Source organism: Acinetobacter sp. Tr-809, from assembly GCF_011753255.1.
In the GTDB taxonomy this organism is placed as follows: domain Bacteria; phylum Pseudomonadota; class Gammaproteobacteria; order Pseudomonadales; family Moraxellaceae; genus Acinetobacter.
Genome location: NZ_VWVZ01000007.1, coordinates 1 through 57,671, shown reverse-complemented (window position 1 = coordinate 57,671; position 57,671 = coordinate 1). Strand labels below are relative to the sequence as shown.

Below are 57,671 nucleotides of genomic sequence, written 5' to 3'. Positions count from 1 at the left end.
TCAGAGGCTTTTCATATTTTGACGGGACATTTGAGTCATCAAATCGAGCATCATTTGTTCCCTGATATTCCTGCACGCCGTTATCGTCAAGTTGCACCGAAAGTGCAGGCCGTGTGTGAAAAGTATGGTTTAAACTATAATAATGCCAGTTTTGTAAAGCAGTTTGGTGAAGTAGTCGGGCGTATTTTTAAATATGCGCTGCCATTTAAAAAATAAGCGAAAATGTTTGAAAAAAGCCCTGAATGAATTTGCTTCAGGGCTTTTTTATTTTATTTCTTTTTTTGGGAAATCCACATGGTAATGGTGGCATGGAAAACTTTTTCATTGTGCTGATCAAGCACATCAACATTGACTAAGTATTCTCCAGCCTGTTCCCAATCGTAGTTAGGCTCAGCAGGCGTGGCAATTGCAATCAGATCAGTTTCAGCTTTCTTTAAATATTCAACTGTCATGCCTTTCGGAATCCAGCGATGGCTTGAAGGAACGGTCACCTCGGTCATGGTACCGCCAGCAAGCTCGGCCATATTACACATCGCAATCGCATGTACCGTGCCAATATGATTGAGTACAGTACGTTTTTTCTTAATGCTGATTTTGCAAGAGTTGGGTTTTAGCTCCTCAAATAAAGGAGAAATACTACTGAAATAAGGTGCCTTTAAACAGAGCATACGGGTAAATGTCCATTTACCAGCAGGTAAGACAGATACTTTGTTCCATAAATCTAGAGTTGAGGCCATGATTAAACTTCCTATAACAGAATTAAATTCTTTTACAGAATATAATTCTGTTTACAAGTTGTGGTCAAGTCATACACAATAGTTCCGATGATTGGTAAATATGATTAAACTATGCAAGCAGCCCAACAATTATTAGAGCGTTTATATCCACAACGTAGGTCATTATTAAAACGACAAATTTTGTTGGATGCTTTGTCATGCTTTATTGAATATGGTTTGGAAACCACCAGTATTGAAATGATTCGGGAAAAATCTGACAGTAGTGTGGGGGCGATTTATCATCATTTTAAAAACAAAGAAGGCGTGATAGCAGCACTGGTGTTTGCTGCATTGGACGATCAGGCGCAGCTACGTGATCAGTACTTACAACAAGCAAAATCGCTTAAAGAACTGCTTTATGCGTTGATCTATAGTTATGTCGACTGGGTATCTGATCAGCCTAAATTTGCACAGTTTTTATTACTTGCCCATTTTAGTGTGCAGCAGGGTGAGTTTAGGCAACAATTACACGATAAAAATAAACTCAGAAATCAAAAGATTGTCAGCTATATTTCCAATTACGCAGGTGCTAGTTTATTAAAATCAGTGCCAGCAGAGTTAATGATGTCTTTGGTTATTGGTGCAACAGAAAGCTATTGCCGCGCTTGGTTGTCTGAAAAAGTAATGACTAATCCCATAGCATATCGAGAAACTTTGGCGCAAGCTGCTTGGGATTCATTACAACATTTAAGCAAAAATTAATAATCGAAAATGATCAGGATAATAGATGAAACCCATCAGTGAGAATCAAAAATATACAGGGGCTTGTTTGTGCGGGGCAGTGATTTTTAAATTAAATCTGAAAAAAATTAAAATGATGTATCGTTGCTATTGCAGCTTATGTCGTAAGCAGAGTGGGGCTACATCGAATGCTTCAACCTTTGTGCAGACAGAATTATTTCAATGGCAGCAAGGCGCGCAGTTGATTCGAACCTATGTCAAGGATACAGGCTTTAATAGTAGCTTCTGTACACAATGCGGTTCACCTGTACCGAATGCGCTAGGGATCAACCCAAAGGTGATGTGGATTCCTTTGGGATTGATTCAGGAAGACTTTAGCCCAGAGCTTGAGTTAAATTTTTGTGTGAACTCTAAAGTGAGTTGGGCCGAAACTCATCAAAAAATTACTGAATTTGATGAGCTGCCGAATATGGTTGAATTGAAAAAGTATTTTGAAATGAATTCGTAAAATGCCGAACTTAACAGCTCGGCTTTTTTATTTAGAAGTCAAATGAAGTCTGTAAATAATAAGTACGGGAAGGGCCAGCATAGATCCCGCCGACCTGGTCAGATGAACGAGTGTAATATTCTTGATTGAATAGGTTTTTTACCCCCAATCCTACTTTTAATCCCGACAATGAGGTGTTGGTAAAGTCATAGGCAGCACGCATGCCAACAATGCCATAACCTGGAATATTACCATAACGTCCAGTAGCATCATCCTTACCAGCAGCAACTTGGCTAGATTGTGCATACACATTGGTGTTGAAGGTCCATTGATCATATTTGTAATCAACGCCTGCATTACCAATCCAGTTTGAATAGAAATCTAGGTCATTGCCTGAGTCTTGACCTGCCGATGCTGTTGCTTTGGTATAAGTGGTATTGGCATATACAGATACATTGGCTAAAGTATCGTTGATGGCCCCCAAGTTATATTTCAAACCCAGCTCTGCACCCTTATGTTTGGTTGCACCAAGATTTGTATAAGTCTGAGTCGCATCATCACGTTTGAGTTGATCTGCGAAATCAATATAAAACACGGTAAATTCAAGTGATAAATAATCATCTAAATAATGTGTTCCGATTTCATAGTTATCTGCCTTTTCAGGGTTCAAGCCATTCATCGCCAGATACGCACCATTAGAATCAGTATTAGTCATCTGGCTATATTGGAAAGGAGCAAATGATTTGCCATAGTTGGCGAAAATGTTCCATTGCTCATTGGCCTTATACATAACCGCAAAGCTTGGAAGTACGGAATCATAAGTCTTGCTGGCATTGACGCCATTTAAAACCGAATAATCACGATTGAGCTTGTACATGTTTTCATTGATTTTAATCCGCTCAAATCGGAGTCCAGGTGTGAGTGACCAAGCACCTAGATCAGTACGGTTATCGACATAGAATGCATGAGCCTCGGTATCACCATCGGCTTTGGTCCAACCATAAAAATCGCGTGGACCTGTATCACTGTTATAACTTGCACGATCAACCGATTCACGGCTGGTTTCTTTTAAATAGCGATAGCCGACAGACACTTCATTAAGTGTATTGCCAAGAGGGAATGCATGTGAATAGCGAGGCTCAATTGCCGTGACTTTATAATCACGCGGTGCAGTTTGATAGACGCTAGAACCAAGACGTTCTACACCAGCATCACGATAACTATCGAGGTGATAAGTTAAAACTTCAAAAGCATTATTGTCTTTTTTATAATTATATTTGAGTGAGATATCATTACGGTTGCCTTCCATATAGTCATGGTTACGTAACGACTGATATGGATTTTGAGCATACTGTGCAGGCGTTAAACCTCCAGGCATGTCGACCTTGGCTTCGTAACGATGTAGGTTTGCTTCGATACTTGAATAATCATCTAAAGCGTAACTGGCCTTTAAACGTAGATCATTGATATTTGAATAATCGTTTTGATCTCGATAACCATCGCCATTTACCCCAGAATAGAGCAAAGCAAGACCTAAGCCATTGTCTAGTGTGGTTCCAACAAAGAGGTTTGGATTGACTTTTAAATTGCCATTTTCAGCAATTTCTGTGGTCATGCCAATGTTCGCTGCAAAATGCTCTGGTATGCTGCGCGTATTAAAATTGATAATCCCACCGACGTTTTGTGGCCCAAAGCGGACAGAGCCAGCACCACGAACCACATCAATCGATTCCATATTGCCCAAGGTGGTAGGTGCTAAAGAAAGCTGTGGTTGTCCATAAGGTGCAACAGCTAAAGGGACACCATCGATCATCAGCTGCGAACGGGGTGAAAATCTTGAGACTAGACCACGAACACCGATACTTAAAGAGGCATCACTACCTGAAGTACCTGAATTCTCAGAAGCTTGAATGCCTGGAACCGTACGTAGGGCTTCTTTTACGGAAGTAATGCCACGTGCTTCTAATGCTTGCTGATCAACTACGGTACGGGCACCAGAATGATTTAAAACCTTTTTAGCATTGGCTTGTTCCAACCAGTTTCCTTCTGCTTGAATTGAAATTGTTGCTAGAGTTTGGGTTGTATTCGCTAGGTTATCTTCTGCAAATGTTGTCGTGGCAAAGCAACTGATCATTGTTGCGATTGCACAGCTCAAAGATGAGGGCTTAAATTTGGAGAAATTAAGAGGAGCAGAAATCGAGCATGTCATAAGTGGATTGCCGAATGGGATGAGGTGGAGGAGATATTTTGCACTATTATTTTAATTGATTATGATTCTCATTTATAGTTATTGTTTAGAAAAACTAATTAAAATTTCACATAAAATATATAATTTTTTTTGTTAAGAAGTGAAATGTATTCGAATACATAGATCAAAAGATTTTATTGGTTGTCTTAATGTATACGCTACATATGAAGGTAAAAAGCCGAACTTAACAGCTCGGCTTTTTTGTTTGATTTAAAAATCATAAGAGGTTTGTAAAAAGAAGGTTCGCGGTTGTCCCACGTACTTGCCCCCTGTGGCATCCGATGAGCGCGTATAATATTGCGTATCAAACAGGTTCTTTACACCACCTGCAATTTTTAAGCCTTTGAGCTGATTGCTAAAGTCATAACCTGCTCGTACCGCAAAGGTTGCATAACCAGGGATGTTACCCGTGCGACCATCAGCGGTTTCTTCAGTTTGATAAACATTACCTGAACCTGGTGCATATTGTTTAGACTGCGCGAACATATCTGCATTAACTGACCAATGATCAACTTGATATGCCATACCCAAATTACCTATATGACGTGAATAATAAGATAAGTCTTTACCTTCAAATTTTCCGGCTTCTGAGGTTGCTTTGGTAAAGGTGTAGTTTCCGTAAACTTTTAAACCTTCTAAAGCATCAGCGAGCTGACCAAAATCATAGCTGATTCCAGTTTCAACACCCTTATGACTGGTGGCACCTAAATTAGTCCAAATACCTGTACCGATATTATCAGGGCGTTCCAGCATTAATTCTTTGTCAAAATCTAAATAGAAGACGGTCAATTCAGCACTTAAACCATTGCCTAGATATTTGGTTCCGATCTCATAGTTTTTAGATTTTTCAGGATGTAATCCATCAAGGGTAGTAAAGGCTGTATTGGTGGTTTTATTTACCATCTGGGTAGTGACTAACTGGTTATATTGTTGTGGGCCAAACGAAACACCCGCATTGGCAAAAATATTCCAGTTTTCGTTGGCTTTGTAGAGTACGGATAAGCTTGGAAGGAATTCTTCGGATTTGATTTTTGGATAAACTGTATTGGTAACAACACCATCTTGATAAGCAGTGAAATCATTGTGTGTATCAATAGATTCAAAACGTACGCCAGGCGTAATCACCCAATTTGCGAGTCCAAATCGGTTGTCGATATAGACCGCATGTGCTTTAGTGCCACCATCACTGGTTGTATTCGGAATTCGATCACCTGGTGTACCAGTCAGGGTGCTATAAGGAACGGTGCGGCCTGAAAACTCGGAACTTTCTTCCTGTAAATAACGATAGCCGACAGTGACTTCGTTATCCATTCCAGCCCAACTATAGGCACGTGAATAACGTGGTTCAATGCCAAAATATTTATAATCGCGAGGAGAGTTACTGAGTATATTGGTGCCTTTATTGCCAATGGACTCTAAGTCACTGGTACGAAAAGAATCGACGTAATAGCCCAACACTTCAAAGTTATTCTGTTCATCTTTATGGCTGTATTTCACTGATATATCGGAACGACGGCCTGCGAAATAGTTGCGGCTTTGATTGGATTGATAAGGATTGTCTGCAAATTGTGCGGCAGTCAAACCTTCTGGCATTTCTCCTCGGCCTTCGTAATGATGCAGGTTGACTGCAATGGCATCCTGATCAGTCCATTGATAGGCAGTTTTTAGCATGACATCATCAATATCAATTTTATTATTCGCTTCACGATAGCCATCACCTTTACTACCTGAATAAAGTAAGGCTAGCCCTAAACCATTATCGAGTGTTCCACCAATAAACAAATTCGGTGTGTATTTCAGTTGATCTGTACCTGTTGCGAACTCAGTAGTTAAGCCAACTGAACCTGAAAAGGATTGTGGAATTGCACGAGTGGTAAAGTTAATGATTCCACCAACGTTTTGTGGCCCAAAACGAACGGAACCCGCACCGCGAACCACATCAACTGACTCAATATTACCCATCGAAACAGGGGCTAAAGACAATTGCGGTTGACCATATGGGGCAAAAGAGAGGGGTACGCCATCCATTAACACTGTAGAACGTGGTGATAAACGTGAAGCCAGTCCACGTACCCCAAGATTGAGCGAAACATCACTGCCACCAGTACCGTTGCTGTCCTGAACTTGTACGCCTGGAATTTGTTTTAACGCATCACGAATAGAGGTGGTTGCGATTTCATCTAATCGTTTGCGGTCTATAATGGTTCTAGCACCCGCATGCTGTTGTACTTTTTCTGCATTGGCATTTTCTAGCCAATTACCTTGTGCCTGAATTGAAATTGTTGCAAGTGTTTGCGTTTCATTCGGTTGTGCTTCATCGGCAAAAGCCGTATGTGATATGCCACTCAATGAAATGGCAATGGCTAGACTCAGGTAAGAGGGCTGAAATTTTATTAATGACGCAGCAGAACAGGATGCAGATTTCATAACAATGCCAAGTGCTGTAAATTTCCCGAATCTTAATCAGTTATTGCATGAAATGAAATAAGAACGATTATCACTTATAACTATAGGATAAGTTAAGTTGATTGTTTTTTTGCTAAAGATATTTTTGGCTATTTAAAAGTACAAAAAACCGTGCTTAAGCACGGTTTTTTGTTGCTGTCAGCGCTATTATTTAAATTGGATTGAACCATTGGCACTGACGGTGATTTTTGATTCACCTGCTGCCATATCCTGAGCAGGGGCTGCTTCTGCCATGGCAAATTTGGCCATGCCACCGCGCATCATCGGTTGTGGGAAGTAATTGCTGGTATTTAGGTTTAGGCTAACTAAATTGTATTGTGCTTTACTCCAAGCTTGAGTAATTGCTAGTGCACGTTGTTGAAAGTTCTTCGATGCTTCAATCATCAGCTCATTTTCAACTTTTTTACGCTGTTCATCAGACACGGTAAAGTTAATCGATTGAGTTTGGAAACTCTGTTGTAATTCACTGATTAGCTGGCTTGCTGCTTTAAAGTCTTTACTTTCCAGTTGGATTTCAGCGCGAGCGCGCCATTCCTTCAGTTTATTACTGTCATTGTCATACACAGGGTAGGTACTTTGTGCACCTGTTTCAACTTTGACCTGTGAATATTTACGTGCAATCGCTTGCGCTTGATTCATCAGTTGGTTGATCTGATTTGAGAGTTCTGCAGGTTGCTTATTGCTTTTCTCAACATAAAGCACGGCACGCATTTCATCATTGGCAACCTGACGTGATGCATCCGCTTGGATATTCACAATGTTGTAGTTCAAGTTCTCAGTCTCGTGAGCAAAAAGGCTTGGGCTCAATGCAGCCCCGATCATTAATGTAGCAAGTACTAAAGTACGCATAAAAATGTCCTTAGAATTTGGTATCGAAAATTTATTTTTACCAGTTCGATATTAAAAAGAACTGATGGCGAACTTCTGCATATTTTGTGGTGACTTTGTAAGAGATTAGCAGTGTTTTGCAACAGAAAAATAAAACAAAAAATATTTAAAATCAGTTTATTAAGTCTATTAATTTGACCATTTATCTAAAAACGCAAGTGGGATTAAAAAAAGCTTACTTTCTTTAGCTTGTCACATAGTATGATGATAATCCATCATAGTTATTGGAATGAAATATTTTTTCAATAATTTAGATGCATGTAAGACACAAAAAGTGTTTATTTTATTTCAAAATTAGGTATCATCTCGCTCCTAGTTGAAAGATATAAACAAGTGTCTGCACTAGATTCTAAAAAGCACCGAGTCAAACGACCGCAAGTCACCAGACTTATTTCTTTTACCCATATCAGAGATGGTAATTCGATATGAGCGTTACTTCCGTAAATCCTGCCGCTAATGCAACTAACGAATATTATCTGACTCGCCAAAGTCAGATGGAATCGAATGTTCGTAGTTATCCACGTAAATTACCGTTAGCGATAGCAAAAGCACAAGGCTGTTGGGTTACTGATGTTGAAGGTACAGAGTACCTTGATTGTTTAGCTGGGGCAGGAACATTGGCTTTGGGCCATAATCATCCTGCGGTGATTCAAAGTATTCAAGACACATTGGCAAGTGGTTTGCCATTGCATACTTTAGACTTAACGACTCCTTTAAAAGATGCGTTTACTGAAGCGCTTTTGGCTTATTTGCCAGGCGGTCAAGAAGAATATTGCCTACAGTTCTGTGGACCATCTGGTGCAGATGGTACAGAAGCAGCGATTAAATTAGCGAAAACTTATACGGGTCGTAGCACAGTGATTAGTTTCTCTGGTGGCTACCATGGTATGACGCACGGCGCGCTTGCAATGACAGGAAACTTGTCAGCGAAGAACGCGGTCAATGGCTTAATGCCAGGCGTACAATTTATGCCATACCCACATGAATATCGTTGCCCACTTGGTTTAGGTGGGGAAGCAGGTGTTGACGCTTTAACTTACTTCTTTGAAAACTTCATTGAAGATGTTGAAAGTGGTGTAACTAAGCCTGCAGCTGTGATCCTTGAAGCGATTCAAGGTGAAGGTGGTGTTGTTACTGCGCCAGTAAAATGGTTGCAAAAAATCCGTGAAGTGACTGAAAAGCACAACATCGTTTTAATCTTGGACGAAGTTCAAGCTGGTTTTGCACGTTCAGGTAAAATGTTTGCCTTTGAACATGCAGGAATCGAGCCTGATGTGGTGGTGATGTCTAAAGCGGTAGGTGGTAGTTTACCACTTGCAGTATTGGGTATTAAACGTAAGTTTGATGCTTGGCAGCCTGCAGGTCACACGGGTACTTTCCGTGGTAACCAACTTGCGATGGGTACTGGTTTAGCATCACTTCAAGTGATCAAAGAACAAAACCTTGCTCAAAATGCGCAAGAGCGTGGTGATTTCTTACAAGCAGAGTTCAAGAAACTTGCACAAGAATTCCCATGTATTGGTAACGTACGTGGTCGTGGTTTGATGATCGGTGTTGAGATCGTTGATGAGCGTAAACCTGCGGACCACATGGGTTCATTACCAGCTGATGCTCAATTGGCTGCTGCAATCCAGACTGCTTGTTTCAACAATAAATTATTGCTTGAAAAAGGCGGCCGTAACGGTACTGTAATTCGTTTACTTTGCCCGTTGATTATCAATCAAGAAGAGTGCGTAGAGGCGGTTGCTCGCTTCAAGAAAGCTGTTGCTGAAGCATTAAAAGCAGTACGAGGCTAATTCATGGTTGATTTTGCAGAACATCGTAAAGCGTTACTCTGCAATGATGCTCAATCTATTGCTGACTATCAGTCAGCAATGGGCGAGGCGGTAAATGCCGTTTCAGCATGGTTGCAAAATGATAAAATGTACACTGGTGGTAGCATTAAAGATTTGCGCGAAGCAATCTCTTTTGCACCTTCAAAAGAAGGTCTAGGTGTACAGCAATCATTACAACGTATGGTTGAGCTTTTCCTCAACAAAAGCTTAAAAGTACATCACCCGCATTCACTTGCACACTTACACTGCCCAACCATGGTGATGAGCCAGATTGCGGAAGTGTTGATCAATGCAACCAACCAATCGATGGACTCATGGGACCAAAGCCCAGCGGGTTCTTTGATGGAAGTTCAACTCATTGATTGGCTTCGCCAAAAAGTGGGCTATGGTGCAGGTCAAGCAGGTGTGTTCACATCTGGTGGTACACAATCAAACTTGATGGGTGTATTGCTGGCACGTGACTGGTGTATCTCGAAAAACTGGAAAGACGAAAATGGCAAGCCATGGTCGGTTCAGCGTGATGGTATCCCAGCAGAAGCAATGAAAAACGTCAAAGTCATTTGTTCTGAAAACGCACACTTCTCTGTGCAAAAGAATATGGCAATGATGGGCATGGGCTTCCAGTCTGTTGTCACTGTTCCTGTGAATGAAAATGCACAGATGGATGTTGATGCACTGGAAAAAACCATGGCGCATCTTCAGTCAGAAGGCAAAATCGTCGCGTGTGTTGTTGCAACAGCGGGTACGACGGATGCTGGTGCGATTGATCCACTCAAGAAAATCCGTGAAATTACCACGAAGTATGGTTCATGGATGCATATTGATGCAGCTTGGGGTGGCGCACTGATTCTTTCAAATGACCATCGCGCAATGTTGGATGGAATTGAATTATCAGACTCAATCACGCTTGATTTCCATAAACATTATTTCCAAAGCATTAGCTGTGGCGCTTTCTTGTTGAAAGACGAAGCAAACTATCGCTTTATGCATTATGAAGCAGAATATTTAAACTCTGCTTATGATGAAGAACATGGTGTACCTAACCTTGTGTCTAAATCATTACAAACGACCCGTCGTTTTGATGCATTGAAATTATGGATGACGGTTGAAGCATTAGGCGAAGAGCTTTATGGTTCAATGATTGATCATGGTGTGAAATTAACACGTGAAGTTGCAGATTATATTAAAGTAACAGCAGGTCTTGAATTGTTGGTTGAACCACAATTCGCTTCAGTCCTGTTCCGTGTCGTACCAGAAGCTTATCCTGCTGAATTTATCGATAGCTTAAACCAAAACGTGGCAGATGAATTGTTTGCTCGTGGTGAAGCGAATATTGGTGTAACTAAAGTGGGTAATGTTCAATCATTGAAGATGACCACTTTAAGCCCAGTTGCAACGCTTGAAAACGTTCAAAATCTGCTTGCACTTGTGTTGGCAGAAGCTGATCGTATTAAAGATGCAATTGCTGCTGGAACATATGTTCCAGCGATTGATTAATTTCAATCTGGCACATCCATTAAAATAAAAAAGAGGTCTGAATAGACCTCTTTTTTATTGCCTCTTGGAATTGAATATATAAATCAGCTAGGCGGCAAAAATAGGATTGAATCCCATTTTTCTTAAGAGTCGACGATACATACTTGAGCTACGGTCTGCTGGAAAATGTGCTTCCATCGATAAATCTAGGGGAAGATATTCAGGTTTTTGTGTTTCGACAATTAGGCGATCTTCTTCAAAAATTTGTAAATTGAATGCATAAGCATCCTCAACAGGTAAATCTTTATCATAATTACGGCAGATTGGTGCAAACAGGCGAGTTTTTCGCGCGCTTATTGGAGAGGCCGCATTCATGATCACCTGTTTGCTTTGATTCGGAAAATGAATGGTGAGCGTTGCTGTAAAAGGTAGGCTGATTTCAAAATGTCTGAGCCAGTTGAAATTGTTTTGCCCACGTTGCTCTGCACCAATCGGATAGCGTCCAACACTGCTGATATAATCTGCATCAAAGCCATAACTGGTTTCTGTGGTGCTATAGTCTGGCACTTCAACATCATCAGGATCGCCAAAGGTATCGGGATGCACCCAAGCAAAATGCGCGACATCAATAAATCCTTCTAGTTGTCGACCGGCAAAACAATTCAAGTCTACAAAAGGACACACCAGTTGCTGGTAGTCTGAATCATCCCAGTACGGCATGTCAGGAATAACAGGTTTATCATCAGGGCGAGCTGTTAGACAACACCAGATTAATCCATATTTTTCAGTGGCAGCATAGGTTTTCAAATGAAAGCGATCAGATATTTTATGCTGTGGATGTGCTGGAATACGGTTGCATTTGCCCTCAAGTCCAAAGCGTAATCCATGATAACGGCATACAATGCCTTGACCATCATGACGACCTAAGCTGAGGGGGACACCACGATGTGGGCAAACATCTTTTGCAACAATCAGTTCATCTCCCATTTTATAGATGACCAATGGCATATCTAACAATGTGGCTGCTGTTGGTTGTTCTGAAATATCACGGGCGAGCGCAATCGGGTACCAGTGTTGAGCAAGCAGCTGCCAATCATGTTCTGAAAAAGTCATATGTACGGGTAAATCTATAGGATTAAAGCTTGCGATTACTTTGCTGTTCATCTTTTTTATCTTCGGACTCATTTGCATTGAATATAACGAAGCTTGCCGTTCTAAGAAATTTCAATTAATTGAATGAAGTGTCGTAACTTTTAGAACACTAAAGCAGAGCTAAAATTTTTGATGTGATGTTTGGAGATCAGACGAGATTGTAGAAGGGCGTGCCTTTGACTTGCTGTATACATGGATCATGTCTAGAGCGTGTACGATGGTTTTTTATGATGGCAAGGTAGAAAATTGTCGCTGTTCTGCACAAACTGTGCATTTTTAATCTAAATCAGAAATAATTATGCATAAACTGTGATGCACAAATTTCATATTGTAGTCATATATGCTCAATATTTTGATGGATAGATGTCATCACTTTTGCACTTGACCTAGAGCTGAGCTCGGATCAGGCAAAACATCATGATTACAATGAATAGAAGGAACAAGGCATGCAACACTTGAATATGCAAAACCAATTTAAACTTATTATTAACGGTCAATCTTGTCTCGGTGAAGCAGGCGAACTTGAGATTATCAATCCTGCAACAGCTGCCGTTGCAGCAAAATGTGCACAGGCATCGATTGAACAGGTGAATCAAGCAATCGATGCAGCAAAGCAAGCTTTTGGAAGTTGGCAACGCAGTTCTCATGAGGAACGCAAAAGCATACTCAATAAGATTGCGGATGGGATTGAACAACATGCCGAAACTTTGGCAGAGTTGATTGTACTTGAGCAAGGCAAACCATTGGCATTGGCACAAATGGAAGTGCAGGGTGCGATTGGCTGGACACGTTATACCGCAAGTTTAGAAATGCCAGTTGATATTATTGAAGACAGTGAACAGAAACGGATTGAACGTCATTATCAGCCCTTAGGTGTGGTGGCGTCGATTACGCCGTGGAATTGGCCGTTGATGATTGCGGTGTGGCATATCATGCCTGCTTTACGCGCAGGCAATGTGGTGATCAACAAGCCTTCTGAATTTACCCCCTTAGCGACTTTAAAACTCTGTGAAATCATTCAGCAAGAAGTCCCAGCGGGTGTAATTTCGATTGTTGTCGGTAATGGTGAAATTGGTGAGGCATTATCGAGTCACCCCGATATCGCAAAGGTGGTTTTTACAGGTTCGACCAAAACAGGTCAGCACATTATGTCGGGTGCGGTAAAAACCTTAAAACATTTGACCCTAGAATTAGGTGGTAATGATGCGGGGATTGTTTTACCTGATGCCGATCTAGATCAAATAGCCAAGCGAATATTTAATGTGGCATTTCTAAATGCTGGACAAACCTGCGCTTCATTAAAACGCTTATATGTGCACGAAAGCCAATATGACGTGCTAGCACAAAAACTGGCTGATATTGCCAATGCCCAAAATGTTGGAGATGGCATGGTTGCAGAGACTACATTTGGTCCTGTGCAAAATCAGCTGCAATATCAGAAAGTAAAAGCTTTAATTGCCGATGCGCTTGCGCAAGGCGCCAAGGCATTGTCAGGTGATCAGATGGTACCTGAGCAAGGCTATTTTATTGCACCAACGATTTTAACTGGACTGGATGAAAGTTGCCGAGTGGTACAAGAGGAGCAGTTTGGTCCAGTGTTACCAATTCTAAAATATCGTGATATTGATGATGCAATTGCACGGGCCAATGCCAGTGAATTTGGATTAGGCGGTTCAATCTGGTCTTCTGATTTAAAAGCCGCACAGTTCTACGCTACCCAATTACAATGTGGTACGGCATGGGTCAATACCCATGCAGAGATTGTTCCACATGCACCGTTTGGCGGTTGGAAAATGTCAGGCGTTGGTGCTGAGTTTGGTATGGAAGGTTTGCTAGAGAATACCGTTGGACAAACTGTGCATATCAATAAAACTTAAACCTTCATATTTTTAAGGCGGATCTAATATCCGCCTTTTTCTTTTTATGCATGGTGCTGCTTAAAACTAGGTTTATGTGGCTGGATGGTAGCTGTGACCCTTGGATTTGCTGAGGAAGTGATTCTGTTCTTTAATTTTTTTTAACACGATGTAAGATTTTATATGCCCAATAAATCCATAAGAAAGCAGCCGTTCTGTCACAAATTGGGAAAGTTGTTCCAAATTTTCTGCGACGACTTTTAGGATAAAATCTGCATCGCCACTGATTGAAAAAGCATCTTGAATATTATCCTCGGCTTCAATTAAGTCCTGAAAGGCCTGTTGTGACTTTGCCTCGTGAATACGTAAGTTAATGTGGATCATCGCGGTAACCTCCAAGCCTAAAGCTTGTTGGTGGATGCGGGCGGCATAACCCAAGATCACGCCTTTTTGCTCCAGTAACTGTCTTCTTCTTGAACATTGTGAGGCTGATAAACCGATTAAATCTCCAACTTCCTGATTGGTGAGCCGTCCATTCTTTTGTAGGGCCTGAATGATTTGCCAGTCGAACTTATCCATTGCATAAAATCCTTTTATGATACACAAATATTGTATTTTTATTGAAATGCGTTTTTATTATGCACGAAATTTAATAGGTAGATGAAATATTATTTTTCTATGGAATAAAAAATTGACTTGAAAGGATGTAGAGCAATGTTCATAGAAATCGGTGACTTTTTAAATCTTCGTCTAAAACAAATGGGTATCCAACATCTGTTTGGTGTACCTGGTGATTTTAACCTTTCTTATCTCGAACAAGTTGAGGCGGATGCCCAACTCAAATTTATTGGTAATTGTAATGAATTAAATGCGGCTTATGCTGCTGACGGTTATGCACGAATCAACGGTTTTGCTGCTTTGACAACGACCTATGGGGTCGGTGATTTAAGTGCGATTAATGGTATTGCAGGTGCTTATGCTGAGAATGTGCCAGTGGTGCATATTTCTGGGATTCCACCTTTACATGTAGTTCAGAAAGGAACTCTGGTTCATCACACTCTGGTCGATGGTAACTACGACAACATCATGAACTGCATGAAAGAGTTCACGGTTGCACAGACCCGTTTAACACCAGCCAATGCTGCCTCTGAAATTGATCGCGTGTTACGTCAATGTTTCCTTGAACGTCGACCTGTACATATCCAGTTGGCATCGGATATTACTCACGTCAAAATTGAAGTGACAGATCGTTCACTCGATTTATCTTATCCAAGGGTTGAGCCAGAGCTGTTACAAAGTGCAGTCACTAAACTGTGTGAGGTGATTGCGCAAGCCAAGCAGCCAGCGCTGCTGATTGATAATGAAGCCTCTGTTTTTGGGATTACCTCGCTACTGGATGATTTATCCAAAAAATGTTCGATTCCTTTTGCCAGTATGCTGACCGCTAAAAATATTATGGATGAAGCTTCACCACGTTATGTGGGAACTTATGTCGGTGGAGCAAGCCAGCCGCATGTCCGCAGTACCATTGAGCAATCGGACTGTTTGATCGGCATTGGGGTGCGTTTTACCGATGTGGGGACAGGCGTGTTTACTCATCAAATTGCCACTGAAAATTACATTGAAATTAAACCGTATGGTTTGACGATTTTTGGACAGGATTTCCCTGGCATTGAAATTGGACAACTTCTGGTGGAACTGAATAAGAAGGTTGCACCACGTAAGTTAAGCAAGCCAATGTTGGAAAAACAGCCTTTAACAATTGTAGATGTCCCTGAACAGCAAGCATTGAGTCAGGATGTTTTGTGGAATGCTATTTCAGGTTTTCTAAAAGAAGATGATGTGATTATTGGTGAAGTTGGAACATCTAATTCTGCTTTGGCCGGTTTAAAGCTACCTGCAACCGCTAAATATATTGCACAACCACTGTGGGGCTCGATTGGTTATACCTTGCCAGCATTACTCGGTAGTTTGTTGGCTGCACCTGAACGCCGCCAAATCTTATTTATTGGTGATGGTTCATTTCAGCTTACCGTACAGGAACTTTCAACCATTATCCGTCATGACCTCAAGCCGATTATTTTCTTACTCAATAATGGTGGTTATACCATTGAACGTTTGATCATGGGAGAGAATGCCGCTTATAACGATGTGCAAAATTGGAAATATGCCGAAATTCCAAATGTCTTTAATGGCACGAAAGCCTATAAAAGTTGTGTGATAGAAACCGCAGGTCAACTTAAACAAACCTTGGATAGTATCGACCAGTTCGATGGTCTGACCTTTATCGAATTAAAGCTACCAGCCATGGATGCACCCCTCAGTCTGAAAAAATTTGCGTCAGTGATTGCACGTTTTGATTATGGCGATCGAGGCTATGAAATCTTAAAACAACGTTCCCAATCATTACCCAGTAAAAAAGTAATTTCCTTCTGAAGAGAAGGGAGTTGGAAAATCTTCAAATTTATAAATTGATAAGAGAGCGGATCAGATTCGGAGCTTCATGCTGAGCTTCGAATCATACGCTGTATAAAAGGTGTACAGGATGTGACACACACATTGGAGATAAAGTGATGGATGTAAACAATAAACATGAGTTAAAACAAGGATTGTCCAATCGACATATCCAGCTGATCGCGCTAGGTGGTGCGATTGGTACAGGATTATTTTTGGGGCTTTCACAAACCATCAAACTGGCAGGGCCTTCTATATTATTGGGCTATGCGATTGCAGGTGTGATTGCTTTTTTAATCATGCGTCATCTAGGTGAAATGGTGGTTGAAGAACCCGTCAGTGGTTCATTTAGTTATTTTGCCAATAAGTACTGGGGCCGCATGGCTGGCTTTATGTCGGGTTGGAATTATTGGGTGCTGTATGTGTTGGTCAGTATGGCTGAACTCAGTGCCATTGGAACCTTCATCCATTTTTGGTGGCCAGATGTTCCAACATGGCTGACAGCCTTGGTATTCTTTATTTTGCTGAATGCGATCAATTTGGTCAATGTTCGCTTTTTTGGTGAATCGGAATTTCTATTTTCCTGCATCAAGATTGTTGCAATTTTAAGCATGATTGGCTTTGGTGCATATTTATTGCTTTCTGGTTCTGCGGGTCCGCAGGCGGGTATTGCCAATTTATGGCAGCACGGTGGTTTTTTCCCACATGGCACGCATGGCTTTATTATGGCACTAGCTGTAATTATGTTTGCTTTTGGTGGGCTTGAATTAATCGGGATTGCAGCGGCAGAAACTAAAAAACCAGAAACTACGATTCCTAAGGCGGTCAATCAGATTGTGTACCGTATTTTGATTTTTTATATCGGTGCGATCGGGATTCTCTTATGTCTTTATCCATGGAACATGGTAGCAGAAGGTGGTAGCCCTTTTGTCTTGATCTTCCAGTCTTTAAATAGCAATGGCGTTGCCAACGTTTTAAATTTCGTGGTTTTGATCGCAGCCGTTTCTGTTTATAACAGTTGTATTTATTGTAATAGCCGAATGTTACATGGCTTGGCGGAACAAGGTAATGCACCTGCAATATTGAAAAAGGTCAATGCCCGAGGAATTCCAGTACCTGCTGCGATTGTCTCGGCTTCAATTACGGCCGTTTGTGTAGTGGTTAATTATCTGATCCCTGGCAAAGCTTTCGAACTATTTATGATGCTGGTTGTGGCGGCATTGGTGATTAACTGGCTGATGATTTCAGTGACACATTTGAAATTTAATAAAGCAATGCAGTTAAAGCGACATCAAACCAAGTTTAAAAGTATCTTAAGTCCATGGAGTAATTATTTAACCATTAGTTTTGTCTGTTTTATTTTGATCATTATGGCAATGACACCAGATATGCGCATAGCTGTGATGATGGTACCACTGTGGTTGGGTGGTTTAGCTTTAGTCTATGTATTGAAGTATCGTAAAAAAGTGGTAATTGCTACAGAGATTCAGCCGAATCTTTGAATCTGATAAAACATAAAAAGAGCCCAAATTTAAGGCTCTTTTTATTTTAAAAAGACTTAGAACTGAATAATGCGAGTTATTTTTAAAAATGCTCATTTTTGTCAAAGATTAGGTTCTTCTTCAATAAATTATCGTTATTAGAAAATGAGAAAAATAAAGATGAGTAATCAATGACCAGCATTAACAAGCTTTATAAGGCAATTCCATCATGCGTTGGATCAACCAATAATATAGGCAGATTGGTCTTTCCCAGCAGAATATGCACTTAAACCTGAACATTGTATGCAGCAATGTAGTTGGAGCCGCTATGGCATTATTATGCCCGACCTACCGTATCCACATCATTTTTTTACGTTTCTGTGGATTATGAGTTCAACGGCAGCACTGACAACTGAAGCTGATCCACTGTTACAGACTCGCTTTGGACAGAATGCCATGATTGTGACAGAGGCTGCTGCGAAAATGGTATGACATTTTTAGAGCTATTTAGTTCCTAAAAGTTCCTAGGTTTATTCATTATTTAGAAGGGCGGAAATTTATCCTGTACGAGATTAAGTTTTAGACCATGTTCTAAGTAGGCTTTTAAGCTATCCAGTACTGTTGTGAAACCGCCAGTACTATCAATAATAAAAGAAATCAGTTCATCGCCTTGAAAAGGGATGTTGTAGTTCTGAATCCTGACATAAGTTTGGTTGTCGTTTAAAGCTTCAAAGATGAAATCAACCGTACTGCTCGGTTCGCCCCACTGAATTTGAATCAATTCATTGGCAATGATTTTGGTCACATTCACTTTTGCTGAAACTTGATATTTTTCCCATGTCCATTCAACGGTTTTTCCTTGTTCTAGCTTTCCTGTAGCTGAACTAAACCAAAACTTTGAGGTGATTTCTGGATCAATAAATGCTTCAAAAGTGCTGTGAATCGGTTTACGAATCAGCATTTGTGTTTCAATGATGACAGGATTTAGCATTATATCTGTTCTTTTCGATAGGGAATTGTCATAAAACATATATAAACTGGTTGCTCTACCCAAGAAGCTTTTTGTTAAGCAGAATCAGCGGGGAGCTTTTAAATTTTATAAAATTCAATATCTAAACGTTATTTTCTTAGTGTAATCGAGTTTCGAGCTGCAAAAAATACAGCAGAAAATATGACTTTATGACCAATAATTTTCTAAAAAATGACTCGAATAATTGACCATCACAAAAGCGTCATAAAGTTGTCACTTAATTGTCATATTATCTGCTCAAAATGCAGTTAACCAAAGTACAACACTTAAATAGAAAAGAGTTGTAAATCAAATTGCATAAATGAGAGAAAACAGAATGCGCTTAAATCCACGTCACATCGCAATTGCATTAGCTGTATCTGGGGCAACTGTAGCAACGACTGCAAATGCAGCTCGTGATACGATTCAAATTGCTGGTTCATCTACTGTATTACCGTTTGCAAGTATTGTTGCTGAAGAGTTTGGCAACACATTCCCACAGTTCAAAGCACCCGTTGTTGGTTCAGGTGGTACGGGTGGTGGTTTGAAGCAATTCTGTCAAGGTGTAGGTGATAACACTATCGACATCGCAAATGCTTCTCGTCAAATTAAAGACACAGAGCTTGATGCATGTAAAAAATCTGGCGTAAACCAAGTACAAGAAATTAAAGTCGGTTATGACGGCATCGTATTTGCATCAAACGTTAAAAAAGCAGCATATAAATTAAAACCAGTACATGTATTTACTGCATTATCTGCACAATTGCCTTCAAATGGTAAATTAGTTCCAAACCCATATACCACTTGGAACCAAATTGATAAATCATTACCAAATGAACCAATTACTTTAGTTATTCCTGCATCTAACCACGGTACGCGTGAAGTGTTCCAAGAGAAAATGGTTGATGCTGGTTGTGAAGCATTTGATTACTACAAAGCTTTAAGCAAAGATGATCAAAAGAAAGCATGTTCAACTTTCCGTAAAGATGGCCGTGTGATTGAAATTGCGGGTGACTATACTGAAACTTTAGCTCGCTTGAAGACTTCTCCAAACGCAGTGGGTGTATTTGGTCTAGGTTTCTATGATTCAAACCGTGATAAATTACGTGTAGCAACTGTAAATGGTGTGACTCCATCTGAGAAAACGGTATTAGATGGTAGCTACCTTGTTTCACGTCCATTGTTCTTCTACGTGAAAGGCGAGCACTTGAAATCAATCAAAGGCTTACCACAATATACAGAATTCTTCTTAAACAAGAAAATTTCTGGTAAAGGTTCTAAATTAGAAAAAGCTGGTTTGATTCCTTTAAGCGACAAAGAGCGCGCAAAAATCCTAGCTGATTTTAAAGCTGGTAAATCAGTTAAGTAATATTGTTAAAAGGGAGGCTGGTGAGACGTTGGATCATCAGCCTTTTTGTCTAGCTAAGTTTTTTCAAATCATGAAAATTGAGAAAACAGTGGAGATTACATGAATCTGCTACTTATCGGTGTGTTATTAGCCCTTGTGGCAATTGCATATCAAATCGGGCTGAGCAAAAGCCGTAACCTAGCAGGTAAGGGAAATAACTCAGCAGCACTACATTCTCGTCCAGGATATTATGGGGCGTTGGTTGCTTTGTGGTGTGGTATTCCTGCTTTTTTAATTTTGATTATTTGGAACTTGGTTGAACCAAGTATTTTACAACATATTATTTTTAATAATATTCCTGCATCTGTGAGTTCAACTTTAGATGCGGCAGGTCGTGATGTTTTAACCAGTCGTGTACAAGCGATTGCATCTGGTTTTGGGGTAACAGATCAGCCAGCAGCATATGAAGTTGCAGCAGCACAACAACTTGCTAAATTCCAAACGATTGGATCTTTTGCAAAACTTGCAGTGGTGATTAGTGCAGGATTAGCAGGTTTAGTTTGGGCAAAACGCCATGTCAGCCAGCAATTCCGTGCACGTAACCAAGTCGAAAAAACCATTAATGTTGCTTTGATTCTGTGTTCAGGTGTCGCAATCTTGACAACAATCGGTATTGTTTTATCGATGTTGAAAGAGGCGCTACACTTTTTCCATTTTGTGAGTCCAGTTGATTTCTTTTTTGGTACTGAATGGAACCCGGGTTTTAGCACATCAGGAAATGCAGAAGGTAGTTACGGTATCTTACCGTTAATCTGGGGTACCTTGATGGTGAGTGGTATCGCATTGTTGGTTGCGGTGCCGATTGGTTTGTTGGTTGCGATTTATTTGGCTGAATATGCATCGCCAAGTTTACGTTCTTGGGCAAAACCTGCGATTGAGGTTTTGGCGGGGATTCCAACGATCGTTTATGGCGTATTCGCTTTAATGGTTATTGGCCCATTCTTTAAAATTGTGGGTGAAAGTGTTGGTATAAATATTAATGCGACCAGCGCTCTAACAGCAGGTTTTGTAATGGGAATTATGATTATCCCATTCGTTTCCTCATTATCCGATGACATCATTACTCAGGTACCTCGCGCATTACGTGACGGTTCTTTGGGCTTAGGTGCAACCAAATCAGAAACTATTCGTCAAGTGGTTCTGCCTGCTGCTCTACCAGGGATTACAGGGGCATTTTTACTTGCCGTATCCCGTGCCGTAGGTGAGACCATGATTGTGGTGCTTGCAGCAGGGAACAGTCCATTGTTGCATGCAAATCCATTTGAAGCAGTTTCGACAGTAACCGTCACGATTGTGAAGCAATTAACAGGGGATACTGACTTTGCGAGTCCACAAGCACTGGTGGCATTTGCCCTTGGTTTAACCTTGTTTGTGATTACTTTGGGTCTAAACATTATTGCACTGTACATCGTGCGTAAATATCGTGAGCAATACGAATGAGTTCATCAAATACATCTCCTCTGGATCCGAAGTTATTGGATCCTCAAGTAGCTGCTGAACAACGTGAGCAGCGTAAAAGAAAGATTCAAAGTTCTTTGGCCAAGCGTCATCGTAAGGAAAAAACCTTTCGCTTTGCAGGTATCTCAGCGGTTGTAATTGCTCTCGCATTTGTTGCCTTATTGTTCGGTAGTATTTTGGCAAAAGGTCTGCCTGCTTTTTGGCAAAGCAGCGTAACGGTTCCTGTTTATTTTGATCCAGCAATTATTAATGTCGGTGCGAAACCTAAACAAACTGCAGGTGAAACACCAGCTCACTTTGAAGAGCGTATGGTCGCTTGGCAAACTGAAATGGGTATGGTGGATTGGGATGCTTTGATCGTGAATGGTATCGTTGCTAAAGATAAAGCATTAGAAAGCCAACGTGATTATCTAAGCAGTTTGTATACCAGTTCTGAAGCATACCGTTTGCGTGATATGGTGCTTAAAAACCCTGCGCTGATTGGAAGCAAAGAAGAGATCAAATTCTTAGCCGACGCCAATGTTGATGTGTGGTTAGCGGGTAATATTGATCGTAGTCTGCCTGATGATCAGCAACAGCTTGAGCCAGAAGTACGCCAACTTGCAGATCAGTTAAAGGCAGAAGGAATTATTAAAAGTACCTTCAATAGCAACTTGTTCTTTAGTCCAGACTCTCGTAGTTCACCAGCAACAAGTGGTTTAGCAGGCGCATTCATGGGTTCATTATTCATGATGATGATCGTGATCGTGATCTCGATACCAATCGGTGTTGCCAGTGCAATTTATCTTGAAGAGTTTGCACCAAAAAATATGATGACTGACATTATTGAAGTCAACATTAACAACTTGGCTGCGGTTCCTTCGATTGTGTTTGGTTTATTGGGTGCTGCAATCTTTATTGGCTGGATGCAGCTACCATTATCAGCACCCTTAGTCGGTGGTTTGGTTCTGAGTTTAATGACATTGCCGACCGTGATTATCACGACACGTGCATCGTTAAAAGCAGTGCCGCCTTCGATTCGTCAAGCCGCGTTAGGTTTAGGTGCATCGAAAGTACAAACCATTTTTCATCATGTATTACCGTTGGCATTACCTGGCATTATGACAGGTGCGATCATCGGGGTTGCACATGCATTGGGTGAAACTGCACCGTTGCTTTTAATCGGTATGAGCGCTTTCGTTGCTAGTGTTCCGACTACACCTTTAGATCAAGCGACTGCATTACCTGTACAGGTTTATTTATGGCAAGGTAATGAATTACGTAACTTCTTTGAAGGACGTACTGCAGCAGCGATTATTGTTTTACTGGCATTAATGATTGGTTTGAACAGCCTTGCCATTTGGCTCCGTAAGAAATTTGAAGTGCGTTGGTAATTGAGGAGAGTACAATGAATACGATTGATATTATGAACGCCGTAGAAAAGGATAAATCAGTGAATCCACAGCAAACAGAATTTACGTCATCTGAAGCGCAAGTTCAGCAATCAAATACTGCATTTGTCTCTCAGTTTGAAACGGCTTCTTCAAATAAAAAGCCAAAAACGAGTGAAGTGAAAATCAGTACTAAGGATGTTCATGTTTACTATGGCGAAACTGAGGCAATTAAAGGAATTGACCTTGATGTTTACCAGAATGAAGTGATTGCATTCATTGGTCCATCAGGTTGTGGTAAGTCGACATTCTTGCGTACTTTAAACCGCATGAATGACACCATTGATAGCTGTCGTGTGACGGGTAAAGTGACTTTAGATAATCAAGATATCTACGATCCAAACCTTGATGTGGTATTGCTACGTGCTCAAGTCGGCATGGTTTTCCAAAAGCCAAACCCATTCCCGAAATCAATTTTTGACAATGTTGCTTATGGCCCTAAATTACATGGTCTGGCACGTGATAAATATGATTTAGAAGAAATTGTAGAAAATAGTTTGCGTAAAGCAGGTTTATGGGATGAAGTTAAAGATCGTCTGAGTCAACCAGGTACCGGCCTCTCAGGTGGTCAGCAACAGCGTTTATGTATTGCACGTACCATTGCGGTGAGCCCAGAAGTGATCTTGATGGATGAACCATGTTCGGCACTTGATCCAATTGCGACAGCAAAAATTGAGGAATTAATTTCCGAGTTGTCTGAACAGTTCACGATTGCAATCGTAACCCACTCTATGCAGCAAGCGGCACGTGTCTCTGACCGTACGGCTTACTTCCATTTGGGTGACTTGATTGAAGTAAACTCGACTGAAAAAGTGTTTACCCAACCTGATCATCAGTTGACTGAAGCCTATATCACAGGTCGTTTTGGTTAATTTTTTGATCAAATAAAAATAAGAGCCTTCGGGCTCTTTTTTGTTTATATAAATGAAAATGAATCTATTTTGCAAAATCGCTATTGAATTTTTATTGAGCAGACCACATCTTAGAACAATAATGCCGAACTTATAGAGCACATACTTCATGTTATTCCATTTACCTAAGTTTCCTGCTGAAATTCGTATCAGTCATCTCAACGCGCGTGTGAATGAACAAAGAAAAAGAATCGCGCAAAGCACAGCATCTCGTTTGGAATTATTACAACTCCTTCAACAACTTGCTAAAGAAGCAAAAATTCGTAAAAAGAATGACCAAAAAATCTATGTACTCGACTTTAAAGGTGATGTGCAAGCTTCTGCGGTCGATACCATTCGCGAAGAGATCACTCTGATTTTAGCTACGGCTAAAGCAGGGCATGATCGTGTGGTCGTACGTTTAGAAAGTCCTGGTGGAATGGTACATGGCTATGGTCTAGCAGCGGCTCAATTGGTGCGTTTACGTGATGCAGGCTTTAATGTCACCATCTGTGTCGATAAAGTTGCAGCAAGCGGTGGTTATATGATGGCGTGTATTGCCAATGAAATTATTTCTGCACCTTTTGCTGTAGTGGGTTCGATTGGTGTCGTTGCACAAGTGCCAAACTTTAATCGTTTGTTAAAACAACATAATGTCGATTTTGAACTTTATACCGCAGGTGAATACAAGCGTACTGTGACGATGTTTGGTGAAAATACCCCAGAAGGTAAGGCCAAGTTTGAAGAAGAGCTGCAACAAACCCATTCTCTATTTAAGCACTTCGTTGAAAAATATCGCCCACAATTAGATGTTGCAAAAGTGGCAACAGGTGAGCATTGGTATGGTGAAGATGCACGTCAGCTTAACTTGGTTGATAAGTTACAGACCTCTGATGAGTACTTATTAAGTTTATTACCAAAGCATGATATCTATGTGATTAATACCCGTAAACGCCCAACCTTTGGTGAAAAATTAGGCTTGCAAGCAGCACAAATGGCCGAGAGTTTGATTCCTGCAGTCATGGGTAAAATTACTGATAGTCTTGCAAAAGCAAATAGCACATTGGTACAAATGCGAGATCCTAAATTTTAAGCATTTCATTCAATTACTCTTTTAAAAACCAGCCTATATGGCTGGTTTTTTCTGATTCATATTTATGACTTTTTATCCTAGATAATATTAATATTTGAACATTTGGTTAATTAAAAAACATGACAAAACTTCTGATCGAAGAGATTGTAGTCATATCGATCATTTGATATTTTATTTGCAAGATGAATTACTTAATTATTCATTAATCTAAGAATGACTTAAAAATATAATTGATAAGTGAGCATAATAATGACAAGAGTCGTTGTTTTTTCAAAGAAAAACTCAAATATTCTACAAGATGCACAATTGAAAAGTGTGGTTTTAAACCAACCTTCAATCGTGCAAATTGGCGTAAATCAGGCGGATATTAAATCAATTATCAAGCAAGGTAATGATCTTGTCATTACATTAAAAAATGGTGAAAAGATTATTGTTAGTGGTTTTTATAGTGATGCCAATCTGACTGAACATAGTTTGGCAATTTCTAAAACCGAAGGTTCCTATGCAATCGCTGAATTTGATGATTCAGGCAAATTTGTAGGTTACTCATCAGCGACCTCACTGGCGCAATTTGCTTATACCGAGCCAGTTACACAAACGATGCCTGTTCAAACTACGGAGAATGATTTAGGCATTAGTAAATCACAATTATGGAAAGTCGGTTTAGCTGCTTTAGTTGCTGAAGGCACGTATTTGTGGGCCGTCAAAGATGACGATAAAGATGATAAAAATAAGAGTGATAACAAGCCAATAGATATAACGCCACCTGCAATTAAAGCCACAATAGCAACTGATGATTCGCAAACGATCAATGTAAAAACAGAGGCGAATGTTAGAATCGAAATTAAAGATTCAACTGGGAAAATACTTGCTACGGGACAAGCGGATGCTCAGGGAAATTACACCTTTAAATTACCCCAGCCCTTGCCAGCAGGTGAAAAAGTTACGGTAACGGCAATCGATAGTGCTGGAAATGCTGCGAAGAGTGAAGTTGTTGGAAATAAAGATGTGACCCCACCTGATGCACCAATGGCACAATTGAATGCTGATGGAACGATTGTTTCTGGTAAGACTGAAGCGAATGCTAAAGTGTCGGTTTACGATGCTGATGGGAAATTACTTGGTACCGTTACCGCAAATAAAGAAGGTCTATACTCAATTAAAGTTTCACCTGCATTAACCAGTGACAAGGGAGGAACAGTGATTGCCCAAGATGCAGCAGGGAATAAATCCACTCCATCTAAAGTCATTGCCGGAAAAGATACTTTGCCACCTGACCAACCTTTGGTCGATGTAAATAAAGAGGGGACTTCCATTCAAGGTCGGGCTGAAGCTAATAGCAAAGTACAGATAAAAGATGCTGATGGAAAAGTGATTGGCAGTGGAACTGTAGATGCCCAAGGCAAATTTCAAATTACGCTTTCACCCGCATTAACCACAGATAAAAAAGCTTCAATCATTATTGAAGATGCGGCAGGCAACCAATCCAAACCACTTGAGATCAGCGCAGGGAAAGACACCATTGCACCAGACAAAGCCTTAGTTCAAATCAATGCGGCTGGAGACTCTGTTACGGGGATTGCCGAAGCAAACAGTAAGATAGAAATTAAAAGTGCGAATGGAAAGACAGTATTGGGCACAGGTACAGCAGATGCTAATGGAAAATTTACCATTCCAATAAACCCTATTTTGACTGATAAAAATATCGGTAAAGTTTATGTTGTGGATGCGGCAGGTAACCGCTCTGAGGCAACGGAGGTAATCGGTACCAAAGATACGATTGCCCCAAATAGTCCAGTCTTGCAAAAAGTAATAGATGATGTTGGAGCAGTAAAAGGATCGATTGCAGCGGGTAGCGATACTGATGACAGCAAACCAAAATTAGAAGGCACGGGGGAAGCAAAAGCAGTACTTACGATTTATGATAATGGGCAACCTATAGGCACTGTTACTGTAGGTGATAATGGAAACTGGAGTTTTGAAATTACGAAAGATTTAGGGTTGGGAACACATAAAATTACGTTGACTCAGACTGATGCTGCTGGAAATATTAGTGAAATGAGTAGTGTATTTAGCTTTAATGTGGTCGCACCTGTAGTGAAAGTATCTTTGGCAGATGCGATTGATCTGAATACCTTACAAACCCAACAAGCTGAACCAACGTCTGAATCTGCCGTTATGGAAAAGCCTGATTTAAATGAATTGTTAGCACCTTCAAATCAGCCCTCAAATCAATTAGATCGCATTTTAGATCAATTGCTTGTGGGGCAAACAATTGCAACTGTAGTGAACAACCCTGGCAATTCTGATTCAGCCAATCTTGATTACCCACAAAGTATCAAAGCTGATCCTTTAGATCAGCTGGCGGCACTGCAACATTCTATTATCTGATTGGTATTTATATTGAAAACAGCGCCTATTTTTGCATAGGCGTTTTTTGTTTGAGCAGTTGAATGAGTCCAATCAGTATTGCTCCGATGGTCGCCAGGAACATATCCTTATGTGCATCCCAAATGTCGCCCTGCTGGCCATTATAGTTTTCAGCATCCTCAGGGGATAAACCAATGGCGATCCACCATTCGATCAGTTCATAGAACATGCTCGATGCCATGACAAACTGGATAACCAGCAAAAATAGGGTCAAAGGTTTGGCAGTCGGTAACCAGACTTGAAAACAGCGATAGAAAAAAGGATAGAGCAATAGACCATAAGCAAAATGCACCAGTCGGTCATACATATTGCGCGACCAGCCCATGCTTTGATTGAGATCAAAATGAAACAGATTTTCAATCCACTCGTTATAAGGCACATAAGAATAAAGGTAGTGCGCCCCTAAAATATGAATCAGAAGGAAGCCCAAATAGAGGCAAAAACTATAAAAACTAATGCCAATCTTTTTCATCGTGACGATGAGGGCGATCAGCATCAAGACGGTACCCGCTTGGTGTAGTAAATAAGCCTCAAACTCAAGCGGCTGAATACTTGCGATTGCAATTATTAGAAGCACAATCGCCAATGCAATATAATGTTTTAAACCCAGTTGTTTTTCGATCATGCTGTATCCTAAGTATTACAGTCAGGCAATTTTTATTCGTCTTACTCTGTTGTTCCTACAGTGATTGTTTCTTTGGTTGTAGAGACGCCACCGAGTGCCTGACAAGCTTGTTTATATAATTGATATTTTTGTTGTACAACTTCATCGAGCGGAATGTCAAAGAGATCTTCACCATTTTTATATTGTTCAATATAAGATGCTGCCTTGTCTTTATTCGCTGCCAATGATTGTTGATAAAAATTTGAAATAGAAGACGTTGCTAACTCACTGGATTCAATGTTAAGACATTGAAAACCTTGTAAGAGTTTCTCAGCGCGTTTTAGCTCGCTAGATTTTCCAAAAAGACAACCTGATAAGCTCACGGTGGCAATGAGCAGGAACAAAAGCTTCATGATCGATAGAGTAGAATTTTAAAGGTGCTATTATTGTATATAAGGTGAATTTTATAAATTAATTATTTATGTCTAACACGATAAAATTTAATCTTTTTTTACTCTGCATATCTAATTGCACAAAAATTAAATAGACTGGATTTAAAATGAAAATAAGAAAAGCGAAGAAGCATGATGTTGATGCTTGTGTACCTTTAATTTATAGCGCAGCTGAGGCCTTATTTGATTACATGTATCAACATAAGCAGATTAGTGCGAAATTTTTTATTCATAATGAATTTTTGTCAGAGCATGGTTATACCAGTTATAAGTTGCATTGGGTGGTCGAGCATCATGATAAGATAGTTGCGACAGTTGCCTGTTATGGCAAAAAGGATTTACTGGATATGGATCAGGGTACGCTTAAGAATATCTGGGATATTTACAAGCTTGGATTTCCTCGTATCGTATCCAGAGCTTTACGAGCAGGTTCTGTGGTGACCAAACCGAGTGAATTGTGTCTGCATATTGCTAATTTTGGCGTGCATCCAGATTATCAAGGTCAGGGTATTGGCTCTTTATTGTTGCAACATCTGAAAGTATTCGCTCAGCAACAAGGTTATGTTGCATTATCTTTAGATGTATCACAGGAGAATCATCGAGGGCGGCAGCTTTATGAACGGATCGGTTTTAGAGTTGTAAAAGAAACTGAGTTTAAAGGTGCAAGGAATCATTCGATTCCAGGCGGTCGCCGTATGGAGTGGTTATTTTAAACAGCAGTTTGTAAATAGTAGATAAAAACATTCAATTGATTGATAAAAAATGATTTTTAGCGGTATGCTAAAGCAGGGCTTCATCAGCACATCTGGTTATGCGAATTAAGTACATTTTCTTATTCTGTTTTTTGATTGGTCTCTCTGCTGGAGCTTATGCGGATGACTATGATTTTTTTGCAGAGCCGAGCGAAGATACCGAGCAGATGTTTGATGCTGCTTATCCTGAAATGAAAACAGCCTATTCAGTTTTACATAACCAATTTTTTCAAAATGAACGTTGGCGTGTCTATAACTATACGGCTTATCAAACCAATCAGTTTAACCATAAAATGTTAACAGGCGATACCACTAGCCTGTCACTGGATGATTTTTCGATTTCAGTTGGTTATGGCATGATCTATCAGTTGAACCAGACCAATCGAATTGGTTATGAATATTTGTCCAGCTTTCCCTTTGACCGAGGTCAATTGATTCGATTCTTCTGGTTACGAATTTTTTAACTGCCTTTTTGATATAAACCTGCTCTGACCATACCCGCCTTGGTTTCTTTTATTTTCTGCCAAGTAGGCGGTAGGGTGAGTTGAGCTAAATCTCGATCTGCTTCAACATAAATATAAGCATGGTTTGCAATCATTGGGTCAGCAAGTTCAGCCAACTCTTGCCATAAATCCAGACTATAGGGTGGATCAAGAAATACCACATCAAAACTTGAGTTTAATTTTTTTAAAGCTTGCTGTGCGGTCGCAACATACAGTTGGCAATTTTCTGCTTTTAAAAGTTGAATATTGTCTTTTAAAAAACGTGCCTGAGTTGGATTAGGTTCAATCATCACCACCTTGGCAGCGCCACGAGAAAGGGCTTCAAATCCCAATGCACCTGAACCGCTACACAGGTCTAAAACCTGAGCATTTTGAATGTCCCACATGAGCCAGTTGAATAATGTTTCACGAACACGATCTGGAGTTGGGCGTAAGCCTTCAATACTGGCAAAGGGTAAAGTACGACGCTTCCATTCACCGCCAATAATGCGTAATTGATTTTTCATTATTCAGTGACTCCATCAGCAGGTGGAACAGCCGTTGTTGGTGTAACAGGTGTGGAGGCTGGGGCAGACGAAGTGACTGGTGTCGAAGCCGCTTGGCCGTTCTGTGTTGTTGTGGTTGCGATACTGCTGCTTGGTAGTTCACCAGGTTTAATTCCCGCAGTCATTAAGCCACCACTGACTTGATGGCTGGCAGGACGGAGTGGATTCTTTTTACGAGTTACCAGCCAATAGTCAAATATTGGACGTGCCAATTGGGCAGCAGAACCACCATGTTTACCATTTTCCCAAACCACAGCAATTGCAATCTCAGGATTGTCGGCAGGTGCAAAACCAACGAATAAACCATGGTCCCACTGTCTAGAGGAAAGTGCTGCTTCGTTATAGCGTTTTCCTTGAGCAATACTTTTGACTTGAGCTGTACCTGTCTTACCTGCAATTGAATATTGCAAGCCACCTTTAATGCCACGTCCTGTACCAGATTGAATCACATCCACCATCGCATCATGCATATTGGTCCAATCTTGTTCTGTACCATTAAACTGGATTTTGCCGTCAGGGGCATTATGTACAGTAAATTTCTTAGATCCCTTACTTTCTCTGAGTACATGCGGTGTGACATGCGAGCCCTTATTGGCTGTGATTGCAGTTGCCATAGCCAATTGTAATGGTGTTGCAGTAAATGCACCTTGACCAATACTGACAGAAATAGTCTCACCTTTTAGCCATTTAGATTTACGAGTACGCATTTTCCATTCTGGGCTTGGATAAAGACCTGAACTTTCGCTTGGTAAATCGACCCCTGTTTTTTCACCAAAACCAAATTGGCGCATCCAGTCATTCATTTTTTCAATGCCCATGCGATAAGACAGGACGTAGAAATAGGTATCACATGACACAATTTGCGCTTTATGCATGTTGACTGAGCCATGACCACTTTTCTTATGGTCACGGAAACGATGGCTATCACCTGGCAGTGAGAAATAACCTGGATCGGAGATCGCGGTGCTCCAATCAACAAGACCATAATGAATACCACCTAAGCCAAACATCGGTTTAATGGTCGAGCCAGGAGGGTAAGCACCTTGAACTGCACGGTTGTAAAGCGGTTGATCCAGATTATCACGCAGTCCGCTATAATCTTTTGAGCTAATCCCCGTAACAAATAAGTTTGGATTGAAACTTGGACTAGAGACCAGTGCAAGGATTTCCCCTGTACGAGGGTCTATAGCAACAATTGCCCCACGACGATCCGCCAATTGTTTTGCTGCAATGGTTTGCAGGCCATAATCAATAGACAGATACAGGTCATTACCACGGGTAGGGTTTTGACGACCTAGATTGCGCAGTACATTACCATGTGCATCAGCTTCTACTGACTCGTAGCCCGGTACACCATGTAATAGGTCTTCATAGCTTTTCTCTACCCCAATTTTACCAATCAGGTTGGTCCCTGCATATAAATCCTTATCAATGGATTTGAGTTCTTTGTCATTAATACGACCCACATAACCAATCACATGGGCGAATAACTCACCATGTGGGTAGTAACGGGTCATCTGAGTTTCAATTTTTACCCCAGGAAAGGCATATTTGACTTCACTGAATTTGGCAATATCGGCTTCAGTTAAATTTAGCTTAATCGCGAGGCGTTCTGTTTTGCGTGCGGTTTTCACACGGCTTTTAAAACGTTCAACATCATCTTGCGTCAAACTTAAAATCGGAATTAGACGAGTAATGGTTTCGTCAATATCGCTGACATCAGCACGACTCAGCGTTGCAGTGAAAACTGGATAGTTATCTGCCAATAGCACACCGTTACGATCGTAGATATATCCACGAGCGGGAGCTAAGGGTTGTAAGCGAATACGGTTCTTATCTGATGCTGTTGTAAAATCATCGTAATGAACGATCTGTAAATATGCATAACGGCAGATCAATAAAAGTAAAAAAATCGCCACGACAAAGATTGCAAAAAAGATTCGACCCTTATAAATGCGCTTTTCTTGTTGCATATTTTTTAAAGGAAAGTGCTGTTTCATAGGGTGTCGACTTAATTACAAAATGGAGAGAATATAAAGGCTACGCATTTTAACGTAAGTTGAATGATCATACTGTAGAATTTTCAACAAATCATGCAAATGATGGTGCGACAGCTTTTGACTTTGCAGACATTAAAATTGTATGGTCTTGTATATTAGAAGCAAAATAATTCTGTTAAAGTCACAAACAGTTTGAAATAGGATTTTCCAATACACTCTTAGGGAAAATGGAGAAAATAATGAGAAAAATTTGCCTTTTATTATCGGTTTTAACACTTACAGGCTTAAGTCATGCGGATGACAATCCATTTAAGCCTGAGCCTAAATTAAAAGATGCGAACGTTTCAACATGGAATATAGGTGCAGGTTTTACCAAGAAATTATTACACGCGAATCTTGAATGGGTAAACCCATACGGTATTGCCTACGCCAAAGCGGGTGCATTTTTAAATGATGACAATGAAGCGGGTGGGCAAGTTGGCTTTCGTTATCCGTATTATTTAACGGGTACAGATAAAAATGGTTATTACATAGGTGTCTATGCGGGGCATTTAGATAGTAGAAATTATGGCGGTAAAGAAAAAGCCAATTTAGGTGTTGGTGCTGATCTTGCTTATGTCTGGTTGAATAGTGAACGCATTAGCACATTCAGCGTAGGTGCCGGAGTACGTGAAAAAATAGAAGATGGCAATGGAAACACTGTGAAAAAATCAGAGCCTGTTCTTCAGTTTTCTTACACTTTAAGTTTTGGTTTATAAGAGGGAAGTAACGTTCATTCTTTTAAAGGCCATTATGTATCAATAATTCTGAGAGTCATGCATGTTTGATTACGTCAATGAATTGTGGCAGATTTTCTTAAATCGACCTGACCATCTGGCAGTCTTAAGTATCATTCCTGTGACCGCCTTTGTAACTTGGGCGCACGTGTGGATGGCATTAAAAATGGTATTTTACCCAATTAATTTTTGGGGATTCCATTTAGGACCATTACCTGTAGGTTGGCAAGGGATTGTACCACGTAAAGCTGGACGTATTTCAGGCATCATTACCGACAATACTTTATCTAAATTAGGTTCATTGCGAGAGTTTTTAGAAGCAATGGATCCCGAAGATATGGCAATGATCATTGGGGAACAAGTTGGTTTTGAGCTTGAGCATCTGATTGATGAGGTGATGATTGATCGTAATGCAGTACTTTGGGAAAACCTACCTTATTCGATTAAACGTCGTATTTATGCGCAAGCACATAAACAGTTACCAACCACGCTAAAAGAATTGGTGACTGAGCTGACCATGAACGTTGAGTCACTGGTAGATATGCGTGAAATGGTGGTCAGTCAGATGGAAGGTGATCGCCGTTTAATGGTGCGCATGTTCCTGAAAGTGGGCCAAAAAGAAATTAACTTTATTTGGCATATCAGTGCGTTAATCGGGATGTTCTTTGGTATTTTCCAGATGATCGTTTGGTTTGTCGTGCCATGGCATTGGACTGTTCCGTTTTGGGCAGCAATTTGGGGCTTTTTAACCAACTGGATTGCGATTTGGATGGTATTTAATCCGATTGAGCCACATTATATTCGTTATCCGCAGATTTTCCGTCTAACCAAAGACCGTAAATTCCCTTGGATTGTACCTGTGTTAAAGATTGGTACATATAACGTTCAGGGTGCATTTATGAAGCGTCAAGAAGAGGTTTCGGATGTGTTTGCGAGTGTGGTGACGGAAGATTTAATCACCTTAAAGTCAATCATGACTGAAATGATGTATGGCAGTAAAAAAGACAAAACACGTCGAATTGTCAAGCGTCATATCAATGAAATTATGGAAACCCCGTTGGTCAGAACCTCTTTGCAGCTTTCATTAGGGCCAAGAGAATATGCTAGACTCAAGACCGACTTGATTGATCGCTCAATTGAAATTACCATGGGACCAGTATGTGACCCAGCTTTGAATGCAAGTCGCGCGCAGAAGATCTTTCAAATGTTTAGAGACCGCATCCGTGAACTAACACCGAAAGAGTTCCAAAACTTATTGCGCCCTGCGTTCCAAGAAGATGAGTGGATCTTAATTGTACTCGGTGGGGTGACTGGTTTCTTTGCTGGTTTAATTCACTTATTTGTTGCTTTCTTATAATTAATTTGATGTTGGTTGAGTGATAAGTCTGTATGATATTGCTCAATTTAAGATTTATTGTTTTTAAATGAGGATGTTCTTTTATGCGCATTATTTTACTCGGACCACCTGGGGCAGGCAAAGGTACTCAAGCTCAGTTGATCTGTAAGCGCTACAATATCCCACAAATTTCAACCGGTGATATGCTCCGTGCTGCGATTCGTGAAGGTACTGAACTTGGCTTAAAAGCGAAAAGCGTCATGGAATCAGGTGGTTTAGTCTCTGATGAACTGATTATTGGCTTGGTTAAAGAACGTATTGCTCAGCCTGACTGTGAAAATGGTTGTATCTTTGACGGTTTCCCTCGCACAATTCCACAAGCTGAAGCATTAGAAACAGCTGGAATTAGCATTGATCATGTGATTGAAATTGCTGTACCAGACGAAGAAATTGTGCAACGTCTTTCAGGTCGTCGTCAGCACCCTGCATCGGGTCGTGTTTATCATATCGTTTACAACCCACCGAAAGTGGAGGGTAAAGATGATGAAACAGGTGAAGACCTTGTGCAACGTCCAGATGACCAAGAAGAAACGATTCGTAAGCGTCTTGGATCTTACCACAGCGAAACTGAGCAATTGGTTGGTTTCTATCAAGGTCGTGCTGCTTCTGGTGAAAATGCACCAACGTATGACAAGCTAGATGGTTTACGTGCAATCGAAAACGTTCAAGCTGATTTATTTGCAATCTTAGATAAATAATTTAAGTTGCCGATTTTAAAAGAGCTCTGAATACAGAGCTCTTTTTATTTGGAGAAAGCTCATGCTAAAAGTCGTTTTAATTTTAGTGGTCATTTTCAGCGTTGTCTTACTGTTATTTCTTTTGTATCAAAGTCAGAAAATGCTGCGTCATGTGCAGAAACAGCAGGCTTTGGAAAATAAATTGAATGGTAAAGCTCGCCAACTACATCCGAAACTGCAACAGCAAAAAAAACCTCAGGATTAACTGAGGTTTTTTATTGCGATTGGTTTGCTTGCACCAAATTCAAAACGATCTGGCCAGTTACAGACATCAGCAACGATACATTCACCACACTTCGGTTTCCTTGCAATACAGCAATAACGTCCGTGGAGAATCAGCCAGTGGTGGGCATCAATAATAAATTCTTTCGGAATCACTTTAATCAAGCGATCTTCCACTTCTAACACATTTTTTCCAACAGCTAAACCTGTACGGTTACCGACACGAAAAATATGAGTATCAACTGCCATGGTGGGTTGACCAAAGGCAGTATTCAGCACCACATTCGCCGTTTTACGCCCAACACCAGGGAGTGCCTCTAGCTCTTTACGTGTTTCTGGAATTTTCCCTTGATATTGGTCCACTAAAATTCGGCAGGTTTTAATCACGTTTTCAGCTTTAGAATTATATAAGCCAATGGTCTTGATATATGATTTTAAACCATCAATTCCAAGGTCTAAAATGGCTTGAGCGGTATTGGCAACAGGATACAGTTTATCGGTGGCTTTGTTGACACTGACATCAGTTGCTTGGGCAGACAGTAATACTGCAATCAGTAGCTCAAAAGGGGAGGAATAGTTCAACTCTGTCTGAGGATGTGGTCTCTGTTCACGTAAACGTTCAAAAAAGGTCTGGATCTGCTTTTTAGTCATATTTTTTACGGACATTTAGACCTCCTGCAATTCTGTTAAACGATGTTGTAAAGCAATCAATTGGGCTTGCTTTGATTCGTCTGCACGAACACTGAGTTGTTTTTCGAGTTTTTTAATCTGAGTACGTACTTTTGCAAGTTCGATTGTTGTTTTTGCATCGAGTGTGGTGTTTTCTTTCGGCTTATCTGCCAAGGTTATCACCGGCACATTATTGAGTGCTTGAGAAAATTGGGCGAAGAATTCCACATCAATTTCAGCACGTACAATTGGCCCTTTACGGCTCAAGCGGCGTTTTTCTTCACGTTGGATATGTGCGTAATAACGATGTCTTAAATCATCCTGTTCAGCCGTACGTTGTGTTGTGGTGGGTAAAGGTTGGGTATCTTCGACTAGATCAATGCAGTCGACTGGGCAAGGCGGGATGCATAATTCACAACCTGTACACAGGTCAGTTAAAATACTGTGCATCAACTTGCCACTACCAATAATCGCATCGACAGGGCAGGCACTAATACATTTGGTACAGCCAATACATTCATCTTCACGAATTACTGCTTTGATCCGTTGTGGCCGACCATCGAGTTGAATATCCCAAACGCTAGGTTCAGCTTTGAGTTGCGGGCGCGCTAACAAGGCTGCCAGTGCATCTGCAACAGGTTGTCCACCAGGCACACATTTATTGGCTTCCTCACCCTCTGCAATTGATTTTGCGTAAGGTAAGCAGCCATCACGATGCCCGCATAAACCACATTGTGTTTGTGGTAATAGTTGGTCAATTTGGACAATAAGCGCATGTTGTGCAGTTGGGGACATGTATCGAGGATGAAGCAAAAAACAGGGAGCTTAGTATAGCAAATAATGATTTATCGCGGCGAAGCAATCGAAAAATATCCATACAGATGAAAATAGGTTGTGCTTAAAAATAGTGCTTTTGATGGTGTTTTTTAGTGCAATTTAATTTTTAAATGAATCTACCTTTATGTTTAAATGCGACTTCTTCTACACTTTTGACCTGTATTTATTATATAAATAATGAATATTTATTAACATAAGATTATGATTTTAATTAATAAAAATTGTTAAGCTTAAAAATAATATTGTGATGAAATAGTAATCTGTATTTAATAGGTGAAAACTCTATTTTGGTGCATTTTTAGCACCAAGATAAATCACAAGCTTGGGGGTGAATGTTGAAATACAATAGCTTAAATGACTTTCTGGATTATGTTAAAGCTAGAGATCCATATCAACCTGAATTTTTGCAAGCGGTCGAAGAAGTGATGACCAGCTTGTGGCCATTCATTGAGAAAAATCCGAAATATGCTCAATATGGCTTGTTAGAAAGACTGGTTGAACCTGAGCGAGCGATTCAATTCCGCATATCGTGGATGGATGACCAAGGCCAGACTCATGTCAATCGTGGTTTCCGTGTTCAATACAATTCTGCAATTGGTCCATACAAAGGGGGAATGCGTTTCCATCCTTCTGTGAATTTATCCATTTTGAAGTTTTTAGGCTTTGAGCAAACATTTAAAAATGCTCTAACAACTTTGCCAATGGGTGGTGGTAAAGGTGGTTCTGATTTTGACCCGAAAGGTAAATCTGAAGCAGAAATCATGCGCTTCTGCCAGGCTTTGATGCTGGAACTATACCGTCATCTTGGCTCAAATACCGATATTCCTGCTGGGGATATTGGGGTGGGTGGTCGTGAAGTTGGCTATATGACAGGCATGATGAAGAAGTTAAGTAATGACACATCATGCGTATTTACAGGTAAAGGGATTTCATTTGGCGGTTCACTGGCTCGCCCTGAAGCAACAGGTTACGGTACGGTTTATTTTGCTGAAGAAATGCTGAAAACCCGTGGCGATAGTTTTGCCAATAAAACCGTATCGATTTCAGGTTCAGGCAATGTGGCGCAATATGCCGCAGAAAAAGCGATGTTCTTAGGTGCTAAAGTCGTAACTTTGTCTGATTCAAATGGTACGGTCTATTTAAAGAATGGTTTTAGTAAAGCCTTGCTTGATGAAGTAATGGAACTGAAAAATGTTCAACGCGGCCGGATCTCAGAATTTGCATCAAAACATGGTTTTGAATATTTCGAAGGAAAAACGCCGTGGCATATCCCCGTAGATATTGCTTTACCTTGTGCAACGCAAAATGAGCTCAATGCTGAAGATGCTGTAAGCTTATTATCGAATGGCGTGATTTGCGTAGCAGAAGGCGCGAATATGCCATCCACACTTGAGGCTGTTGAAAAATTTATTGCAGCGAAAATCCTGTATGCACCAGGTAAAGCATCGAATGCAGGTGGGGTAGCAACTTCAGGTTTGGAAATGTCGCAGAATGCCAATCGCTTGGGTTGGTCATTTGAACAGGTTGATGAGCGCTTACATGCGATTATGAAAGAGATTCATCGTAACTGTGTCAAATACGGGACTCAGGAAGATGGTTCAATTAACTATGTGGATGGGGCGAATATTGCAGGTTTTGTAAAAGTAGCTGATGCAATTTTAGCGCAGGGCATTTATTAAAAATCTTAAGAATTCTCTCTTTAATAAAGAGGGAATTCCCATAAAAAAATCCGATGACAAAGCATCGGATTTTTTTATTTCTAAATGAAATTATGGTTTTTTCACAATTTCTTGCTCAACAACCATATCGAGTACGTCTGCAATGCTTGATTGGTCAGCAGCAGGGTTTTTAATGTCAAAACGTTTAACACGTACAATCACACGTTGTTGTGGGTTGTGCTCAAAACCTTCGATTTGACCGTAGTACAATGACCAGTTTTTATCCGCGTAAGTTTTTAAACCTTTGTCATCATATTTGATTTCACGAACTTGCATACAAGTTTGTGGAGCAACACCTGTGCAAGACTTAGTTTCTGGTGAAATTTCCAAGAAAACAGTTTTACCTTCAGACTGGTATTTCGCTTCAGGGGTCATTTTACCAACGAAAGTATATTTTTGACCTTTAGCATCCGCGATTACCAATGTTGGTTGCTCTGGATTGGTTGCATTTACTTCAAACGCGATTTGACGTTTTTGTAGAAGATCACCCGCGAATTTTTCTTGTGCCATCAATGCTGGTTCACATGCCATCATGGTTGATGCACCGTCGCCTGTAGCGATTAAACCATTTTCAATTTTCCATGATGTATTTAAACGGTTGCAACCTGTATCTACAGATAAACGATCATTCGCTAAGAAGCTTAATACGATTGGACGCTTAGTATTAGCAGGTTGATATGACCAAGTGTAGTTGGTTAATACGTTGCTATTTGCCACTTTTGCACCTGTAAATACATGCTTTTGACCTTTAGCATCAGTGACTGTCAAAATTGCTTGACCATTTACTGTGCTGATTTCAAATGGTACTTTTTTCTCGCTGAAGATGTCAGCAGATAAACGCTCTTGCTGCATTAAATCATCAGCACAAGCCATCATTGTTGATACAAGTGGAGAGGTTACAATTTTGTTGCCTTCAACAGCCCAAGTACCGCCTTGGTTGTTACAGCCAGTTTGGATTGCAAGTTTTTGCTCAGCGTTAAAAGATAACACTAAAGGCTTAGAAGCCTTAGAACCTTGGTAAGTCCAATTATATTCAGTTAAGTTTTTTGCAGCAGTTGTATTAATTTGAGAAATTACATTATCAGTTACATTTTGCACAGTTTGGCACGCCATTAAAGAAAGCGGAAGTAATGCAAGAACTAAATATTTGATTTTCATATTCAAAACAACGATAAATAAATAACAGACATAAGCTTAAAGTATTCTTAAAAAGAGAACATGTCATCCTTTTAGCAATTAAGTTTGTTAAATGTTTCTATTTGTAAAATTTTGGAAAATATAGCAGATTTATAGGCTTGCCGTTATTTTCAGCAAGCCCATTTTATTTTTATGTGACCTAGTTGGATATTTAATCAAAGCGATAAATATCCATGCCCAAAGAACCCATCGAGAAGCTGCTATGCACGACGTTGAAGCGATGACCTGTGCCCATAGCAAAAAAAAGTGGGGCAAGGTGCTCTAGTGTTGGATGGTTACGCTGGATATAAGGAAGCGTTGGCCAGTCCAGCACTGCATCATAATCTTGATGGGTCAGTTTACTGACAACTGTATTGCGGAAAGTGCTGGCCCAAGTTGGTACGTCGGCATCTGCTTGCCATGACAGTTCAGCAAGATTGTGGGTAATACTACCCGAACCGACCAACAGGATTTGCTGCTCACGTAATGGGGAAAGGACCTGTCCAATTTTATAGATTTCATCTGCATTCATTTGGATCGGCAGCGAAATCTCAATCACAGGAATGTCTGCATCCGGATACATGTGCAATAGAGGCATCCAGACGCCATGATCACGCGGACGCGTACTGTTTGCATGCGCAGCAATCCCTGCTTCAGCAAATCGTGTAAGAATTTCTTCTGCCAGTTTTGGTGCACCAGCTGCGGGATAACGAATGTCATATAGCTCAGGAGGAAAGCCACGGAAGTCGTGCCAGGTTTGTGGTCGAGTTGATGTATTGACCTCTAAGGCTTGGCTTTCCCAGTGCGCGGACATCACCACAATAGCTTGAGGTTTAGGGAGATTATTACCCAAGCGATGAAGTGCTGGACCCACTTGTTCTGGATCAAGCGCAAGCATGGGTGAACCATGTGAGATAAATAATCCGGGTAAAGTTTGCAGATCCATAAATAACTACCTGAGAAGGAATATAAGCCTATCCTGACAAAATGGGCATCGATATGACAGCCCGTAAGTTTCAACATGTTGTTCTAAAATTAGAACAGTTTTAAGCACGATGGTAAGGGTGGTTATGATTAATCGTCATCGCGCGATAAAGTTGCTCAATCAACAAAATACGTACCATTGGGTGTGGCATGGTCAGTTTTGACAGTGACCAATGCCAAGCAGCCGCTTTACGGACAGCATCGGAATGTCCATCTGGACCACCAATCGCAATCGCAATATCATTACCTTCAAGCATCCATAGCTTCATGGTGTCTGCCAGCTTTTCAGTACTTAATTCACGTCCACCCACTTCTAAAGCAATCAAGGTTTCATTGGATTTGAGTGCATTGAGAATACTTTCACCTTCGATTTGACAGTATTTCAAAATATCTGCTTCGGAGTCATTTTTGCCGCGTTTTGCCATAGGAAGCTCAACGACCTGAGTTTGTACAAAAGGCTGAATGCGTTTGAAATAGTCTTCAAATCCAGTTAACACCCAAGCAGGCATTTTTTGACCAATGGTGAGAATGCGGATTTTCATAGGCGTGTGTGATTGAGGAAATGAACAATATTATAACGCTGTTGTCTCTTCCATGTCGGGAAGTGCGATTTATCTAGTCATAAAAAATACAACAAGCACTTATACAGTACTCATAAAAAACGCAGCTCAAAACGCGTATGAGCTGCGATCAAAATGCCGTCCGTCTGGAGTTCGGATGGCACTAAAATGAGTTCATGAGTCAAATTTAGCCTTTGTTTTTATCGACTCTATTTTATTATGCCGCATGTTGGTTATTTTTCAACCATATTGTGTAACAAAAAAAGAGAGCCGAAGCTCTCTTTTTTATTTCTAATCATTTACTGATTAATGACGTGCAGCTTTTGCATCTTCTACTGGTTTAACAATAGGTGTTTTCGGCAAAGGCTTTGGTGTATCTGTCAATGCTAAAGGTAGGATTTCATCAATGCTTTTCACTGCTTTGATTTCTAATCCTTCTTTGACATTGTCAGGGATCTCAGCTAAATCACGGACGTTATCTAGTGGAATAAATACCAGTTTGATTCCACCGCGGTGTGCTGCAAGAAGTTTCTCTTTTAAGCCACCAATACGCATCGCACGACCACCAAGACTAGTTTCACCTGTCATCGCAATATCTGGACGAATCGGGATACCTGTAAATGCCGATACAAGGGCAGTTGTGAGTGCTAAACCAGCAGATGGTCCATCTTTTGGCGTTGCACCTTCAGGTAAGTGAACATGCACATCAGTTTCTTCGAAACGAGATGCCTCAATTCCCAATTCATCAGCGCGGGTACGTACTACAGTCATTGCAGCGGTAATCGATTCCTTCATTACATCACCGAGTGAACCCGTAGTAATGAATTTACCTTTACCTTTTACTGCTGCAACTTCAATGGTAAGTAATTCGCCACCGACAGACGTCCAAGCCAAGCCATTTACGCGACCCACTTGTGCTTCATCTTCGGCAATACCAAAGTCAAATTTGTGTGGACCTAAGTATTCTGGAAGATTGGCAGAAGTTACATCAATCTGTAAGTTCTTAGACTTTTTGCTAACCGCTTCTTTTACCACTTTACGTGCAATTTTCGAGACTTCACGTTCAAGGCTACGAACACCCGCTTCACGTGTATAACGTTGTACGATGTCGCGGATTGCTTCTTCGTGAACAGTCAATTCTTTTGTACGTAAACCATTGTTCTTGATTGCTTTCGGAACAAGGTAGCGTTCAGCAATATTCACTTTCTCATCTTCGGTATAACCTGGAAGACGAATCACTTCCATACGATCCAGCAAAGCTTCAGGAATATTCATGCTGTTTGCTGTACAGATGAACATGACTTCTGAAAGGTCAAGATCAAGATCTAAGTAATGGTCATTGAACTTGTTGTTTTGTGATGGATCGAGTACCTCAAGCAATGCAGATGCAGGATCACCACGGTAGTCTTGCGCCATCTTGTCGATTTCATCGAGTAAGAACAATGGGTTCTTGACACCGACTTTAGTCAGCGATTGCACGATTTTACCTGGCATCGCACCGATATAAGTACGACGGTGACCACGGATTTCAGCTTCATCACGTACACCACCAAGTGCCATACGAACAAACTCACGACCTGTTGCTTTAGCAACTGACTCACCAAGCGAAGTTTTACCTACACCAGGAGGGCCAACTAAACAAAGGATCGGGCCTTTGAGTTTTTTAACACGAGACTGAACCGCCAAGTATTCAACGATACGATCTTTTACGTCATCTAAGCCGTAGTGATCTGTATCAAGAATTTCTTGTGCTTTAGCAAGGTTAATACTGACTTTGCTCGCTTTGTTCCAAGGCGTATCTAAAATCACTTCTAGATAGTTGCGAACTACGGCAGCTTCGCTTGAAGCTGGTTGCATTGCTTTAAGTTTACGAAACTCAGCTTCAGCTTTTTTGCGCACGTGTTCAGGTAAATCGGCTTCAGCAAGACGTTTTTCAATTTCTGCAACGTCATCTTCCGCACCGCCATTCATATCGGAAAGTTCACGTTGAATGACTTTCATTTTTTCATTTAGAAAGTATTCACGTTGGTTCTTTTCCATTTGGCGTTTTACGCTGTCGTGTAATGTTTGCTCAATTTGCTGTTCAGCAGATTGATTCATCAAATAGCTCATCAACTCTTGCAAGTGATCTTCAAACTCGTCGTGTTCTAAAAACTTTTGTTTCACTTCAATATTTAAAGGCACACGAGTTGCAACGAAGAACATCAACTGCAACAAGTCTTCAATTTTATTTGCTGCTGCAACGAGTTCACGTGCATTACGTAGTTTCGCTTCTGCATATTGAGCGAATAGGGTACGTAATTCATTTAAGCGAGTCTCTTGGGTCTCTTCGTCCAAAGGCAAGGTCATTGGGCTTAAATGATGTTCAGCTGTTAAGTATTCTTCTCCGTCAATAATGCGTTCTAACTTAGAACGATGTAGACCTTCAATAAGTACTTTAATGCAGTTCTCATCATTTTCATGATTGACTACTTGTACGATTTTAGCCACGGTTCCATATTGATAGAGATTATCGTGATCAATTTCTTCTGTGAGCGAATCTTTTTGCGCAACTACAAATACTAAATTGTCACTGTTACGAGCCACATCCACTGCATTGATCGATTTTTCACGACCCACGAATAGCGCGATTTGCATGTGCGGATACACCACAACATCACGTAACGCTAATAGTGGTAATACACTTGGAACCTGTGGCTCTAAGCTAGTTTCATTATTTAAAATATATTCAGACATGGGCACTCCTAATGAGTGACAACGGTGTTGCCATGTTTTTTATAGTGATGTGCATTTGAAAAAATACAAGGGGGTAGGATTAGAAAATATAAAAAAAAGACTAAATTACTCAAGATTCATTGCGGAAATAAGAAAAAAAGCATGCTAAGGCATGAAATAATAAAACTTTTTAGGGCTAAGCAAGGCGTTTAGTGGTTGGTCCCATTTTTGCCTGAATAGTGGGGTATCAACATATTGAAATTCGTGGCCAAGACCAAGACGATAGGGGTGATGTTTAGCGGATGCTAATGTTCGGTCATAGTAGCCACCACCCATACCAATTCGTGTTCCAAGAGGATCACAAGCTAGCAATGGTAGGATGAGTAGGTCTAAATGTGAAACATGTTTGCCACGACTAGCCATCGGTTCTTTCATCCCTAGCGGATGGTGAGAAAAACGTCTATTTAAATATTGTCTTGACGTTACGCGCACCCAAACCAAATTTTGATTCATATTACAAATCATAGGTAAATAAACCTGCTTGTTTTGCCGAAAACAAAGCTTTAGCAGTTGGTCGGTATGTACTTCCCCAAAGGCATGAAGGTAAAGTCCAATTTTTGATGAGGATTTAAATCGAGAGAATTGTCTGAGACGAACCAAAACTTGCTGTTCGGTCTTCTTTTGTTCGTAATAGGATAGTTGTCTTCTTTTTGAGCGGAGCTGTTTTCTTAATAAGTTTAATGTCTGGCTCATAAGTTCAAAAACTGTTTCGAGGTAAAAGCAATCTTACCTGATTTATTGCCTGAATTCTAAAATCAAAAATACTGTTATTTATAAGTAAAATTTCAAACTTGTAGCATTATTTGTATTTTTTCTAATAAATTAAATTTTAACAATTTATTCCAATCATCAATGTGAATTTTAGGTATTGAATAATTTTTTATTATTTACTATGGAGTAAATACTCTATTTTTCATGTTCTTTATAAAATAAAACAAAAGCAGAACAAAATAAAACATTTTTATGTTTTTGTGATTTAAATCATATATTTGTTTTATTGTTTTGTATGTAAATATGAGAAATATGTCTCATTTTTTTAATAACAATATTTATCTAATCTTTACCAATTTACTCGATTTTATTAGCATCCGCAGCTCTTTTTTGGCACCGAAACTAAAAATGCTCATTGGCATTTTTAGACCATCAATAACTGTAGTAATTATCTGAGAATTTTTATGAATAAAGTATATAAAGTGGTTTGGAATGCATCGATTGGCGCATGGGTTGCAACATCTGAACTTGCAAAAAGCAAAACAAAAACTAAATCAAAAGTTCTCAATTTATCTGCTGCAGTTTTAGTAGGTGCCATTAGTTTTTCTCCTGCTGCGTTTGCGGGGACAGTAGTAGGAAATGGAACTAACACTCCAAATAAATGTAATAACTCTGGTTCTGTGATTGTTGGTGGAAGTAATACTTCGTCCTGTGCAAATAGTGATTTTGCTATTGCAGTGGGTAATGACGTGCAGTCAACTGGTAGAGGTTCAATTGCGATAGGTAGTGGTTCAAGAGCTGAGTCAAGACAACCGAATCTTGATGGCAAAGGAGCGATTGCAATTGGTAATGACGCAATTGCTTATGGGGATAATTCCGTTGCTATTGGTGGCCAAGCGAGCACAACTGAAGACTTCACCGTGTCTTTCGGACATAAAAAAGGCGATCCTAAATACTATCAAGGTAAAGAGCAAGGTACTTGGGAAGACGATAGATTTTTAAGAGTTACAAATATCGCCGAAGGTGTCAAAGATAATGATGCGGTGAATGTATCTCAACTTAAAAGTGCTGTAGCAGAAGCAAAAACGCATTACGTTAGTATTAATGATAATGGAACAAAAGGTAGCAATTATGAGAATGATGGCGCTAAAGGTCGTAATTCAATTGCTGTAGGTGTGAGTGCTAGTGCGACAGGTTACGATGCCGTTGTAGTTGGTTCACAAGCAAAAGGCGCAGGGGTCGGTGCTGTTTCTGTAGGTAATGCAAGTGAAACTGTAGGCAGTGGCGATGTTGCGATTGGTCGTAATGCATCAACAAAAGGTGCAGCAGGCACAGCAACTAGCTATAGCAATCAATCAATAGCCATCGGTGACCAAACCAAAGCCATCGGTGATCAATCTGTTGCCATTGGTGCAGATGTCATTGCACGTGGTAATTCATCTGTTGCGATTGGTGGTGATGATGTCGATAAAATTGCTCGTGATACTGAATTAAGCCAAAAATACACCGAAATCACAGGCGGAAAATTACAAGCTGGTAAATACCCAACAACTGAAACGAATCATGGTTCTACTGCAGTAGGTGTCCAAGCTGTAGGAACTGGTGCATTTGCTTCAGCATTTGGTATGACTTCAAAGGCCACAGGTGATGCTTCTTCTGCTTTTGGTGTCATGTCGAATGCTAAGGGTAAAGGTGCTTCTGCATTTGGTGCTGTTGCTCAAGCGACAGGTGATGGTGCATCAGCGATGGGGATTAACTCACTTGCTTCTGGTACCAATTCAACCGCAATTGGTTCGGGTAATAAACCAGGTGAAGGTGCGACGGCAACAGGTAATGGTGCTGCTGCAATTGGTAGTAATGCCAAAGCCACAGGTGATAATGCTGCTGCCGTTGGTAAAGGTGCTGAAGCAAGCAATGAAAATGCTGCTGCGATTGGCGGTGGTGCTAAAGCATCAGGTAAAAACTCTGCTGCGATTGGTGGTGGTGCTGTAGCTGACCAAGAAAATGCTGTAGCAGTTGGTCAAGGTGCGCAATCAATGGTTGTTGGTGGGGTAGCCTTAGGTGCTCGCAGCCGTGTTGAGGCTGAAAATAGTGTGGCATTGGGTCAGGATGCTATTGCAACTGCAACGACTGGTGACTCATTCCTTACGAATCGCGACGCTTCAATGTCAAATGGTGTTGTGTCGGTAGGTTCTTCTGGAAAAGAGCGCCGTATCACCAATGTTGAAGATGGCGCTGCTGATTCAGATGCAGTGACGGTTCGTCAGCTTAAAAATGTTGATTCTCGTGTTAATGATAATGCTCAAAATATCAGTAATAATGCCCAAAATATTACGAATTTGAATCAAAAATTGGATGATACCAAAACTGATTTAGGTAACCAGATTGCAGATACCAATAACAATTTGAATGATGCTAAAACCGATTTGGGCAATCAAATTAATAATACAAAAACAGAACTGAACACCAAGATTGACAACACCAAGACCGAGTTGGAAAACAAAGGTTTGAACTTTGCAGGTAATGCAGGTGCGGATGTCCATCGTAAGTTGGGTGAGAAGTTAAATATTGTTGGTGGTGCTGATGCTTCAACAGCAGAAGACAAAACCAGCGGTGAGAACGTGATTACGCGTACTACGGCAGATGGCATCAAAGTTGAATTATTGAAAGATGCGAAGTTCGACAGCATTACGACTGGTGACACGGTATTAAGCGACAAAGGTGTGACCATTAAAGATGGTCCAAGCATCACCAAAGATGGCATCAATGCAGGCGATAAAGTCATTAGCAATGTTGCTGATGGCAAAGATGGTAAGGATGCGGTGAATGTTGACCAGTTAACCAAAGTTAAAGATGGTTTAGATGGCAAGATTACTGATACTAATACCAAGTTAGATGATGCGAAGAAAGACTTGGGTAACCAAATCACGGATACCAACAACAAGTTAGACGATGCGAAGAAAGACTTAGGTAATCAGATCACAGATACCAAGACTGAGCTCAACAACACGATCAATAACACCAAAACTGAACTGAATACCAAGATTGACAACACCAAGACTGAGTTGGAAAACAAAGGCTTGAACTTTGCAGGTAATGCAGGTGCGGATGTACATCGTAAGTTGGGTGAGAAGTTAAATATTGTTGGTGGTGCTGATGCTTCAACAGCAGAAGACAAAACCAGCGGTGAAAACGTGATTACGCGTACTACGGCAGATGGCATCAAAGTTGAATTATTGAAAGATGCGAAGTTCGACAGCATTACGACTGGTGACACGGTATTAAGCGACAAAGGTGTGACCATTAAAGATGGTCCAAGCATCACCAAAGATGGCATCAATGCAGGCGATAAAGTCATTAGCAATGTTGCTGATGGCAAAGATGGTAAGGATGCGGTGAATGTTGACCAGTTAACCAAAGTTAAAGATGGTTTAGATGGCAAGATTACTGATACTAATACCAAGTTAGATGATGCGAAGAAAGATTTGGGTAACCAAATCACGGATACCAACAACAAGTTAGACGATGCGAAGAAAGACTTGGGCAACCAAATCACGGATACCAACAACAAGTTAGATGATGCGAAGAAAGACTTAGGTAATCAGATTACAGATACCAAGACTGAGCTCAACAACACGATCAATAACACCAAAACAGAACTGAACACCAAGATTGACAACACCAAGACTGAGTTGGAAAACAAAGGTTTGAACTTTGCAGGTAATGCAGGTGCGGATGTACATCGTAAGTTGGGTGAGAAGTTAAATATTGTTGGTGGTGCTGATGCTTCAACAGCAGAAGACAAAACCAGCGGTGAAAATGTTATTACGCGTACAACGAAAGATGGTATCCAGATTGAATTGTTGAAAGATGCGAAGTTCGACAGCATTACGACTGGTGACACGGTATTAAGCGACAAAGGTGTGACCATTAAAGATGGTCCAAGCATTACTAAAGATGGCATCAATGCGGGTGGTAAGAAAATTACCGATGTTGCAGATGGTGTGAATGGTAAAGATGCGGTGAATGTTGACCAGTTAACCAAAGTTAAAGATGGTTTAGATGGCAAGATTACTGATACTAATACCAAGTTAGATGATGCGAAGAAAGACTTAGGTAATCAGATCACAGATACCAAGACTGAGCTCAACAACACGATCAATAACACCAAAACTGAACTGAATACCAAGATTGACAACACCAAGACTGAGTTGGAAAACAAAGGCTTGAACTTTGCAGGTAATGCAGGTGCGGATGTCCATCGTAAGTTGGGTGAGAAGTTAAATATTGTTGGTGGTGCTGATGCTTCAACAGCAGAAGACAAAACCAGTGGTGAAAACGTCATTACCCGTACCACGGCAGATGGCATCAAAGTGGAATTATTGAAAGATGCGAAGTTCGACAGTATTACGACCGGTGATACAGTATTAAACGACAAGGGTGTGACCATTAAAGATGGTCCAAGCATCACTAAAGATGGCATCAATGCGGGTAATAAAGTCATTAGCAATGTTGCAGATGGTTCAATCGCGAATGGTTCTAAAGATGCGGTGAATGGTGGTCAGGTTAAGAATATTTCTGACAGCATCAAGAACAGCATTGGTGGAAACACAACAGTCAATCCAGATGGCAGCATTACCACTAATAACATTGGTGGAACTGGTAAAGACAACGTCAATGATGCAATCAAGTCGGTAGATGACAAAGTCACCAATGGTGTAAATGACCTCACCAACAAAGGCTTGAACTTTGCAGGTAATGCAGGTGCGGATGTACATCGTAAGTTGGGTGAGAAGTTAAATATTGTTGGTGGTGCTGATGCTTCAACAGCAGAAGACAAAACCAGCGGTGAAAACGTGATTACGCGTACTACGGCAGATGGCATCAAAGTTGAATTATTGAAAGATGCGAAGTTCGACAGCATTACGACTGGTGACACGGTATTAAGCGACAAAGGTGTGACCATTAAAGATGGTCCAAGCATCACCAAAGATGGCATCAATGCAGGCGATAAAGTCATTAGCAATGTTGCTGATGGCAAAGATGGTAAGGATGCGGTGAATGTTGACCAGTTAACCAAAGTTAAAGATGGTTTAGATGGCAAGATTACTGATACTAATACCAAGTTAGATGATGCGAAGAAAGACTTGGGTAACCAAATCACGGATACCAACAACAAGTTAGACGATGCGAAGAAAGACTTAGGTAATCAGATCACAGATACCAAGACTGAGCTCAACAACACGATCAATAACACCAAAACTGAACTGAATACCAAGATTGACAACACCAAGACTGAGTTGGAAAACAAAGGCTTGAACTTTGCAGGTAATGCAGGTGCGGATGTACATCGTAAGTTGGGTGAGAAGTTAAATATTGTTGGTGGTGCTGATGCTTCAACAGCAGAAGACAAAACTAGCGGTGAAAATGTCATTACCCGTACTACGGCAGATGGTATCAAAGTTGAATTACTGAAAGATGCGAAGTTCGACAGCATTACGACTGGTGATACGGTATTAAACGACAAGGGTGTGGCCATTAAAGATGGTCCAAGCATCACTAAAGATGGCATCAATGCGGGTAATAAAGTCATTAGCAATGTTGCAGATGGTTCAATCGCGAATGGTTCTAAAGATGCGGTGAATGGTGGTCAGATCAAGAATATTTCTGACAGCATCAAGAACAGCATTGGTGGAAACACAACGGTCAATCCAGATGGCAGCATTACAACTAATAACATTGGTGGAACTGGTAAAGACAACATCAATGATGCAATCAAGTCGGTAGATGACAAAGTCACCAATGGTGTAAATGACCTTACCAATAAAGGTCTAAACTTTGCAGGTAATGCAGGTGCGGATGTCCATCGTAAGTTGGGTGAGAAGTTAAACATTGTTGGTGGTGCTGATGCTTCAACAGCAGAAGACAAAACCAGCGGTGAAAATGTTATTACCCGTACAACGAAAGATGGTATCCAGATTGAATTGTTGAAAGATGCGAAGTTCGACAGCATTACGACAGGCGACACGGTATTAAACGACAAAGGTGTGACCATTAAAGATGGTCCAAGTATCACTAAAGAAGGCATCAATGCGGGTAATAAAGTCATTAGCAATGTTGCAGATGGTTCAATCGCGACTGGTTCTAAAGATGCAGTGAATGGTGGTCAGGTTAAGAATATTTCTGACAGCATCAAGAACAGCATTGGTGGAAACACAACAGTCAATCCAGATGGCAGCATTACCACTAATAACATTGGTGGAACTGGTAAAGACAACGTCAATGATGCAATCAAGTCGGTAGATGACAAAGTCACCAATGGTGTAAATGACCTCACCAACAAAGGCTTGAACTTTGCAGGTAATGCAGGTGCGGATGTACATCGTAAGTTGGGTGAGAAGTTAAACATTGTTGGTGGTGCTGATGCTTCAACAGCAGAAGACAAAACCAGCGGTGAAAACGTGATTACGCGTACAACGAAAGATGGTATCCAGATTGAATTGTTGAAAGATGCGAAGTTCGACAGCATTACAACTGGCAATACAGTCATTAATAACAACGGTTTGACGATTAAAGGTGGCCCAAGCATCACAATTAATGGCATCGATGCAGGTGGTAAGAAAATTACCAATGTTGCTGATGGTGTTGATGCTAAAGATGCAGTAAATAAAGGTCAGCTTGATAAGCAAATCAATGATGTTAAAGACCAAATTGGTAAAGAGATCGGTGATTTGTCTGATAATGCTGTGAAGTATGACAAAGATAAAGATGGCAATGTCGATAAAAATTCTGTGACTTTAGGCGGTGGTGATAAAGGCACGAATTTGAAGAATGTTGCTGATGGTAAGGTTGAAGAAGGTTCTAAAGACGCTGTAAATGGTGGTCAGTTATGGGATGTTCAGAAGCAAGTTGATAAAAACTCAAATGATATTCAGAACATCAATAACAACATCAATAACATCAACAATGGTAAATCTGGTTTAGTTCAGCAACAGACACCGAATGGTGAAATTACTGTTGGTAAAGATACTGGTGGTACAAGTATCAATATGGCTGGAAAAGACGGTGATCGTGTTGTACAGGGTGTTAAGGATGGTGAAATCAAAGCAGGTTCTAACCAAGCCGTGAATGGTGGCCAGATCCATAACATCTCGAACAGTATCAAGAACAGCATTGGTGGTGAAACAGTTGTTAATCAAGATGGTAGTATCACGACCAATAATATCGGTGGTACGGGTAAAAACAACATCAATGATGCGATTGGAACCCTAAATCAATCGAATCAAGAACTGGGTAACAAAATCAACAATCTTGGTGATCAGTTACAACAAGTCTTCTATGACACTAACAAGCGTATCGATAACTTGGAAGACAAAATGTCCGCTGGTATTGCTGCGACTGCTGCGCTTGAGCAAGCGCCTTATGTTCCTGGTAAGTTAACCATGGCAGTAGGTGCTGCGTATTACAATGATCAAAATGCGGTGGGTGTGACATTCCGTCGTACTGCGGATAATGGTCGTTGGTCATTAACGACTGGTGCTGCTTTAGGTAGCCAAGGTAGTCCGTTAGTACGTATTGGTGTAAGTACAATTATCGACTAATTGCCTTTAATAAGGAGAGTCAAAAGCTCTCCTTATCTTCAACAGATATTGTGAGTAAAGAAATGAACAAAAATATTCAAATTTTGATGATGGCAACGTTAGTTGGTTTGACTGCAACTACTACGTTTGCACAAGAAGCTGATGCCGCTCAACAAGAGGAAATCAAATTTCCAGCGGTCGATAAAAGTTATTTAAAGCAAGTTCAACGTTATGAATACGATAATGTAGCGCGCTTAGATACAGGTTTAACCAAAGATCAGATTCGCCATATCTTAGGTCATCCTCAATTTAGCGAAGGCGTATTTTTTGTAAAAACTTGGAACTATGTTTTAGATATTCGTCAGCCGAATAGCCAAGACTATTTACGTTGTCAGCTACGTGTCGATTTTGATAAGAAATATCTTTCAGAAAGACTGTCTTGGAAAGGTGAGGCGTGTGAAGGCTTAATGGCTTGGGGTGCGAATAACCAAGTTCCAACTAATGCCAATGTGAATGGTGAACGTTCAGGAAGTGTATTTTTTGCATTTGATCGTTCTAATGCAGGTGCGATCGAACAAGGCTCAAGTTCTGTAGTTTCAATTGCACAACGTATTAAACAAAGTAATTCGACAGGCCCGATCGTTGTCGCAGGCTTTACTGATCCATTAGGTAAATTTGCTTATAACCAACAACTTTCATCACAACGTGCCAATACAGTGGCGAAGTTATTGGTTAATCAGGGAATTGATGCAAATCGTATTCAAATTCAAGCCAATAGTCAGACTGATTTATATCAACAATGCGCAGGTAATAAAGCAAATACACAACTCGTTGGCTGTTTAGCACCAAATAGACGTGTCAATGTTACTTGGTAAGATATCTGAGAATAAGAGAGCCAGTATTTATACTGGCTTTTTTATTTTTGACATTTAGATACAAATATTAATGCGAAATTTGAACATAAATTTAGGAGAAGAGTGTCAATTTGCGTCATGTATCGACTTTTTTTGTATACAGATTTGCATAATCTTAAAATTATGCGATCTATTTTTTACTTTAAATTAAAAATTAGCTATTGATTTATAATATTTAATTATAGAAATAAAAAATAAAATTTTAATTAAAATTGGTGAATTGATAGATGTACAACATATACTAATGTGATTTACATCTCATTTTAAAAAAGTTATTTTAATAGCAATAAATTACATTTCTTTACTTAATAGACAGACTTGTACACATAAGTGAACACGTTGTAACTTTTATCTGCGTTTGGAAAAATATTATGAATAAGGTTTATAAGGTTATATGGAACGCCTCATTGGGTGCTTGGGTAGCGGTTTCGGAACTAGCTAAAGGGAAAACAAAAAATAGTGGTGCAACTGTCATAGGAAGTGTAGAGATAGAACAAGTCTCTAATACGCTAGAGCACAGTCAGTTTTTTAATCTTAAAGCATTAAGTTTTGCTATTTTAACAGTCGTTACACCATCGTATGCGTTTGCTGGTGGTTATAGTGCTGGTGGCGGGAACATCAATGCTGCATGTAATAGTCAAAGTACAAGTACAGGGCAAACAGGTGCTATTGCAATAGGTGGTGGTAGCCAAGCACCTTGTGCGAGTCAACCTTATGCAACAGCGATTGGTAATAATGCACAAGCTTTAAGCCAAGGTTCTATTGCTATCGGTAGTGGAGCATATGCGAATTCAAGTAGTAACGTTGATGGCACTGGAGCAGTTGCAATTGGAAATGATGCTGTTGCGATTGGGAAAAACTCTTTTGCATTAGGTGCAGAGGCAAGCGTTACAACAGATAATACGGTTTCGTTTGGTCATGCGATTGGGGATGATAAATATAATAATGGTACAAAAACAGGTACTTGGACAACTGACCGTTTCATGCGAGTAGCGAATATTGCGAATGGTTTTAAAAATAATGATGCCGTCAATGTTTCACAAATAAAACCTTTGGTAGATGCTTTAGGAACAACAATAAATGCGACTACAGGTGTTGTTGCAGTACCAAGCTATACAATTAATAAAACTGATGGAAATAGTTATGCAGCAGTAAATACTGTCCCTGCAGCTTTAGCTAACTTAAATACAGAAGTATTGAAATCATTAGGCTTTGCTGGTGATTCGGGTACAAAAGCAACTCGTAAATTAGGGCAAGATCTTAATATTAAAGGTGGGGCAACCTCGCTCTCAACCAATAATAACATTGGTGTTGTTTCAAACGGTTCCGATTCTTTAACACTTCGTTTAGCTAAAAATATAGACTTAGGTTCTGATGGGAGTGTAACGACTGGAAATACAACAATTAATAATACTGGAGTAACAACACCTCAAGTTATTATTGGCAGTGGTGCAAATACAACAACTTTAACCAGTACTGGACCAAGTTTAAGTGTTGGTGGCGATAAAATTACAAACGTTGGTACTGGAGATATCAGTTCAGCGTCTTCAACGGATGCTGTGACTGGTGGTCAGTTATTCACTACGAATCAGAATGTAAGTAATTTGACCACGACAGTAACGAACCAAGGTAATGATATCACGACCTTAAAAGGTGGTTTCAATTTACAAACCAATGGTAAAAACAGTGGTGCGATCAAAGCAGGTGATACGGTTGATATTGGTGTAGCAACACCAGCAGATACGAATCTTACAGCAACGAAGACTGGTAATAATGTTGCGTTTGCTTTGAGCAAAGACCTGAACTTAACAAGTGTTACGACAGGTAATACAGTTATTAACAATGCTGGCGTTACAGCAGATAAAGTAACAGTAGGTACAGTTGTTGTAGATAAAACGACAGGTATCAATGCTGGTAGTAAAAAGATTACCAATGTAACAGCAGGTGCGGTGAATTCCACCTCAACTGATGCGGTTAATGGAAGTCAATTATTCAACACAGCAAATGATGTGAAGAATGCAATTGGTGGTGCAACAACGATTAATGCAAGCACAGGTGCGATCACAACTAGCAACATTGGTGGTACCGGTTCAAATACGATTGATGGTGCGATCACGAGTGTAAAAAGCACAGCAGACGCAGCTAAAACGACAGCAGACAAAGGCATCAACTTTGGTGGCACGACAGGCAAGAACAACTATGCCTTGGGTAGTGATATCAATGTAAAAGGTGACAGCAACATTACCAGTACAACGGTCGCTGGTGGTGTGCAACTTGGCCTAGCGAACAATATTACCGTTGGTAGTGGTGCTGGAACGAACCCTGTTACGATTAACGGTACAGCAGGTACAGTTAGCGGCTTAACGAATAAGACGTGGAGCGGTACAGCTACATCAGGTCAAGCAGCAACAGAAGACCAATTAAAAACGGTAAGCGATGTTGCAAACAATGCGAATAAAGGCTGGAAAATCAATACTGGTGCTACGACAGGTGGAACCGTATCTGGCAACGCCTCAACGCAGGTTTCGCCAGACCAAGAAGTGAAGTTTATTGCAGGTAAGAATGTAGCAATTACACAAAGTGGCAAAGATATCACAGTAGCAACCAGCGATAACCCTAACTTTACTTCTGTTACAGCGGGGAATAGTAAATTAGATAACAGTGGTTTAGTTATTAAAGATGCAACTGGTGGTCTTAATGTAAGTAAAGATGGTGTTAAGTTTGTTGATGCTGATGGTGTAACACAAACAACAAACACACCAAGTCTAAATAAGACAGGCATCAATGCAGGTAACAACAAGATCACCAATGTTGCGAATGGAGCGGTAACATCTGGTTCTAAAGATGCAGTGAACGGTGGTCAATTACAAGGTGTAGCAGACAGCGTTAAGACCGCAATTGGCGGCAACACGACCATTGATGCAACGACGGGTGCAATCAGCACAAGTAACATTGGTGGCACCGGTTCAAATACGATTGATGGTGCGATCACGAGTGTAAAAAGCACAGCAGACGCAGCTAAAACGACAGCAGATAAAGGCATCAACTTTGGTGGTACGACAGGCAAGAACAACTATGCTTTGGGTAGTGACATCAATGTAAAAGGTGACAGTAACATTACCAGTACAACGGTCGCTGGTGGTGTGCAACTTGGCCTAGCGAACAATATTACCGTTGGTAGTGGTGCTGGAACGAACCCTGTTACGATTAACGGTACAGCAGGTACAGTTAGCGGCTTAACGAATAAGACGTGGAGCGGTACAGCTACATCAGGTCAAGCAGCAACAGAGGATCAATTAAAAACGGTAAGCGATGTTGCGAACAATGCGAATAAAGGCTGGAAAATCAATACTGGTGCTACGACAGGTGGAACCGTATCAGGTAATGCTTCAACACAGGTTTCGCCAGACCAAGAAGTGAAGTTTATTGCAGGTAAGAATGTAGCAATTACACAAAGTGGCAAAGATATTACGGTAGCAACCAGCGATAACCCTGACTTTACTTCTGTTACAGCGGGGAATAGTAAATTAGATAACAGTGGTTTAGTTATTAAAGATGCAACTGGTGGTCTTAATGTAAGTAAAGATGGCGTTAAGTTTGTTGATGCTGATGGTGTAACACAAACAACAAACACACCAAGTCTAAATAAGACAGGCATCAATGCAGGTAACAACAAGATCACTAATGTTGCGAATGGAGCGGTAACATCTGGTTCTAAAGATGCAGTGAACGGTGGTCAGTTACAAGGTGTCGCAGACAGCGTTAAGACAGCAATTGGTGGTTCAACCACGATTGATGCGACAACTGGTGCAATCACGACCAATAACATTGGTGGCACAGGCTCGAACACAATTGATGGAGCAATCACAAGCGTTAAAGATGCAGCCACCAAAGCGAAAACGACGGTTACAGCTGGAGATAACGTTGTTGTGACCCCAACGACGAATGCAGATGGTTCAAGCAACTATCAAGTATCGACAGCGAAAGATGTGAACTTCGACAAGGTAACTGTAGGTACCGTTGTTGTAGATAAAACGACAGGTATCAATGCAGGTAATAAAAAGATCACCAATGTGACTGCTGGAGATATCAGCTCAGCAGCATCGACAGATGCGGTGAATGGTGGGCAATTATTTACGACCAACCAAAATGTGACGACTGCTCAAAATGCGGCAGATGCAGCACAAGCGACAGCGGACAAAGGCATTAAGTTTGGAAATGGTACAAGCAGTAACCAATTTG

43 protein-coding genes (1 of these 43 running past the window's edge) are annotated in these 57,671 nt (G+C 40.5%); 25 read left to right on the top strand and 18 right to left on the bottom strand.

Annotated features, from left to right (window positions below; translation table 11 throughout):
• Positions 1–216: the 3' end of a fatty acid desaturase family protein gene (locus tag F3J02_RS15395; RefSeq protein ID WP_167250671.1), read on the top strand. It extends 879 nt beyond the left edge of the window; the window shows 216 of its 1,095 coding nt (coding positions 880–1,095); the start codon falls outside the window, past its left edge; it ends in the stop codon at positions 214–216.
• Between the two features lie 53 nt (positions 217–269).
• On the opposite strand, the gene F3J02_RS15390 is transcribed toward F3J02_RS15395, so the two are convergent.
• Positions 270–737: a hotdog fold domain-containing protein gene (locus F3J02_RS15390; RefSeq protein ID WP_167250669.1), complete on the bottom strand. Its 468-nt coding sequence runs from the start codon at positions 735–737 to the stop codon at positions 270–272.
• A gap of 111 nt (positions 738–848) precedes the next feature.
• On the opposite strand from F3J02_RS15390, the gene F3J02_RS15385 reads away from it, so the two are divergent.
• Positions 849–1,478, top strand: a complete 630-nt coding sequence (locus tag F3J02_RS15385) for a TetR/AcrR family transcriptional regulator (RefSeq protein ID WP_167250667.1) — start codon at positions 849–851, stop codon at positions 1,476–1,478.
• Positions 1,479–1,503: 25 nt separating this feature from the next.
• A complete protein-coding gene (locus F3J02_RS15380; RefSeq protein WP_167250665.1) occupies positions 1,504–1,965 on the top strand; it encodes a GFA family protein in 462 nt (153 codons plus the stop codon).
• Positions 1,966–1,996: 31 nt separating this feature from the next.
• On the opposite strand, the gene F3J02_RS15375 is transcribed toward F3J02_RS15380, so the two are convergent.
• From F3J02_RS15375 to F3J02_RS15365, 3 genes are all read right to left on the bottom strand, one after another.
• The gene (locus tag F3J02_RS15375; protein WP_167250663.1) at positions 1,997–4,153 is read right to left on the bottom strand and encodes a TonB-dependent receptor family protein; all 2,157 of its coding nucleotides are present in this window, start codon (positions 4,151–4,153) and stop codon (positions 1,997–1,999) included.
• Between the two features lie 249 nt (positions 4,154–4,402).
• Positions 4,403–6,619, bottom strand: a complete 2,217-nt coding sequence (locus F3J02_RS15370; protein ID WP_167250661.1) for a TonB-dependent receptor family protein — start codon at positions 6,617–6,619, stop codon at positions 4,403–4,405.
• A 186-nt stretch (positions 6,620–6,805) separates the two neighbouring features.
• Entirely contained in the window at positions 6,806–7,507 is a 702-nt protein-coding gene (locus F3J02_RS15365) for an SIMPL domain-containing protein (protein WP_167250659.1), read from the bottom strand.
• A 464-nt stretch (positions 7,508–7,971) separates the two neighbouring features.
• Here F3J02_RS15365 and F3J02_RS15360 point away from each other — a divergent pair, with 464 nt between their 5' ends.
• Positions 7,972–9,342 carry a diaminobutyrate--2-oxoglutarate transaminase gene (locus F3J02_RS15360; protein WP_004652118.1) on the top strand — a complete coding sequence of 457 codons (1,371 nt, stop codon included), beginning with the start codon at positions 7,972–7,974 and terminating at the stop codon, positions 9,340–9,342.
• Between the two features lie 3 nt (positions 9,343–9,345).
• On the top strand, positions 9,346–10,878 hold the full coding sequence (locus F3J02_RS15355; RefSeq protein ID WP_167250657.1) for a pyridoxal phosphate-dependent decarboxylase family protein: 1,533 nt from the start codon (positions 9,346–9,348) through the stop codon (positions 10,876–10,878).
• An 87-nt stretch (positions 10,879–10,965) separates the two neighbouring features.
• Here the strand turns inward: F3J02_RS15355 and F3J02_RS15350 are convergent, their stop codons facing one another.
• Positions 10,966–12,021, bottom strand: a complete 1,056-nt coding sequence (locus F3J02_RS15350) for an aromatic ring-hydroxylating oxygenase subunit alpha (protein ID WP_167250655.1) — start codon at positions 12,019–12,021, stop codon at positions 10,966–10,968.
• Positions 12,022–12,455: 434 nt separating this feature from the next.
• Here F3J02_RS15350 and F3J02_RS15345 point away from each other — a divergent pair, with 434 nt between their 5' ends.
• Positions 12,456–13,886, top strand: coding sequence for an aldehyde dehydrogenase family protein (locus F3J02_RS15345; protein ID WP_167250653.1), 1,431 nt, complete (start codon positions 12,456–12,458; stop codon positions 13,884–13,886).
• Positions 13,887–13,958: 72 nt separating this feature from the next.
• Here F3J02_RS15345 and F3J02_RS15340 read toward each other — a convergent pair whose 3' ends face one another.
• Entirely contained in the window at positions 13,959–14,444 is a 486-nt protein-coding gene (locus tag F3J02_RS15340; RefSeq protein ID WP_004652123.1) for an Lrp/AsnC family transcriptional regulator, read from the bottom strand.
• A 135-nt stretch (positions 14,445–14,579) separates the two neighbouring features.
• Here F3J02_RS15340 and F3J02_RS15335 point away from each other — a divergent pair, with 135 nt between their 5' ends.
• The 3 genes from F3J02_RS15335 (at position 14,580) to F3J02_RS18635 (ending at position 18,292) form a co-directional block, all read left to right on the top strand.
• Entirely contained in the window at positions 14,580–16,301 is a 1,722-nt protein-coding gene (locus tag F3J02_RS15335; protein WP_167250651.1) for an alpha-keto acid decarboxylase family protein, read from the top strand.
• 137 nt (positions 16,302–16,438) lie between these two features.
• The gene (locus F3J02_RS15330; protein WP_167250649.1) at positions 16,439–17,821 is read left to right on the top strand and encodes an amino acid permease; all 1,383 of its coding nucleotides are present in this window, start codon (positions 16,439–16,441) and stop codon (positions 17,819–17,821) included.
• Between the two features lie 282 nt (positions 17,822–18,103).
• Positions 18,104–18,292 carry a hypothetical protein gene (locus tag F3J02_RS18635; RefSeq protein ID WP_228284361.1) on the top strand — a complete coding sequence of 63 codons (189 nt, stop codon included), beginning with the start codon at positions 18,104–18,106 and terminating at the stop codon, positions 18,290–18,292.
• Between the two features lie 49 nt (positions 18,293–18,341).
• Here F3J02_RS18635 and F3J02_RS15320 read toward each other — a convergent pair whose 3' ends face one another.
• Positions 18,342–18,791: an SRPBCC family protein gene (locus F3J02_RS15320; protein ID WP_167250647.1), complete on the bottom strand. Its 450-nt coding sequence runs from the start codon at positions 18,789–18,791 to the stop codon at positions 18,342–18,344.
• Between the two features lie 355 nt (positions 18,792–19,146).
• On the opposite strand from F3J02_RS15320, the gene F3J02_RS15315 reads away from it, so the two are divergent.
• The 6 genes from F3J02_RS15315 to blp2 all read left to right on the top strand — a co-directional run bounded on the left by F3J02_RS15315 (position 19,147) and on the right by blp2 (position 27,479).
• On the top strand, positions 19,147–20,178 hold the full coding sequence (locus F3J02_RS15315) for a substrate-binding domain-containing protein (protein WP_004652127.1): 1,032 nt from the start codon (positions 19,147–19,149) through the stop codon (positions 20,176–20,178).
• Positions 20,179–20,277: 99 nt separating this feature from the next.
• On the top strand, positions 20,278–21,657 hold the full coding sequence (gene pstC / locus F3J02_RS15310; RefSeq protein WP_167250645.1) for a phosphate ABC transporter permease subunit PstC: 1,380 nt from the start codon (positions 20,278–20,280) through the stop codon (positions 21,655–21,657).
• Positions 21,654–23,048: a phosphate ABC transporter permease PstA gene (gene pstA, locus F3J02_RS15305; RefSeq protein WP_167250643.1), complete on the top strand. Its 1,395-nt coding sequence runs from the start codon at positions 21,654–21,656 to the stop codon at positions 23,046–23,048. The genes pstC and pstA overlap by 4 nt, the downstream gene beginning before the upstream one ends.
• Before the next feature lie 14 nt (positions 23,049–23,062).
• Positions 23,063–23,977, top strand: coding sequence for a phosphate ABC transporter ATP-binding protein PstB (gene pstB / locus F3J02_RS15300; RefSeq protein WP_065343367.1), 915 nt, complete (start codon positions 23,063–23,065; stop codon positions 23,975–23,977).
• Positions 23,978–24,125: 148 nt separating this feature from the next.
• Entirely contained in the window at positions 24,126–25,088 is a 963-nt protein-coding gene (gene sohB, locus F3J02_RS15295; protein ID WP_167250641.1) for a protease SohB, read from the top strand.
• A gap of 249 nt (positions 25,089–25,337) precedes the next feature.
• Positions 25,338–27,479 carry an Ig-like repeat protein Blp2 gene (gene blp2, locus F3J02_RS15290; protein WP_167250639.1) on the top strand — a complete coding sequence of 714 codons (2,142 nt, stop codon included), beginning with the start codon at positions 25,338–25,340 and terminating at the stop codon, positions 27,477–27,479.
• A 25-nt stretch (positions 27,480–27,504) separates the two neighbouring features.
• Here the strand turns inward: blp2 and F3J02_RS15285 are convergent, their stop codons facing one another.
• Both F3J02_RS15285 and F3J02_RS15280 read right to left on the bottom strand, forming a co-directional pair.
• Positions 27,505–28,143, bottom strand: coding sequence for a DUF2238 domain-containing protein (locus F3J02_RS15285; RefSeq protein ID WP_167250637.1), 639 nt, complete (start codon positions 28,141–28,143; stop codon positions 27,505–27,507).
• 41 nt (positions 28,144–28,184) lie between these two features.
• Positions 28,185–28,535: a hypothetical protein gene (locus F3J02_RS15280; RefSeq protein WP_167250635.1), complete on the bottom strand. Its 351-nt coding sequence runs from the start codon at positions 28,533–28,535 to the stop codon at positions 28,185–28,187.
• Between the two features lie 146 nt (positions 28,536–28,681).
• Here F3J02_RS15280 and F3J02_RS15275 point away from each other — a divergent pair, with 146 nt between their 5' ends.
• Both F3J02_RS15275 and F3J02_RS15270 read left to right on the top strand, forming a co-directional pair.
• Positions 28,682–29,287 (top strand): GNAT family N-acetyltransferase, encoded by a 606-nt coding sequence (locus tag F3J02_RS15275; RefSeq protein WP_167250633.1) that lies wholly within the window; start codon positions 28,682–28,684, stop codon positions 29,285–29,287.
• 98 nt (positions 29,288–29,385) lie between these two features.
• Positions 29,386–29,790 carry a hypothetical protein gene (locus tag F3J02_RS15270; RefSeq protein WP_167250631.1) on the top strand — a complete coding sequence of 135 codons (405 nt, stop codon included), beginning with the start codon at positions 29,386–29,388 and terminating at the stop codon, positions 29,788–29,790.
• Here the strand turns inward: F3J02_RS15270 and rsmD are convergent.
• Entirely contained in the window at positions 29,787–30,335 is a 549-nt protein-coding gene (rsmD, locus tag F3J02_RS15265) for a 16S rRNA (guanine(966)-N(2))-methyltransferase RsmD (protein WP_167250629.1), read from the bottom strand. The two genes, F3J02_RS15270 and rsmD, sit on opposite strands and share 4 nt — an antisense overlap.
• Positions 30,335–32,374, bottom strand: coding sequence for a penicillin-binding protein 2 (mrdA, locus tag F3J02_RS15260; protein WP_167250627.1), 2,040 nt, complete (start codon positions 32,372–32,374; stop codon positions 30,335–30,337). Before mrdA ends, rsmD begins: the two co-directional genes overlap by 1 nt.
• A 239-nt stretch (positions 32,375–32,613) precedes the next feature.
• On the opposite strand from mrdA, the gene F3J02_RS15255 reads away from it, so the two are divergent.
• The 4 genes from F3J02_RS15255 (at position 32,614) to F3J02_RS15240 (ending at position 35,488) form a co-directional block, all read left to right on the top strand.
• Positions 32,614–33,132, top strand: a complete 519-nt coding sequence (locus F3J02_RS15255) for a hypothetical protein (protein ID WP_167250626.1) — start codon at positions 32,614–32,616, stop codon at positions 33,130–33,132.
• Between the two features lie 61 nt (positions 33,133–33,193).
• Positions 33,194–34,507: a hypothetical protein gene (locus tag F3J02_RS15250; protein ID WP_167250624.1), complete on the top strand. Its 1,314-nt coding sequence runs from the start codon at positions 33,194–33,196 to the stop codon at positions 34,505–34,507.
• 83 nt (positions 34,508–34,590) lie between these two features.
• Positions 34,591–35,244: an adenylate kinase gene (gene adk / locus F3J02_RS15245; protein ID WP_004801251.1), complete on the top strand. Its 654-nt coding sequence runs from the start codon at positions 34,591–34,593 to the stop codon at positions 35,242–35,244.
• Between the two features lie 61 nt (positions 35,245–35,305).
• Positions 35,306–35,488, top strand: coding sequence for a hypothetical protein (locus tag F3J02_RS15240; RefSeq protein WP_151715882.1), 183 nt, complete (start codon positions 35,306–35,308; stop codon positions 35,486–35,488).
• Here the strand turns inward: F3J02_RS15240 and nth are convergent.
• Together nth and F3J02_RS15230 are read right to left on the bottom strand one after the other, a co-directional pair.
• Positions 35,485–36,171 (bottom strand): endonuclease III, encoded by a 687-nt coding sequence (nth, locus tag F3J02_RS15235; RefSeq protein ID WP_216076286.1) that lies wholly within the window; start codon positions 36,169–36,171, stop codon positions 35,485–35,487. The two genes, F3J02_RS15240 and nth, sit on opposite strands and share 4 nt — an antisense overlap.
• Entirely contained in the window at positions 36,172–36,969 is a 798-nt protein-coding gene (locus F3J02_RS15230; RefSeq protein WP_167250622.1) for an RnfABCDGE type electron transport complex subunit B, read from the bottom strand. It abuts the gene before it with no gap.
• A gap of 374 nt (positions 36,970–37,343) precedes the next feature.
• Here F3J02_RS15230 and gdhA point away from each other — a divergent pair, with 374 nt between their 5' ends.
• Positions 37,344–38,690, top strand: a complete 1,347-nt coding sequence (gdhA, locus tag F3J02_RS15225; protein WP_167250620.1) for an NADP-specific glutamate dehydrogenase — start codon at positions 37,344–37,346, stop codon at positions 38,688–38,690.
• Between the two features lie 90 nt (positions 38,691–38,780).
• Here the strand turns inward: gdhA and F3J02_RS15220 are convergent, their stop codons facing one another.
• The 5 genes from F3J02_RS15220 to F3J02_RS15200 all read right to left on the bottom strand — a co-directional run bounded on the left by F3J02_RS15220 (position 38,781) and on the right by F3J02_RS15200 (position 44,917).
• The gene (locus tag F3J02_RS15220) at positions 38,781–39,887 is read right to left on the bottom strand and encodes an META and DUF4377 domain-containing protein (protein ID WP_167250618.1); all 1,107 of its coding nucleotides are present in this window, start codon (positions 39,885–39,887) and stop codon (positions 38,781–38,783) included.
• 190 nt (positions 39,888–40,077) lie between these two features.
• Complete coding sequence (locus tag F3J02_RS15215; RefSeq protein ID WP_167250616.1) at positions 40,078–40,851, bottom strand: DODA-type extradiol aromatic ring-opening family dioxygenase; 774 nt, start codon at positions 40,849–40,851, stop codon at positions 40,078–40,080.
• Positions 40,852–40,951: 100 nt separating this feature from the next.
• The gene (gene rlmH, locus F3J02_RS15210) at positions 40,952–41,431 is read right to left on the bottom strand and encodes a 23S rRNA (pseudouridine(1915)-N(3))-methyltransferase RlmH (RefSeq protein WP_167250614.1); all 480 of its coding nucleotides are present in this window, start codon (positions 41,429–41,431) and stop codon (positions 40,952–40,954) included.
• A 324-nt stretch (positions 41,432–41,755) separates the two neighbouring features.
• Positions 41,756–44,185, bottom strand: a complete 2,430-nt coding sequence (gene lon, locus F3J02_RS15205) for an endopeptidase La (RefSeq protein WP_167250612.1) — start codon at positions 44,183–44,185, stop codon at positions 41,756–41,758.
• 144 nt (positions 44,186–44,329) lie between these two features.
• Positions 44,330–44,917, bottom strand: coding sequence for a 5-formyltetrahydrofolate cyclo-ligase (locus F3J02_RS15200; protein ID WP_167250610.1), 588 nt, complete (start codon positions 44,915–44,917; stop codon positions 44,330–44,332).
• A 482-nt stretch (positions 44,918–45,399) separates the two neighbouring features.
• On the opposite strand from F3J02_RS15200, the gene F3J02_RS15195 reads away from it, so the two are divergent.
• From F3J02_RS15195 to F3J02_RS15185, 3 genes are all read left to right on the top strand, one after another.
• Positions 45,400–52,536: an ESPR-type extended signal peptide-containing protein gene (locus tag F3J02_RS15195; protein ID WP_167250608.1), complete on the top strand. Its 7,137-nt coding sequence runs from the start codon at positions 45,400–45,402 to the stop codon at positions 52,534–52,536.
• A gap of 62 nt (positions 52,537–52,598) precedes the next feature.
• Complete coding sequence (tpgA, locus tag F3J02_RS15190) at positions 52,599–53,390, top strand: trimeric autotransporter adhesin/peptidogylcan-associated protein TpgA (RefSeq protein ID WP_167250606.1); 792 nt, start codon at positions 52,599–52,601, stop codon at positions 53,388–53,390.
• Positions 53,391–53,800: 410 nt separating this feature from the next.
• On the top strand, positions 53,801–57,671 hold a 3,871-nt coding region (locus F3J02_RS15185; RefSeq protein WP_266096172.1), incomplete at its 3' end, for an ESPR-type extended signal peptide-containing protein.

Bases quoted from the DNA above. Each gene is read 5' to 3' on its own strand.
- rsmD (WP_167250629.1), bottom strand. From the start codon at position 30,335: ATGAAAAATCAATTACGCATTATTGGCGGTGAATGGAAGCGTCGTACT.
- pstA (WP_167250643.1), top strand. From the start codon at position 21,654: ATGAGTTCATCAAATACATCTCCTCTGGATCCGAAGTTATTGGATCCT.
- F3J02_RS15340 (WP_004652123.1), bottom strand. From the start codon at position 14,444: ATGGATAAGTTCGACTGGCAAATCATTCAGGCCCTACAAAAGAATGGA.
- F3J02_RS15335 (WP_167250651.1), top strand. From the start codon at position 14,580: ATGTTCATAGAAATCGGTGACTTTTTAAATCTTCGTCTAAAACAAATG.
- F3J02_RS15285 (WP_167250637.1), bottom strand. From the start codon at position 28,143: ATGATCGAAAAACAACTGGGTTTAAAACATTATATTGCATTGGCGATT.
- F3J02_RS15390 (WP_167250669.1), bottom strand. From the start codon at position 737: ATGGCCTCAACTCTAGATTTATGGAACAAAGTATCTGTCTTACCTGCT.
- F3J02_RS15380 (WP_167250665.1), top strand. From the start codon at position 1,504: ATGAAACCCATCAGTGAGAATCAAAAATATACAGGGGCTTGTTTGTGC.
- F3J02_RS15355 (WP_167250657.1), top strand. From the start codon at position 9,346: ATGGTTGATTTTGCAGAACATCGTAAAGCGTTACTCTGCAATGATGCT.
- F3J02_RS15200 (WP_167250610.1), bottom strand. From the start codon at position 44,917: ATGAGCCAGACATTAAACTTATTAAGAAAACAGCTCCGCTCAAAAAGA.
- F3J02_RS15330 (WP_167250649.1), top strand. From the start codon at position 16,439: ATGGATGTAAACAATAAACATGAGTTAAAACAAGGATTGTCCAATCGA.
- mrdA (WP_167250627.1), bottom strand. From the start codon at position 32,374: ATGAAACAGCACTTTCCTTTAAAAAATATGCAACAAGAAAAGCGCATT.
- tpgA (WP_167250606.1), top strand. From the start codon at position 52,599: ATGAACAAAAATATTCAAATTTTGATGATGGCAACGTTAGTTGGTTTG.
- F3J02_RS15385 (WP_167250667.1), top strand. From the start codon at position 849: ATGCAAGCAGCCCAACAATTATTAGAGCGTTTATATCCACAACGTAGG.
- F3J02_RS15215 (WP_167250616.1), bottom strand. From the start codon at position 40,851: ATGGATCTGCAAACTTTACCCGGATTATTTATCTCACATGGTTCACCC.
- rlmH (WP_167250614.1), bottom strand. From the start codon at position 41,431: ATGAAAATCCGCATTCTCACCATTGGTCAAAAAATGCCTGCTTGGGTG.
- F3J02_RS15220 (WP_167250618.1), bottom strand. From the start codon at position 39,887: ATGAAAATCAAATATTTAGTTCTTGCATTACTTCCGCTTTCTTTAATG.
- F3J02_RS18635 (WP_228284361.1), top strand. From the start codon at position 18,104: ATGCAGCAATGTAGTTGGAGCCGCTATGGCATTATTATGCCCGACCTA.
- gdhA (WP_167250620.1), top strand. From the start codon at position 37,344: ATGTTGAAATACAATAGCTTAAATGACTTTCTGGATTATGTTAAAGCT.
- F3J02_RS15320 (WP_167250647.1), bottom strand. From the start codon at position 18,791: ATGCTAAATCCTGTCATCATTGAAACACAAATGCTGATTCGTAAACCG.
- F3J02_RS15350 (WP_167250655.1), bottom strand. From the start codon at position 12,021: ATGAACAGCAAAGTAATCGCAAGCTTTAATCCTATAGATTTACCCGTA.
- F3J02_RS15195 (WP_167250608.1), top strand. From the start codon at position 45,400: ATGAATAAAGTATATAAAGTGGTTTGGAATGCATCGATTGGCGCATGG.
- pstC (WP_167250645.1), top strand. From the start codon at position 20,278: ATGAATCTGCTACTTATCGGTGTGTTATTAGCCCTTGTGGCAATTGCA.
- adk (WP_004801251.1), top strand. From the start codon at position 34,591: ATGCGCATTATTTTACTCGGACCACCTGGGGCAGGCAAAGGTACTCAA.
- F3J02_RS15370 (WP_167250661.1), bottom strand. From the start codon at position 6,619: ATGAAATCTGCATCCTGTTCTGCTGCGTCATTAATAAAATTTCAGCCC.
- F3J02_RS15365 (WP_167250659.1), bottom strand. From the start codon at position 7,507: ATGCGTACTTTAGTACTTGCTACATTAATGATCGGGGCTGCATTGAGC.
- lon (WP_167250612.1), bottom strand. From the start codon at position 44,185: ATGTCTGAATATATTTTAAATAATGAAACTAGCTTAGAGCCACAGGTT.
- F3J02_RS15375 (WP_167250663.1), bottom strand. From the start codon at position 4,153: ATGACATGCTCGATTTCTGCTCCTCTTAATTTCTCCAAATTTAAGCCC.
- nth (WP_216076286.1), bottom strand. From the start codon at position 36,171: ATGTCCGTAAAAAATATGACTAAAAAGCAGATCCAGACCTTTTTTGAA.
- blp2 (WP_167250639.1), top strand. From the start codon at position 25,338: ATGACAAGAGTCGTTGTTTTTTCAAAGAAAAACTCAAATATTCTACAA.
- F3J02_RS15255 (WP_167250626.1), top strand. From the start codon at position 32,614: ATGAGAAAAATTTGCCTTTTATTATCGGTTTTAACACTTACAGGCTTA.
- F3J02_RS15230 (WP_167250622.1), bottom strand. From the start codon at position 36,969: ATGTCCCCAACTGCACAACATGCGCTTATTGTCCAAATTGACCAACTA.
- F3J02_RS15270 (WP_167250631.1), top strand. From the start codon at position 29,386: ATGCGAATTAAGTACATTTTCTTATTCTGTTTTTTGATTGGTCTCTCT.
- F3J02_RS15240 (WP_151715882.1), top strand. From the start codon at position 35,306: ATGCTAAAAGTCGTTTTAATTTTAGTGGTCATTTTCAGCGTTGTCTTA.
- F3J02_RS15315 (WP_004652127.1), top strand. From the start codon at position 19,147: ATGCGCTTAAATCCACGTCACATCGCAATTGCATTAGCTGTATCTGGG.
- F3J02_RS15275 (WP_167250633.1), top strand. From the start codon at position 28,682: ATGAAAATAAGAAAAGCGAAGAAGCATGATGTTGATGCTTGTGTACCT.
- F3J02_RS15250 (WP_167250624.1), top strand. From the start codon at position 33,194: ATGTTTGATTACGTCAATGAATTGTGGCAGATTTTCTTAAATCGACCT.
- sohB (WP_167250641.1), top strand. From the start codon at position 24,126: ATGTTATTCCATTTACCTAAGTTTCCTGCTGAAATTCGTATCAGTCAT.
- pstB (WP_065343367.1), top strand. From the start codon at position 23,063: ATGAATACGATTGATATTATGAACGCCGTAGAAAAGGATAAATCAGTG.
- F3J02_RS15280 (WP_167250635.1), bottom strand. From the start codon at position 28,535: ATGAAGCTTTTGTTCCTGCTCATTGCCACCGTGAGCTTATCAGGTTGT.
- F3J02_RS15345 (WP_167250653.1), top strand. From the start codon at position 12,456: ATGCAACACTTGAATATGCAAAACCAATTTAAACTTATTATTAACGGT.
- F3J02_RS15360 (WP_004652118.1), top strand. From the start codon at position 7,972: ATGAGCGTTACTTCCGTAAATCCTGCCGCTAATGCAACTAACGAATAT.